67 protein-coding genes (2 of these 67 running past the window's edge) are annotated in these 53,729 nt (G+C 57.4%); 32 read left to right on the top strand and 35 right to left on the bottom strand.

What is annotated here, in order from left to right:
* Window positions 1–1,168, top strand: the 3' portion of a protein-coding gene (locus A6F69_RS10045; RefSeq protein WP_425388082.1) for an ATP-dependent DNA helicase. The gene continues 1,466 nt to the left of window position 1, outside the view; only the last 1,168 of its 2,634 coding nucleotides appear in the window; its start codon lies beyond the left edge, outside the window; the stop codon is at window positions 1,166–1,168.
* 1 nt (window position 1,169) lies between these two features.
* Window positions 1,170–1,697 (top strand): SixA phosphatase family protein, encoded by a 528-nt coding sequence (locus A6F69_RS10050; protein WP_067600701.1) that lies wholly within the window; start codon window positions 1,170–1,172, stop codon window positions 1,695–1,697.
* Here the strand turns inward: A6F69_RS10050 and soxR are convergent.
* Window positions 1,694–2,146 (bottom strand): redox-sensitive transcriptional activator SoxR, encoded by a 453-nt coding sequence (gene soxR, locus A6F69_RS10055; RefSeq protein WP_067600703.1) that lies wholly within the window; start codon window positions 2,144–2,146, stop codon window positions 1,694–1,696. The two genes, A6F69_RS10050 and soxR, sit on opposite strands and share 4 nt — an antisense overlap.
* A 127-nt stretch (window positions 2,147–2,273) precedes the next feature.
* Here soxR and A6F69_RS10060 point away from each other — a divergent pair, with 127 nt between their 5' ends.
* Window positions 2,274–2,654 carry a VOC family protein gene (locus A6F69_RS10060; protein ID WP_067600705.1) on the top strand — a complete coding sequence of 127 codons (381 nt, stop codon included), beginning with the start codon at window positions 2,274–2,276 and terminating at the stop codon, window positions 2,652–2,654.
* A 49-nt stretch (window positions 2,655–2,703) separates the two neighbouring features.
* Here A6F69_RS10060 and A6F69_RS10065 read toward each other — a convergent pair whose 3' ends face one another.
* Window positions 2,704–3,330 carry an SOS response-associated peptidase gene (locus A6F69_RS10065; RefSeq protein ID WP_067600707.1) on the bottom strand — a complete coding sequence of 209 codons (627 nt, stop codon included), beginning with the start codon at window positions 3,328–3,330 and terminating at the stop codon, window positions 2,704–2,706.
* Window positions 3,331–3,336: 6 nt separating this feature from the next.
* A complete protein-coding gene (gene ubiA, locus A6F69_RS10070; RefSeq protein ID WP_067600711.1) occupies window positions 3,337–4,245 on the bottom strand; it encodes a 4-hydroxybenzoate octaprenyltransferase in 909 nt (302 codons plus the stop codon).
* A 38-nt stretch (window positions 4,246–4,283) separates the two neighbouring features.
* Here ubiA and A6F69_RS10075 point away from each other — a divergent pair, with 38 nt between their 5' ends.
* The 3 genes from A6F69_RS10075 to A6F69_RS10085 are packed head-to-tail and all read left to right on the top strand — an operon-like array spanning window position 4,284 to window position 6,764.
* A complete protein-coding gene (locus A6F69_RS10075) occupies window positions 4,284–5,033 on the top strand; it encodes a 16S rRNA (uracil(1498)-N(3))-methyltransferase (RefSeq protein ID WP_067600714.1) in 750 nt (249 codons plus the stop codon).
* A gap of 39 nt (window positions 5,034–5,072) precedes the next feature.
* A complete protein-coding gene (locus tag A6F69_RS10080) occupies window positions 5,073–6,443 on the top strand; it encodes a glutamate--cysteine ligase (RefSeq protein WP_067600717.1) in 1,371 nt (456 codons plus the stop codon).
* A gap of 12 nt (window positions 6,444–6,455) precedes the next feature.
* Complete coding sequence (locus A6F69_RS10085) at window positions 6,456–6,764, top strand: putative quinol monooxygenase (RefSeq protein WP_067600720.1); 309 nt, start codon at window positions 6,456–6,458, stop codon at window positions 6,762–6,764.
* A 9-nt stretch (window positions 6,765–6,773) separates the two neighbouring features.
* Here the strand turns inward: A6F69_RS10085 and A6F69_RS10090 are convergent, their stop codons facing one another.
* From A6F69_RS10090 to A6F69_RS10105, 4 genes are all read right to left on the bottom strand, one after another.
* The gene (locus A6F69_RS10090; protein WP_067600723.1) at window positions 6,774–8,102 is read right to left on the bottom strand and encodes an outer membrane protein assembly factor BamB family protein; all 1,329 of its coding nucleotides are present in this window, start codon (window positions 8,100–8,102) and stop codon (window positions 6,774–6,776) included.
* A gap of 36 nt (window positions 8,103–8,138) precedes the next feature.
* On the bottom strand, window positions 8,139–8,906 hold the full coding sequence (locus A6F69_RS10095) for a tetratricopeptide repeat protein (RefSeq protein WP_067600726.1): 768 nt from the start codon (window positions 8,904–8,906) through the stop codon (window positions 8,139–8,141).
* Between the two features lie 128 nt (window positions 8,907–9,034).
* Complete coding sequence (locus A6F69_RS10100; RefSeq protein WP_067600729.1) at window positions 9,035–9,970, bottom strand: glycosyltransferase family 4 protein; 936 nt, start codon at window positions 9,968–9,970, stop codon at window positions 9,035–9,037.
* An 11-nt stretch (window positions 9,971–9,981) separates the two neighbouring features.
* Window positions 9,982–10,842, bottom strand: coding sequence for an alpha/beta fold hydrolase (locus A6F69_RS10105; RefSeq protein WP_067600732.1), 861 nt, complete (start codon window positions 10,840–10,842; stop codon window positions 9,982–9,984).
* A gap of 105 nt (window positions 10,843–10,947) precedes the next feature.
* Between A6F69_RS10105 and A6F69_RS10110 the strand changes: the two genes are divergently transcribed.
* Both A6F69_RS10110 and astD read left to right on the top strand, forming a co-directional pair.
* Window positions 10,948–12,357: a protein adenylyltransferase SelO family protein gene (locus A6F69_RS10110; protein WP_067600735.1), complete on the top strand. Its 1,410-nt coding sequence runs from the start codon at window positions 10,948–10,950 to the stop codon at window positions 12,355–12,357.
* A gap of 94 nt (window positions 12,358–12,451) precedes the next feature.
* On the top strand, window positions 12,452–13,867 hold the full coding sequence (gene astD / locus A6F69_RS10115; RefSeq protein ID WP_083984764.1) for a succinylglutamate-semialdehyde dehydrogenase: 1,416 nt from the start codon (window positions 12,452–12,454) through the stop codon (window positions 13,865–13,867).
* Window positions 13,868–13,991: 124 nt separating this feature from the next.
* Here astD and A6F69_RS10120 read toward each other — a convergent pair whose 3' ends face one another.
* The gene (locus tag A6F69_RS10120) at window positions 13,992–14,480 is read right to left on the bottom strand and encodes a glycine zipper 2TM domain-containing protein (protein WP_245638230.1); all 489 of its coding nucleotides are present in this window, start codon (window positions 14,478–14,480) and stop codon (window positions 13,992–13,994) included.
* Between the two features lie 201 nt (window positions 14,481–14,681).
* Between A6F69_RS10120 and rarD the strand changes: the two genes are divergently transcribed.
* On the top strand, window positions 14,682–15,602 hold the full coding sequence (gene rarD, locus A6F69_RS10125; protein ID WP_067600741.1) for an EamA family transporter RarD: 921 nt from the start codon (window positions 14,682–14,684) through the stop codon (window positions 15,600–15,602).
* Here rarD and pyrC read toward each other — a convergent pair.
* The gene (gene pyrC, locus A6F69_RS10130) at window positions 15,599–16,636 is read right to left on the bottom strand and encodes a dihydroorotase (RefSeq protein WP_067600744.1); all 1,038 of its coding nucleotides are present in this window, start codon (window positions 16,634–16,636) and stop codon (window positions 15,599–15,601) included. The genes rarD and pyrC overlap by 4 nt on opposite strands.
* Window positions 16,637–16,704: 68 nt before the next feature.
* Between pyrC and A6F69_RS10135 the strand changes: the two genes are divergently transcribed.
* Window positions 16,705–17,592 (top strand): ATP-grasp domain-containing protein, encoded by an 888-nt coding sequence (locus tag A6F69_RS10135; RefSeq protein WP_067600747.1) that lies wholly within the window; start codon window positions 16,705–16,707, stop codon window positions 17,590–17,592.
* Window positions 17,589–18,326, top strand: coding sequence for a CAF17-like 4Fe-4S cluster assembly/insertion protein YgfZ (gene ygfZ / locus A6F69_RS10140; RefSeq protein WP_067600751.1), 738 nt, complete (start codon window positions 17,589–17,591; stop codon window positions 18,324–18,326). The genes A6F69_RS10135 and ygfZ overlap by 4 nt, the downstream gene beginning before the upstream one ends.
* Here the strand turns inward: ygfZ and A6F69_RS10145 are convergent.
* Window positions 18,310–18,906 carry a TetR/AcrR family transcriptional regulator gene (locus A6F69_RS10145; RefSeq protein ID WP_067600754.1) on the bottom strand — a complete coding sequence of 199 codons (597 nt, stop codon included), beginning with the start codon at window positions 18,904–18,906 and terminating at the stop codon, window positions 18,310–18,312. The two genes, ygfZ and A6F69_RS10145, sit on opposite strands and share 17 nt — an antisense overlap.
* 31 nt (window positions 18,907–18,937) lie before the next feature.
* Between A6F69_RS10145 and A6F69_RS10150 the strand changes: the two genes are divergently transcribed.
* The gene (locus A6F69_RS10150) at window positions 18,938–19,855 is read left to right on the top strand and encodes a metal-dependent hydrolase (RefSeq protein ID WP_083984765.1); all 918 of its coding nucleotides are present in this window, start codon (window positions 18,938–18,940) and stop codon (window positions 19,853–19,855) included.
* Window positions 19,856–19,900: 45 nt separating this feature from the next.
* Here the strand turns inward: A6F69_RS10150 and A6F69_RS10155 are convergent, their stop codons facing one another.
* A complete protein-coding gene (locus A6F69_RS10155; RefSeq protein WP_211352810.1) occupies window positions 19,901–20,896 on the bottom strand; it encodes a sulfotransferase domain-containing protein in 996 nt (331 codons plus the stop codon).
* Window positions 20,897–21,004: 108 nt separating this feature from the next.
* On the opposite strand from A6F69_RS10155, the gene A6F69_RS10160 reads away from it, so the two are divergent.
* Window positions 21,005–21,904: a metal-dependent hydrolase gene (locus A6F69_RS10160; protein WP_245638231.1), complete on the top strand. Its 900-nt coding sequence runs from the start codon at window positions 21,005–21,007 to the stop codon at window positions 21,902–21,904.
* Between the two features lie 92 nt (window positions 21,905–21,996).
* On the opposite strand, the gene A6F69_RS10165 is transcribed toward A6F69_RS10160, so the two are convergent.
* The 3 genes from A6F69_RS10165 to rplU form a co-directional block, all read right to left on the bottom strand.
* Window positions 21,997–22,530 carry a GNAT family N-acetyltransferase gene (locus A6F69_RS10165; RefSeq protein WP_067600760.1) on the bottom strand — a complete coding sequence of 178 codons (534 nt, stop codon included), beginning with the start codon at window positions 22,528–22,530 and terminating at the stop codon, window positions 21,997–21,999.
* 200 nt (window positions 22,531–22,730) lie between these two features.
* Entirely contained in the window at window positions 22,731–23,000 is a 270-nt protein-coding gene (rpmA, locus tag A6F69_RS10170; RefSeq protein ID WP_067600763.1) for a 50S ribosomal protein L27, read from the bottom strand.
* 12 nt (window positions 23,001–23,012) lie between these two features.
* Window positions 23,013–23,513 carry a 50S ribosomal protein L21 gene (gene rplU, locus A6F69_RS10175; RefSeq protein ID WP_067600766.1) on the bottom strand — a complete coding sequence of 167 codons (501 nt, stop codon included), beginning with the start codon at window positions 23,511–23,513 and terminating at the stop codon, window positions 23,013–23,015.
* A gap of 178 nt (window positions 23,514–23,691) precedes the next feature.
* On the opposite strand from rplU, the gene A6F69_RS10180 reads away from it, so the two are divergent.
* The gene (locus A6F69_RS10180; RefSeq protein WP_067600770.1) at window positions 23,692–24,279 is read left to right on the top strand and encodes a hypothetical protein; all 588 of its coding nucleotides are present in this window, start codon (window positions 23,692–23,694) and stop codon (window positions 24,277–24,279) included.
* The gene (locus tag A6F69_RS10185; RefSeq protein WP_067600773.1) at window positions 24,276–24,974 is read left to right on the top strand and encodes a Crp/Fnr family transcriptional regulator; all 699 of its coding nucleotides are present in this window, start codon (window positions 24,276–24,278) and stop codon (window positions 24,972–24,974) included. Before A6F69_RS10180 ends, A6F69_RS10185 begins: the two co-directional genes overlap by 4 nt.
* A 10-nt stretch (window positions 24,975–24,984) precedes the next feature.
* Here the strand turns inward: A6F69_RS10185 and A6F69_RS10190 are convergent, their stop codons facing one another.
* The 16 genes from A6F69_RS10190 to coxB form a co-directional block, all read right to left on the bottom strand.
* Window positions 24,985–25,425, bottom strand: coding sequence for a hypothetical protein (locus A6F69_RS10190; RefSeq protein WP_067600776.1), 441 nt, complete (start codon window positions 25,423–25,425; stop codon window positions 24,985–24,987).
* A gap of 83 nt (window positions 25,426–25,508) precedes the next feature.
* Window positions 25,509–25,952 (bottom strand): molybdenum cofactor biosynthesis protein MoaE, encoded by a 444-nt coding sequence (locus tag A6F69_RS10195; protein ID WP_067600779.1) that lies wholly within the window; start codon window positions 25,950–25,952, stop codon window positions 25,509–25,511.
* A 2-nt stretch (window positions 25,953–25,954) separates the two neighbouring features.
* Window positions 25,955–26,197: a MoaD/ThiS family protein gene (locus A6F69_RS10200; protein WP_067600783.1), complete on the bottom strand. Its 243-nt coding sequence runs from the start codon at window positions 26,195–26,197 to the stop codon at window positions 25,955–25,957.
* Between the two features lies 1 nt (window position 26,198).
* Window positions 26,199–27,197 (bottom strand): GTP 3',8-cyclase MoaA, encoded by a 999-nt coding sequence (gene moaA, locus A6F69_RS10205; RefSeq protein ID WP_067600788.1) that lies wholly within the window; start codon window positions 27,195–27,197, stop codon window positions 26,199–26,201.
* 28 nt (window positions 27,198–27,225) lie between these two features.
* A complete protein-coding gene (locus A6F69_RS10210) occupies window positions 27,226–27,543 on the bottom strand; it encodes a Rossmann fold domain-containing protein (protein ID WP_067600791.1) in 318 nt (105 codons plus the stop codon).
* Between the two features lies 1 nt (window position 27,544).
* On the bottom strand, window positions 27,545–27,916 hold the full coding sequence (locus A6F69_RS10215) for a dihydroneopterin aldolase (RefSeq protein WP_067600794.1): 372 nt from the start codon (window positions 27,914–27,916) through the stop codon (window positions 27,545–27,547).
* A 9-nt stretch (window positions 27,917–27,925) separates the two neighbouring features.
* Window positions 27,926–28,819 carry an RsmD family RNA methyltransferase gene (locus tag A6F69_RS10220; RefSeq protein WP_067600797.1) on the bottom strand — a complete coding sequence of 298 codons (894 nt, stop codon included), beginning with the start codon at window positions 28,817–28,819 and terminating at the stop codon, window positions 27,926–27,928.
* Entirely contained in the window at window positions 28,819–30,219 is a 1,401-nt protein-coding gene (thrC, locus tag A6F69_RS10225) for a threonine synthase (protein WP_067600799.1), read from the bottom strand. The genes A6F69_RS10220 and thrC overlap by 1 nt, the downstream gene beginning before the upstream one ends.
* Before the next feature lie 59 nt (window positions 30,220–30,278).
* Window positions 30,279–30,875, bottom strand: coding sequence for an SURF1 family cytochrome oxidase biogenesis protein (locus A6F69_RS10230; protein ID WP_067600802.1), 597 nt, complete (start codon window positions 30,873–30,875; stop codon window positions 30,279–30,281).
* A complete protein-coding gene (locus tag A6F69_RS10235; RefSeq protein WP_083984768.1) occupies window positions 30,872–31,261 on the bottom strand; it encodes a DUF983 domain-containing protein in 390 nt (129 codons plus the stop codon). Before A6F69_RS10235 ends, A6F69_RS10230 begins: the two co-directional genes overlap by 4 nt.
* Window positions 31,261–32,130: a cytochrome c oxidase subunit 3 gene (locus A6F69_RS10240; protein ID WP_067600805.1), complete on the bottom strand. Its 870-nt coding sequence runs from the start codon at window positions 32,128–32,130 to the stop codon at window positions 31,261–31,263. Before A6F69_RS10240 ends, A6F69_RS10235 begins: the two co-directional genes overlap by 1 nt.
* Before the next feature lie 76 nt (window positions 32,131–32,206).
* Window positions 32,207–32,737, bottom strand: coding sequence for a cytochrome c oxidase assembly protein (locus tag A6F69_RS10245; RefSeq protein WP_245638325.1), 531 nt, complete (start codon window positions 32,735–32,737; stop codon window positions 32,207–32,209).
* Between the two features lie 64 nt (window positions 32,738–32,801).
* Entirely contained in the window at window positions 32,802–32,930 is a 129-nt protein-coding gene (locus A6F69_RS13255; protein ID WP_281179632.1) for a hypothetical protein, read from the bottom strand.
* Window positions 32,927–33,847, bottom strand: coding sequence for a heme o synthase (locus A6F69_RS10250; RefSeq protein WP_067600811.1), 921 nt, complete (start codon window positions 33,845–33,847; stop codon window positions 32,927–32,929). The genes A6F69_RS13255 and A6F69_RS10250 overlap by 4 nt, the downstream gene beginning before the upstream one ends.
* A gap of 120 nt (window positions 33,848–33,967) precedes the next feature.
* Complete coding sequence (ctaD, locus tag A6F69_RS10255; RefSeq protein ID WP_067600815.1) at window positions 33,968–35,674, bottom strand: cytochrome c oxidase subunit I; 1,707 nt, start codon at window positions 35,672–35,674, stop codon at window positions 33,968–33,970.
* 32 nt (window positions 35,675–35,706) lie between these two features.
* Window positions 35,707–36,687 (bottom strand): cytochrome c oxidase subunit II, encoded by a 981-nt coding sequence (coxB, locus tag A6F69_RS10260; RefSeq protein ID WP_144573600.1) that lies wholly within the window; start codon window positions 36,685–36,687, stop codon window positions 35,707–35,709.
* Between the two features lie 186 nt (window positions 36,688–36,873).
* Between coxB and pyrE the strand changes: the two genes are divergently transcribed.
* The 9 genes from pyrE (at window position 36,874) to A6F69_RS10305 (ending at window position 42,386) form a co-directional block, all read left to right on the top strand.
* A complete protein-coding gene (pyrE, locus tag A6F69_RS10265; RefSeq protein WP_067600818.1) occupies window positions 36,874–37,452 on the top strand; it encodes an orotate phosphoribosyltransferase in 579 nt (192 codons plus the stop codon).
* Complete coding sequence (locus tag A6F69_RS10270) at window positions 37,452–38,207, top strand: pyridoxine 5'-phosphate synthase (protein ID WP_067600819.1); 756 nt, start codon at window positions 37,452–37,454, stop codon at window positions 38,205–38,207. The genes pyrE and A6F69_RS10270 overlap by 1 nt, the downstream gene beginning before the upstream one ends.
* Entirely contained in the window at window positions 38,204–38,485 is a 282-nt protein-coding gene (locus A6F69_RS10275) for a hypothetical protein (RefSeq protein WP_067600823.1), read from the top strand. Before A6F69_RS10270 ends, A6F69_RS10275 begins: the two co-directional genes overlap by 4 nt.
* Window positions 38,482–38,886: a holo-ACP synthase gene (gene acpS, locus A6F69_RS10280; protein WP_067600825.1), complete on the top strand. Its 405-nt coding sequence runs from the start codon at window positions 38,482–38,484 to the stop codon at window positions 38,884–38,886. Before A6F69_RS10275 ends, acpS begins: the two co-directional genes overlap by 4 nt.
* Before the next feature lie 18 nt (window positions 38,887–38,904).
* Window positions 38,905–39,798, top strand: coding sequence for a signal peptidase I (gene lepB, locus A6F69_RS10285; RefSeq protein ID WP_067600829.1), 894 nt, complete (start codon window positions 38,905–38,907; stop codon window positions 39,796–39,798).
* Between the two features lie 12 nt (window positions 39,799–39,810).
* Window positions 39,811–40,947 (top strand): DUF3089 domain-containing protein, encoded by a 1,137-nt coding sequence (locus A6F69_RS10290; RefSeq protein ID WP_067600832.1) that lies wholly within the window; start codon window positions 39,811–39,813, stop codon window positions 40,945–40,947.
* A complete protein-coding gene (gene ruvX, locus A6F69_RS10295; RefSeq protein WP_067600834.1) occupies window positions 40,929–41,414 on the top strand; it encodes a Holliday junction resolvase RuvX in 486 nt (161 codons plus the stop codon). Before A6F69_RS10290 ends, ruvX begins: the two co-directional genes overlap by 19 nt.
* 116 nt (window positions 41,415–41,530) lie before the next feature.
* On the top strand, window positions 41,531–41,983 hold the full coding sequence (locus A6F69_RS10300; RefSeq protein ID WP_067600837.1) for a PaaI family thioesterase: 453 nt from the start codon (window positions 41,531–41,533) through the stop codon (window positions 41,981–41,983).
* Window positions 41,973–42,386: a PaaI family thioesterase gene (locus A6F69_RS10305; protein WP_067600840.1), complete on the top strand. Its 414-nt coding sequence runs from the start codon at window positions 41,973–41,975 to the stop codon at window positions 42,384–42,386. The genes A6F69_RS10300 and A6F69_RS10305 overlap by 11 nt, the downstream gene beginning before the upstream one ends.
* Before the next feature lie 7 nt (window positions 42,387–42,393).
* On the opposite strand, the gene A6F69_RS10310 is transcribed toward A6F69_RS10305, so the two are convergent.
* From A6F69_RS10310 to A6F69_RS10320, 3 genes are all read right to left on the bottom strand, one after another.
* Window positions 42,394–44,487 carry a transglycosylase domain-containing protein gene (locus A6F69_RS10310; protein ID WP_245638232.1) on the bottom strand — a complete coding sequence of 698 codons (2,094 nt, stop codon included), beginning with the start codon at window positions 44,485–44,487 and terminating at the stop codon, window positions 42,394–42,396.
* Between the two features lie 127 nt (window positions 44,488–44,614).
* Window positions 44,615–45,607: an AAA family ATPase gene (locus A6F69_RS10315; RefSeq protein WP_067600843.1), complete on the bottom strand. Its 993-nt coding sequence runs from the start codon at window positions 45,605–45,607 to the stop codon at window positions 44,615–44,617.
* An 85-nt stretch (window positions 45,608–45,692) separates the two neighbouring features.
* Entirely contained in the window at window positions 45,693–46,370 is a 678-nt protein-coding gene (locus A6F69_RS10320; RefSeq protein ID WP_067600846.1) for a cupin domain-containing protein, read from the bottom strand.
* An 81-nt stretch (window positions 46,371–46,451) separates the two neighbouring features.
* Between A6F69_RS10320 and A6F69_RS10325 the strand changes: the two genes are divergently transcribed.
* On the top strand, window positions 46,452–47,291 hold the full coding sequence (locus A6F69_RS10325; protein ID WP_067600849.1) for an oxygenase MpaB family protein: 840 nt from the start codon (window positions 46,452–46,454) through the stop codon (window positions 47,289–47,291).
* A 27-nt stretch (window positions 47,292–47,318) separates the two neighbouring features.
* Complete coding sequence (locus A6F69_RS10330) at window positions 47,319–47,951, top strand: glutathione S-transferase family protein (protein ID WP_067600852.1); 633 nt, start codon at window positions 47,319–47,321, stop codon at window positions 47,949–47,951.
* On the opposite strand, the gene A6F69_RS10335 is transcribed toward A6F69_RS10330, so the two are convergent.
* Entirely contained in the window at window positions 47,948–48,541 is a 594-nt protein-coding gene (locus A6F69_RS10335) for a J domain-containing protein (RefSeq protein WP_067602921.1), read from the bottom strand. The genes A6F69_RS10330 and A6F69_RS10335 overlap by 4 nt on opposite strands.
* Before the next feature lie 54 nt (window positions 48,542–48,595).
* Between A6F69_RS10335 and A6F69_RS10340 the strand changes: the two genes are divergently transcribed.
* The 4 genes from A6F69_RS10340 to A6F69_RS10355 are packed head-to-tail and all read left to right on the top strand — an operon-like array spanning window position 48,596 to window position 51,511.
* Window positions 48,596–48,880, top strand: coding sequence for a BolA family protein (locus A6F69_RS10340; protein ID WP_067602925.1), 285 nt, complete (start codon window positions 48,596–48,598; stop codon window positions 48,878–48,880).
* 4 nt (window positions 48,881–48,884) lie between these two features.
* On the top strand, window positions 48,885–49,766 hold the full coding sequence (locus A6F69_RS10345) for a pirin family protein (protein ID WP_083984770.1): 882 nt from the start codon (window positions 48,885–48,887) through the stop codon (window positions 49,764–49,766).
* Between the two features lie 36 nt (window positions 49,767–49,802).
* Window positions 49,803–50,615, top strand: a complete 813-nt coding sequence (locus A6F69_RS10350; protein ID WP_067600856.1) for an SDR family NAD(P)-dependent oxidoreductase — start codon at window positions 49,803–49,805, stop codon at window positions 50,613–50,615.
* Window positions 50,615–51,511: an alpha/beta fold hydrolase gene (locus A6F69_RS10355; protein WP_067600859.1), complete on the top strand. Its 897-nt coding sequence runs from the start codon at window positions 50,615–50,617 to the stop codon at window positions 51,509–51,511. The genes A6F69_RS10350 and A6F69_RS10355 overlap by 1 nt, the downstream gene beginning before the upstream one ends.
* Here the strand turns inward: A6F69_RS10355 and A6F69_RS10360 are convergent.
* Window positions 51,508–52,581, bottom strand: a complete 1,074-nt coding sequence (locus A6F69_RS10360) for a DUF2332 domain-containing protein (RefSeq protein WP_342669854.1) — start codon at window positions 52,579–52,581, stop codon at window positions 51,508–51,510. The two genes, A6F69_RS10355 and A6F69_RS10360, sit on opposite strands and share 4 nt — an antisense overlap.
* 54 nt (window positions 52,582–52,635) lie before the next feature.
* Between A6F69_RS10360 and hisG the strand changes: the two genes are divergently transcribed.
* Both hisG and hisD read left to right on the top strand, forming a co-directional pair.
* Window positions 52,636–53,304 (top strand): ATP phosphoribosyltransferase, encoded by a 669-nt coding sequence (gene hisG, locus A6F69_RS10365; RefSeq protein WP_179946157.1) that lies wholly within the window; start codon window positions 52,636–52,638, stop codon window positions 53,302–53,304.
* Window positions 53,304–53,729 carry the 5' end (the start) of a histidinol dehydrogenase gene (hisD, locus tag A6F69_RS10370; RefSeq protein WP_067600865.1) on the top strand. Its footprint extends 864 nt past the window's final position, so 426 of the gene's 1,290 nt are visible here — the first part of the coding sequence; the start codon lies at window positions 53,304–53,306; the stop codon falls past the right edge of the window. Before hisG ends, hisD begins: the two co-directional genes overlap by 1 nt.

The following is a 53,729-nucleotide window of genomic DNA, read 5'->3' on the forward strand; positions in this document are numbered from 1 at the left end:
AGGCTACGGAATCGAAACCGAAGCGGCCTCGCTACCGGGTGAGCTGATTCAAGCCGCAGGCGAAGCAGAAGAGGCGTTGGCCGCTATCCGTGCGCCCTTGATCAAGCTCGCTACACGGCTCGAAGCTGTGTTGGAGGACGCACCCGACTGGCTCGATGCGCAAGGCCGTGCACGCATCGATGGCGCACGCTACTCACTCAGCTGGCGGATCGACACGTTGGCCGCTTGGGAAGCGCTGCTTGAACGAATGGGCGGTCCTGCTGACCCCGAATTCGTTGACTGGCTGGCCGTGGACCGCAGCGATGCGCGCGAGTTTGACATTGGCGTTCATCGGCATTGGCTGGACCCGATGAAACCATTCGCCAAGGTCGTGCTTGAGCCTTCGCACGGCACAATGCTGACCAGCGCGACACTGACCAACCAAACCGAAGAAGGTCCGGATTGGCAAAGCGCTCTCGAACGATCTGGTGCACCGCATTTGGAGCTCGAACCGAAGCTGACGTCAGCCGAAAGCCCGTTCGATTATGCCAGCCGCGCCGAGGTTTTGATCGTCACCGACATCAAAAAGGGCGATCTGCCAGCGCTCGCAGGTGCATACGCGCGCCTGATCGAAGCATCGGATGGCGGATTGCTAGGTCTCTTCACGGCGATCCGCCGAATGCGCGCAGTGCACGGACGGATTGCAGACCGGCTCGCGCGCGCTGGTCTGCCATTATACGCGCAGCATGTTGATCCAATCGATACAGGCACGCTGGTCGACATTTTCCGCGATGATCCGCGGGCGTCGCTGCTGGGAACAGATGCCTTGCGTGACGGAGTAGACGTACCTGGTCATTCGCTGCGGTGCGTGGTGATGGAGCAAGTGCCTTGGCCGCGCCCGGATATCCTACACAAAGCGCGGAGGCTGGCAGGCGGGGGCAGCGCCTATGATGACAAGATTATCCGTGCGCGGTTGGCGCAGGCATTCGGCCGTCTGATCCGCAGCAAGGATGACGCAGGGCATTTCGTCGTGCTCTCCCCGGCTTTCCCCAGCCGATTGCTCAATGCCTTCCCCACGGGCACTCCTGTCATCAGATTGACGCTGGAAGAGGCTTTACAACGCGTCGCCGCTGGTGTTTCGAGTATCGATAACGCCGCTGACGTCCCTGTTGGAGAGGAACCTGCCTGACGTGAAGATCCTCGGTCTGTTCAGACACGCCAAGTCCGACTGGGACGATATGGCCAAGCGTGATTTCGATCGCGGCCTGAACGATCGTGGCCGGCGCGGTGCGAAGCTGATGGGCGATCATATCCGCAAGCACGGCATCAAATGGGGCACGGTGATCGCTAGCCCGGCCGAGCGTAATAGGCTGACGATGGAAGCCGCGATGCCCGATGCAGACGTGCAATATGACAAACGAATCTATCTCGCCAGCTCTGATACCATTCTGGAAACTGTTGCTGATCTGGCGGGCACCAGCGACACTGTCCTGGTGTCTGGACACAACCCGGGGATGCAGGAGGTACTGCTGGAACTGGTTTCAGAGGAGCACGAGAACAAGCTGTTCTTCGAGGCTGCGCGCAAGTTTCCGACGGCGTCCTATGCTGTGCTTGAGCTCGATATCGAGGACTGGTCTGAGCTAAAGCCACGATGCGGCAAGCTGGTGCATTTTGCCCGCCCGCGCGATCTCGATGCTGAATTGGGCCCTGAAGCCTAGCCAAGTACTTGACGCGGGCCCGGCCCCTGTTTGCTGAGATGATCGTCTTTGTTGAATAGCTGGCAGCGCGACAGGCTTAAGCAGCCGCAGCCGATACATCCATTCAATCTGTCGCGTGTCCGCTCAAGCTGGGTGATCTTCGCGTCCAATTGACCGCGGATTGACTGGCTGATCGCGTTCCAGTCGCTCGCCGTCGGCGTGCGGCCATGAGGCAGTTTAGCAAGCTCGGCCTCTATCTCTGACAACGCGAGCCCCAATTGTTGCGCAATCAGGATGAAGCTTAATCGCCGGATATCGCTGCGTAGAAAGCGCCGTTGGTTTCCTGCGGTGCGGATCGGCTCCACCAGCCCTTTTTCCTCGTAGAAACGGATCGCGGAAACGGACAAACCGGTCCTCCGCGCAAGATCCCCGATGGGGAGCAAGTCACTGGATTTCAGGCGCGATTGCATGAGTCCACCCTCAACTGAACTAATCCTTGACCTCAACTTAGGTTGAGATTGCACGATGGGCAAGTGAGATGATTCGGCTTGGTCCAATACGGACTAGCCCGATGCCGAAAATCGAAAGGAAATTGACATGCCCAAGGGCCAAATCGAACACGCGAATTTAACGGTGACCAACCCGGATCGCAGCGCTGACCTGTTCAAGAGTTTGCTGGGTTGGCACGAACGCTGGCGCGGCAAATCTCAAATGGGTGGAGACACAATCCACGTTGGCGACGAGACGACCTACCTCGCGCTCTACACAAATGACGACGCAAGGGGCGGTTACTCAAAGGGTCAGCCGCTCAATCATGTGGGCCTATTGGTCGATGATCTGGATGGTGCAGAAGCGATCGTCGCGGGCGCTGGCCTTAAGCCCTTCGGTCACGACGACTACGAACCGGGCAAACGTTTCTATTTCTTCGATTGGGACGGGATCGAGTTCGAAGTGGTTAGCTATGCGGAGGAGGCATGATGAACGAGCCGATCCTGCGCGAACCGATTTTCGCTCCTCCAAGCGACAGTCAGAGCAAGGAACGCTGCGATGCCACTCCGCCTGCCCAAGGCTGGTCAGTGCGGTCGAGGTTGATCGCACTATTCCACGGACGACATAAATTGCGCGCCTCGTCGGAAGACCCTGCTGTCCAGACACCATAGTTTTCGCGCGGCAAAATGACCGGCATGCGGGTGTGGACTTCACTTGCCGCACCCGCAGCATCGGTCATCACCATCGAATAACAATCGCCCCACTCGTCCGAGGTCCGCCAAATGCCGGCGCACGCGAACATCTCGCTATCGGGCAACGAAAGCCAGGTCCGTGTTTTGCTGCCCTTTGGTCCCTCAGCTTCGGCCCAAGCGGTGACGGGGATCAAGCAGCGACGCTCTTCGAAACTGTGCCGCCAAAAGAAACTGTCGAGCTTGTCCGTGCGTGTGTTGTTGACCGGCTTCGGCTTCAAGGGCTGGCCCTGCTTCCCCTTCATCACCAAGGGGAAGCCCCAGTTCATGCGTTTGAGCTGCCCTTCGGCCACGACCATGCCCGGATAGCCGGGAAACACTTCCCCGCTGAAATTCGCACCTCCAAGCGCATCGATCGCATCAAACCACTGTGCGACTTCGTCTTGGGTCTTGGTCATGCGGTAGAGGTTGCACATATCGCGTCAGGCCCCTGCATTTCCGACGACGAAGCACGCGAGCGCCATCAATGCACCGGCCCAACGGTTCGAGCGGAAGCGCGCAAGCGGATTGTCGGGGTCTGCAGGGTCTAGTGTCGCCACTTGCCACAACAAATGACCCGCCACCGGTATCAGCGCCAACAGCGCGATCCAGTCTGCCCGATAGAGCCAAAAACCAAGCGCCCACAGAGCCAGTGCGCCGAGATAGAATGCTGTCACGCCGCCCTTCACTGCCTCACCCATCCGTAGCGCAGAGGATTTGATACCGACCAAGGCGTCATCTTCCCGGTCCTGCAATGCGTAGATCGTGTCGTAGCCAATCACCCAGCAGATGCAGCCCGCATATAGGCTCGCCAGAGCATCCCAGTTATCCAGGCGCAGCTGCGTCCAACCGACCAGCAAGCCCCAGTTGAATACCAGACCGAGCCACGCCTGAGGCCACCAAGTGATGCGCTTCATGAAGGGATATGCAGCAACCAAAGCCAGACTTGCAAGTGCAACGGTCTGTGCTTCGAGACGCAATTGCAGCAGCACCACCAGCCCGATCAGGCAAAGCGCTACCAGCCAGCCCCATGCCAATTGCTTGCTGACACGGCCGCTTGCCACGGGGCGCGATGCTGTGCGTGCCACGCTGGCATCAAGATTGGCATCCACGATGTCATTGTAGACACAGCCCGCACCGCGCATCACGATTGCACCCAGCAACAGCCAGCCGAGCAAACTCAACTGCCAGCCAGCACCCGCCAGCCATACGCCAAACACACAGGGCCAAAACAGCAGCCACCAGCCAATCGGCCGGTCAAATCGCGCCAGTTGCGCGAGATCACGCGGCAATCGCGGCAGCCGCGCGACGAGGCCGCGATGCTCGCTATCGGGGACGATCTGATCGTTCATGCTTGCTCACTAGCGCCAGCCACGCTTAGTGGGAAGCCATGCCCGCTAAACCCGCCTGGCCGCCACGAAGCGCACCGCGATTGTTCGTGAACGATGAACTCACCGCCGGGCGCATATTCGCGATCGAAGGCCAACAAGCCCATTATCTCAGCAAGGTAATGCGCGTCCGCGATGGGGATGCAGTGATCCTATGCGACAATGTCACGGGCGAATGGGCAACGCGCGTTGGAAAGGTCGACAAACGACGCGTCGATTTGACTGTGGTCGAGAAACTTCGCGCTAGAGAAGAAGTACCGGACTTCTGGCTTTGCCCAGCTCTTCTCAAGAAGGACCGATTCGATCTTGTGCTGGAGAAAGCCACCGAGCTGGGTGTCGCAGAAATCCATCCGATACTTATGCGACGGTGTGTAGCGGACAAGCTCAATCTGGAGCGCGCAAACACCATCACAACCGAAGCTGCCGAACAATGCGCGCGAACCGCCTTGCCCGAACTGCGGGAGCCGGCAAAGCTCGACGCACTACTTCGCGGTTGGCCAAATGATCGCATTCTCTACTTCGCAGATGAAATGGGAGGAGAGCCTGCGGGTGATGCGTTTGCCACCAACAGCGGACCCGCTGCAATGCTGATCGGGCCCGAAGGCGGATTCGATGACTCGGAGCGAGAATTGCTTCGGTCACATCGGCACGTGAAACCTATTTCGCTCGGACCCCGAATATTAAGAGGCGAGACGGCGGCTATTGCCGCAACTGCGCTTTGGATGGGGATCAAGGGTGACTGGAACAATTAGCGCTTTTCACAAAGCCGTCAGTTGCCTATCGCAACTGGCATGAGCACGCGCGAAGCATCAGGGGCAGAAGACCCGATCATCGAATCTCGCGACCAGCTGGTTGCGCCGATGCAGGCTGGTGAAAAGCCGCGCGAAAAGTGGCGGATCGGGACCGAGCACGAAAAGCTCGTCTATTGCCGCAAGAAATTCACTGCGGTCTCCTATGATGAACCCTGTGGTATTCGCGACATCCTGCTGAATTTACAGCAGTTCGGCTGGGAGCCGGTGGAAGAAAACGGCAAGGTCATCGCAATGCGTGGCAGCGATGGCACGGTGAGTCTGGAACCGGCGGGCCAGCTTGAACTCTCCGGCGCTCCGCTTGAAAACCTGCACCAGACTTGCGCGGAAACCGGGCGTCATCTGGCGCAGGTGAAGGAAATCGGCGAGAAATGTGGTGTGGGTTTTCTCGGTCTCGGCATGTGGCCGGACAAGACCCGCGAAGAGCTGCCCATCATGCCGAAAGGGCGCTATGAGATAATGATGCGGCACATGCCAAAGGTCGGTAATCTGGGCCTTGATATGATGCTGCGCACCTGCACGATACAGGTGAACCTCGACTATTCGTCTGAGGCTGACATGGCGAAGAAGTTCCGCACTGGGCTGGCGCTTCAGCCACTTGCAACCGCGTTGTTCGCCAACTCACCGTTCACCGAAGGCAAGCCCAACGGCTATCTCAGCTATCGCTCGCACATCTGGTCAGACACCGATCCGCATCGCACAGGCATGCTGCCGTTCGTGTTCGAAGACGGCTTCGGCTATGAACGATGGGTCGACTACATGCTCGATGTGCCCATGTACTTCGTTTTTCGCGACGGGAAATACGTCGACGCTGCGGGCTTGAGCTTCCGCGATTTCCTTGAGGGGAAACTCTCCATACTTCCGGGCGAAAGGCCTACCGAAAGCGATTGGTGGGATCATCTTTCAACCGCTTTTCCTGAAGTGCGCTTGAAGAGCTTCCTTGAGATGCGCGGCGCCGATGGTGGACCGTGGAGCCGTATATGCGCCCTGCCCGCCTTCTGGGTCGGGCTCTTGTATGACGATAGTGCGCTGGATGCAGCGTGGGATCTGGTCAAGAACTGGACGATGGAGGAGCGCGAAACGCTGCGTAATGACGTACCGCGGGTTGCGCTAGATGCCGAAATTCCTGGAGGCGGGCGCTTACAAGACCTGGCCCGTGAAGTGCTGGCAATTGCGCGCCAAGGGCTCAATGCTCGCGCCCGGCTCAATTCAAGCGGCGACAACGAAACCGGGTTTCTTGAGACACTCGACGAGATTGTCGAAAGCGGCAAGGTTCCCGCGCAACGGCTACTCGATATGTATCACGGCGAGTGGAACGGTGATGTTAGCCGGGTCTACAAATACAGCTTCTAAGGGAGAGATCTGATGATCCAGATCAACGGTACTATCACATTGGCCCCCGGCACAATCGCAGACAATCCCGACACTGTCGAAGCGATCAAAACAATGGTCGCCGCCAGCCGCGCAGAGGATGGCTGCCTGACCTACACTTTCGCTCAGGACCTGTCGGATCCCGATACGATCATCATCTATGAACGCTGGCGCGATCAGGAAGTACTAGCAGCGCATGGCAAGAGCGCGCACATGGCCGAATTTCAAAAGGTTATGGCGGCAAATCCGCCCGTTGGCCGGGATTTGCGCATCTATCATACCGACGAGGGTAACCCGCTGTAAGCGCAGAGCCTAGCGGAAAGCTGAAATACGCCCGCTATCATCCAAAATGTACAGCGTGCCGTCCGCAACAATCGGAGGCACGGTGACAGGTTGCTTCAGATCGAGATATTGCTGAGCTGAGCCTTCACCGGTGCTTACTTTGTAAAGCTGCCCTTCCGAGCTTGCGACCCATAGGTTGCCACCTGCCAGAACTGGGCCTGTCCAGAAGATGGGGCCTGTGCGGTTCTTCTCTTTGCGGAACTGCTGAAGCTGTGTCATCCAGCGAACACGTCCTGTCGAACGAGCAATGGCGAGCAGCCGGGCATCATCGGTAAGCGTAAAGATCCATTCACCAGCAATCGCCGGTGTCGATATTCCAGCCAGGCTGAGTTCCCAGATGCGCTGACCAGTGAGCAATTCGTAAGCCGCCATGCGGCCACCCTGCCCCAACGCATAAACCCGGCCGTCAGAGATAATCGGATCAGCATCAATATCGCTGATCGCGCCAACCTCGGTCGATATTGACGTGCGCGCCAGCGCGTCTGCCCAAAGAACGCGTCCGTTTTCATAGCGATACGCGCTCAGTTCACCTGAAGAATAGCCTGCAATAACAGATCCCTGACCTGCGGCCGGTGCCGCGACGCCGAAGACGCCAGCTTGCGTGGCTGAGCCCGATTCTTGCCAAATCAGTTCGCCATTCTCTGCATTGAGCGCGAATATCTGGTTATCCTGCGTCATCACAAAAACTTGGCCGAAAGCAATCGTAGGAGAACCGCGCAGCGGCCCGGCGGGCTGAACCTTCCACACTTCTGCGCCCGTTTCTGCATCCAGAGCCAGCACCTCGCCCACGCCGTTGGTCGCAAATACACGATTGCCACTAATACTGGCACCGCCGCCGAATGCTGAGCCCGAAAGATTACCGGGGATGTCCATGCGATGGCGCCAAAGCGAAGCGCCTGTTGCTGCATCCAGCGCATGCACAACGCCTTCCGTATCGACTGCCACCAGCTTGCCGCCGCTCACAACCGGCGCGGCCGCCAGCCTTGCCCGATTACTTGATCCGGCAATTGTCGCGGTCCAGACGCGCGTGGGATTCTCGGCGAGGCTCAGATGTCCGTATGCCTTGCTCGCAGTGCCGCTAACCTGCGACCAATCGGCATTGGTTTGAGCGGCAGGCAAGACAACATCCACGCCCGCCAGGCTGGGATCGACCTTTGCGCCGCTCTCGATACGCGTCAGCACCGGAATACGCTCGCCAACCGTCGGCGTTGTCCGTTTGTCACCGCCCCCGGCGCAACCTGTCAGCACTGTGCCGGCCAGTGCTACTGCGAAGACTGAACGTGAAAATTTGCGTGTCATAAGCTGGTTCGATCCCGGTCGAAAATTCGGACTAATCTACTGTTGTGGTGCGGTGTTTGCGCCCGCTTCTTGCTGCGCCATGAATTCGTCAGCATCCTCAATCGCGTCGACCCCCATCAGGCCGGCCATCTGACGCGCCCGCGCGCGAAGCGTTTCTGGTACATCTTCGTTGCGAGCAATCTCTCCAAACAGCGTGCCCGCTTGCTCGCTGTTACCCTGCTCTGCATACGCCATCGCAACCAATTCTCCGGCGCTGCCAAACCATGGGTTGCCGGGTACCGCCAACGGCCCCAGCCTCTCGATTACCTCTGAAGGGTCGCGGGTGTCGAAGCTGGCCGACATTTCGCGTATCAAAGCCAGATCGCGTAAAACCGGTGGTGTCCCCTCATCAGCTGCAACTTGCGCATAAAGCTCAACCGCATCAGCCACGCGATCCTGATCCATCGCAATACCTGCCTGCATCAGCATCGCTGCGGCCTTTGCTCCACCCTCGCTATCGCCAGCCAACGCGGCAGCAGACGCGCTCGCGCTATCGAAATTACCAGCCTCCGCCTGATCAAGCGCGGCGGTCAGCGCCTCTGAGCTGGCTTCCATCGCGGCTTCACGCTGTCCGTCCCAGAACAGATAACCGCCGAACGCGAGCAAGCCGAGCACGACCAACACGATCAGTGGTGTACCGTATTTCTGGCCGAATTCACGATACTGGTCTTCGCGAACAGCATCGTCAATTTCGCGCATCAGGACCTCGTCCTGAGCAGCCTTCTCTTCTTCAGGGCTTTTCTTTTTAGTGGGTGTCAGCGCCACGTTCTGGCTCTTTCCTCAAACTTAATAACGTCGTGCGGCGGGCTTTAGGGGGGTAGAACGCCAACCGCAATCCCGGTTTATGTGTGTCCCCGAAAGGTTGAACGGTACGTGAAGCGATTTGCAAGGGGTCAACGAGTCATTGCTGACTTATATAGTTCACTCAAACCCTCGGCCGACTCTGTTTGATTGAAATTTTTCAGCGCGGTTTCACGGCTTTCCTTCGCCACCCGCTCGCGCTTCTTCTCGTCCAGTATCAAATCTTCCAATCCGGAAAGAAGCCCGCCATCGGAAGCCTTGATCACCGGGGTTGCGGCCGCCATCGCCTTTGCCGTGCCGGACGCGAACTCATACCGCCCCGCCATTTCGACATAAAGATCACAAAGCGCGAGTGCCTTGGCCTCGTCAGCTCCTCGTCCAAGCATATGAACCCGGTGGCTAAGTCCAAGCTCGTCTGCTCTCGCACGAATAACATCAGTGGGAGTATCGCCAGCGATCAAAACCAAATGCCAATCGCGCGGAAGATCAGGACCCAGATTGAGAAGTTCGGCGGCGGCCTCGTCATCGCCGGGCCTCAGAAACGCACCGATCCATTTCTCAGTCGGACGCTTAATCAGGCCCGGTAACGCGTCTGGCTTAGCATTTGGCCGGAACCGTTTGAGATCGATCCCGGGCTCAATAGTCGCAACACGTGCAGGCGGAACACCCCAATGGCTTGCAGCGAAATCGCCTATCGATTGAACCGGCGTCACAAAAGTGTGGACGGAGCCAAGGGCAATGCGACGGATAATCTTGCGCTTCAAACGTGCTTCCTGCGCTTCAAAGTCCGCCGATCCGTGTTCCTGATGGATCAGAGGCGGCAGTCCGAGGTGTTGGCCGAAAACTTTGTGCGCGAGCGCAACATTGATGGCTTCCCAGCCGTGACTGACAACCAGATCGTAACCCTTCATCGCCTGTGCAATTGAAATAAGCTTGGCTGGGCCGGGCTGACCAGAGAATCGCGGAAAGCCGGCCGGAGCCTCGGCATCGGCGATGCAATGGAGAATATGAGGCGATGGGACTGCCATTTGAGCTCAGCTCAAGCGACGTCAGCAAGCAGCGACTTGATCGCTGCAATCGATTCAGGTTCATCGAGCATCGGGGCATGGCCGATGCTCGGAACCGTTACCGTGCGCAGAGTGCCGTGTTCTGCAGTCATTCGCTCCAGCGTTTGCTCGGATAACAAGTCGGACAATTCGCCGCGTACAAGCAAGGTAGGTGTCTCGCTCAAAGCCTTGAAGGCAGGCCACAAATCGGGCTGCGGCGCGTCATTTGCCGATCTGAATGGCTCAGCGATACCCATGTCATAATCAAGCGCAATCCGTCCATTCTGTCCCAGCACCATGGTGCGCTTTGCCATCTCGAGCCAATCGTCGATTGAATAGTCCGGGAAACTCGCGCCGTGGGTTTCCCGCAAAGAGTTCGCCGCGTGCATCCATGTGTCGAAGCTGCGCCCCTGCCCCACATAGCTGGCAATATGTGCCAGCCCTTTTGGGTCAATTTCAGGGCCAATATCATTAAGTACCGCTGCAGCGATCCGTTTGGCATCTCGCGCTGCCATCAACATAGTCATCAGCCCGCCCATCGACGTACCGATCACGACAAAGCTTTCGATGCCCAACTCGCTTAGAAGCGTCTCTACATCCTTGATATAAGTAGGCGGCGTATAGGTTGCAGTATCCTTTGCGTATTCGCTGTTCCCACGCCCCCTCATCTCAGGCACGATTATCCGCCGGTCGCCCGCCAACTCCTCTGCAACCGGGGCAAAATCGCGCGAATTGCGGGTCAGCCCGTGCAAGCATAAGACCGGCAGCTTATCGGATGGGCCGGCATAGTCGCGATAGTAAAGTTTCAGCCCATCGGGGCTGGTCCAGTACTCTTCTGTGTAGGATCCGCTCATAGACGAGGTGCCTTGGCGAAAATGCATCGGAAATCAAGTAACGAGATATCAGCGTGCACCAGTGTGTGCTTGCAGTCATGCCTGCAATCCCCCAACTATTGCTGCATGCCAAGCGCCCCCAAAGCCTCACCCTACACCCCCGACACCGAAATCAGCCAAGTCGCCGATTGGTTGGGATTTCCAGTGAATAGCGCTGATTTTCCCGAAACACGGGTACGCTTTCGTAATGATCGATGGGCGGGTGCAGTGGGGTTGAGCGGGCTCAACGACGATGAATGGGCGCAACATTTTGGCCGGTTCATTCCCCTCAAAGACAATCTGCCCCAACCGCTTGCACTTGCGTATCACGGACATCAGTTCCGGGTTTACAATCCGGAAATCGGCGACGGACGAGGTTTTCTGTTTGCGCAGATGCGCGATGGAGACGGGCGTTTGCTTGATTTGGGAACGAAGGGGTCTGGCCAAACGCCGTTTAGCCGAGCGGGTGATGGACGGTTGACGTTAAAGGGCGGAGTACGCGAAATTCTCGCCACAGAGATGCTCGAAGCGTTAGGCGTAGATACATCCAAGACCTTCTCGATCATCGAAACCGGTGAAGAGCTGATGCGTAATGATGAGCCATCACCCACGCGCTCCGCCGTGATGGTAAGATTGAGCCACGGGCATATCCGCATCGGCAGCTTTCAACGTTTGCTGGCACATGAAGAGCGCGAACAGATGGAAGCGCTGGTAACTTATTGTCTCAAGCATTTCCCAGGACCACTACCGCCCGCAGATGCACCGGGGCGCGACGAACCAGCCGTGCAGCTGCTGCATAACGTAGTGGAGCGATTGGCTGACCTCGCCGCCGCGTGGATGGTCGCAGGCTTCGTTCATGGAGTGCTCAACACCGACAATATGAACATCTCGGGCGAAAGTTTCGACTATGGCCCATGGCGTTGGCTGCCTGCCTGGGACCCGGGTTTCACTGCCGCCTATTTCGACCAACAGGGTTTATATGCCTTTGGTCGACAGCCCGAAGCGCTGCATTGGAATTGCGGACAACTAGCCGTTGCTCTGAGACTATTGTGCGATGCCGAGCCGCTGATTGCAGCTCTCAATCGTTTCGGGCCACTGTATATGAAGGCAGTGGCGAGGCGCTGGTGTTGGCGGCTGGGTGTTCATCAGCGTGACGAAGAGCAAGACGCAACACTTGTCGCTGCTTGTGAAAAGCAACTGCGCGAGAGCGGGTCACAGCCCGATGCTTTCTTCTTCGCACATCGTGGTGGCCAAAACGCGGGCGGCGAACTGGCCGAGGTATTGGCCGGATATCGCTCCAGAGACGAAAATCATGAATACTGGAGCGATGATGCGCCGCAGTCGATGTTGATTGAAGAGGTTGAAGCGATCTGGTCTGCGATCGACGAGCGAGATGACTGGCAGCCGCTCCATGACAAGGTTGCTGCCATTCGCCGGATGGGCGAAGCGCATGGTCCCGCTCCTGAACCTATGGGCCACTTGCGCGCTGGCAACTGATCCCTAAATCCGCGCAAAGAGGGATAAATCACCCCTTCCCATTTCAACCCGCCGCGACTAACCGAATTTGTGGAGGGAGGCTTCAAGCCCAAACGTGAGCGACAATACCTACATCTCTTATGAGCCGGCCACCGGCAATGAGCTATGGCGTGGCGAAGCAAGCAACGTCGACGCAGCCGTTGCGGCTGCGCGCCGTGCTTGGCCCGTATGGGCCGGGCAATCGTTGCCCAAGCGCATCGAGCTTGTGCGCCAGTTCGCCAATCAGGTTCGCAAGCGCGCCGACGAATTCGCCGAGCTTATCGCTCGTGAGACCGGAAAACCGCTTTGGGAAGCGCGCACTGAAGTCGACGCGGTGGTCAACAAGGTTGAAATCTCAATCAACGCTTACGCTGAGCGTACTGGCAAGAAAAAGCTCGACAGCGCACTGCAAGGGACGGCAGCGGTACGTCACAAGCCGCATGGCGTCATGGTTGTGCTGGGACCCTATAACTTTCCCGCCCACTTACCCAACGGCCACATCGTTCCTGCACTGATCGCGGGCAACACGATCGTATTCAAACCAAGCGAGAAAACACCCGCAGTTGGCGTGTTTCTGATCGATTGCTTCCACAAGGCAGGTATTCCTGAGGAAGCAGTGCAAATCGTGATCGGCGGGGTTGAAGAAGGCAAGGCTCTGGTCAGCCATTCCGGCGTAGACGGGGTACTGTTCACTGGCTCTGTTCAGGCAGGCATCGCAATCAATCGTGCCTTGGCGACTAATCCAGGAAAGATTGTCGCTCTGGAAATGGGCGGCAATAATCCGATTGTCGTGTTGGATACCCCGCTGCTTGAGGACGCAGCTGTGCTGATCGTCCAATCTGCGTTCACCACCGCCGGTCAACGTTGCACCGCTGGTCGTCGGTTGATTGTGCTTGAAAGCGTTTATGAGCCGCTGATGGAAGAGCTGCTCAAGCTCACCAAACGGTTGATCGTCGATGAGCCTTTCGCTGAACCTGCGCCGTTTTTCGGCCCGGTCATCGATAATGACACCGCGGATAAGCTGATGCAGAGCTTCGTTCATCTGATCGGAATGGGCGGCAAACCAATCCAGCACTTGCGCCGGCCGGACGAAAGCAAGCCGTTTCTCAAGCCCGGGATTATCGACCTTACAGAGGTTGAGGACCGGCCTGATGTCGAGCTGTTCGGGCCGATCCTGCAAGTTGTCAGAGTGAAAGATTTCGACGCGGCAATCGCCGAAGCTAACAACACGCGCTTTGGCCTGTCAGCATCACTGATCGGCGGCAGGCCGCAGGATTATGACCGCTTTTGGGCTAATGTTCGCGCTGGCATCATTAACTGGAACCGCCCAACCAACGGAGCGTCATCGGCAGCACCGTTCGGTGGCATCGGCCTATCGGGCAATCACCGGCCGGCAGCTTACTATGCTGCCGACTATTGCGCTTACCCCGTCGCCAGCACTGAAATGAAGCAGCCGCGTGCAACCATCGGTGTTGGCGTTTCCAAAGACTAACCCTGGGCCAGGCTCGTAGAAAACGCCCCCCTGCGCAAGCAAGGGAGCGTTTCCCGCGGCTTGGTGGATGCCGCGCCGGAACCGCTCGGATTAAGCGGCTCAAGTTCGTGTTCGGATCATTTCATTACCGGCAACGTGAATTGCTCCGGTCGATCTCGCGGCCGAGCATAGCGCCGCCTACTGCGCCAAGCAGAGTGCCGAGCGTCTTGTCGCCGCGTCCGGCCACTTCGTTACCGATTAACCCGCCAACGCCGGCACCAATCAACAGACCAGTCGTACCGTCTTCCTTGCGACAGTAATACCGCCCGTCGCGGGCGCGCCAGATTCGCGTGTCGCGATAGATCGGTTCACCGTAATAGCTCCTGTCATCGTAGTAGCGACGATCATCGTAATGATTCCGGTGACCATAGGCATGGCCGCGCGCATGATAGGGGTGCCGCTTCTTGCGCTTATGTTCAGCCGTCATGTCGCCGATGGCTGGCGAAGGGACAAAGTGCGATTGCGCCGCGGGTACTGGCTGCATGAGATCGGCGGCCTGCGTGGGAGTGGCCACAGCAAATGCCAATCCTGCAGCTGCTGCGAAGGCAAATTTCTTTTCGATTGCGGCAGTCATCTTGTTATCTCCACTTCTCATCGAGCGCTTCTTTGCGGGATTAGTTGAGAAGCACCGCGATTCGATGTGTTCAGGTTTAGGGCTTCAAACCTGAATGAATTGCAACGACTGTGTCAGAAAATGAAAGCTGCGGTGAATTGTGCAGATTTGTGCGACTAATCGTGGCTTGCGGGTCCTGACGAGCGGGCCTAGTGGCCGGGGGTGTCCACGCAATCCAATCAAGACGATGCCTCAAGTCATGCGCCATCTGGCATCCCCGCGGCGTTGGGCGCGTATGGAATCTGGGGCTTCCTTCCGCTCTATCTGATCCTGGTGCAAAGTGTCCCGCCAATCGAATTCGTTGGCTGGCGGATTATCTGGACTCTGCCGATCTGCTTGTTGATTGTGGTGTTCCGCAAGCAGATACCCGACCTCAAGGCCGCTTTGAGAAACAGCAAGGTACTGCTTGTTCTGATGGGCAGCGCAATACTGATCGCCATCAACTGGTTCGTTTACGTCTGGGCCATCCAGACCGGTGAAGTCTACGCGGCCAGCCTGGGCTATTACATCAATCCGCTCGTCAACGTCTTGCTTGGCACGATGTTACTCAAAGAACGCCTGTCGCGCCGGCAGTGGTTGGCGGTTGGCCTTGCGGGCCTTGGCGTTGCAGTTCTGCTCGCCGGCGCTCTGACTACATTGTGGATCAGCCTGACGCTCGCGTTCAGCTTCGGCACGTATGGCTTGCTGCGAAAGCAGGTACCAGTTGGTTCATTACCAGGCCTCACGATTGAGAGCGCGCTTCTGATCCCGCTCTCGGTCGGGATTGCCTGGTGGTATGCTGCGGGACCCGACGGCTCTTCGTTCGGACAGGATGCTTTCCTCAGCTTCGCAATCATACTCGGAGGATTCCTGACCGCAGTGCCGCTACTGTTGTTTGCGGTGGCGGCGCGCCGCATGGATTATTCCACACTGGGATTCTTCCAGTTCATTGCGCCTTCGATCGTGTTCATATTGGGGCTGACCGTTTTTGATCGGCCACTGCTCCCAGCGCAAATTGCCAGCTTCGCCTTTATCTGGACGGCAATCGGTATCTTCGTTTGGGATATGCTGCAGCGGCGACGTGCTGCACGGGTGCTTGCTTAGCCGGCTATCCGCCAGAACAACGCTTGCCCCGCATGGAACGGCACAACGACACTGCCCCCTGCCTTAAGCTCATCCGGCACTGAAACTTCTGCGCGTTCCAGCGTGATCATCTCTTCATTCACTGACAGGCCGTAGAACGCGGGGCCATTAAGAGAGGCGAAGGCTTCAAACTGATCGAGTGCGCCTTCCTCTTCAAACACTTGAAGATAGCTTTCCAGCGCGAACGGCGCGTTGAAAATGCCCGCACAGCCGCACGCAGACTCCTTGGCATGGCGTTCGTGCGGTGCGCTATCAGTGCCGAGGAAGAATTTCGCGTCCCCACTTGTCGCTGCCTTACGCAGCGCCAGCCGATGCGTTTCACGCTTGGCCACTGGCAGACAGTAATTATGCGGCTGGATTCCGCCTACCAGCATGGCATTGCGGTTGATGTGCAAGTGCTGTGGCGTGATTGTTGCAGCAACATTGGGTCCGCAAGACAGCACGAAATCAACCGCGTCACTGGTAGTGATGTGTTCAAATACCACCTTTAGCTGCGGGAACTCGCTGGTGATCCGCCGCAGATGGCGCTCGATGAATTCGGCTTCACGGTCAAAAACGTCTATATCCTGATCAGTCACTTCGCCGTGCACGCAAAGCACAATGCCCTCTGCCTCCATCCGTGAAAGGACCGGATCGAGCTTGCGGACGTCCGTCACGCCATTGTCCGAATTCGTAGTCGCGCCAGCCGGATATAGCTTCGCCGCCGTAAATACGCCCTCCGCAGCACCGCGTGCCAGATCGTCCGGATCGGTGTTGTCAGTCAGGTAACAGGTCATCAGCGGCATAAATTCGATGCCTTTAGGCACCGCCGCCAGGATCCGCTTACGATAGGCGGCTCCACTGGCGGTGTCTGTTACTGGTGGGGTAAGATTGGGCATTACGATCGCGCGGGCAAACTGGCGCGCGGTGTATGGCACAACATCGCGCATCATCTCGCCATCGCGGAAATGCAAATGCCAGTCATCGGGGCGGCGGATCGTCAGCTTGTCAGTCATTGGTAGATGCCTCTAGTCCCGCAGCTCACATCTTTCCAGTCGCTATCTTCGTCCCTAAGTAAGCGCGCATGAAGATCGGATTTCTTGTTTGCCCGGGAACCATGCCGGGTTCCGCACGCCGCCGCGAAGATGCGTACGAACACGACCTGCAAGTGCAAGCGATCCGTCCAGAGATAGAGGCCCGCGGCGGAACGCTGACCGAAATCGACTGGCGCGACCCGATCGAAGCTTTCAATGGCTTTGACCTGATACTGATCGGAACACCTTGGGACTATCAGGATGATGAAGCCGAGTTCCTCGGAAAACTGGACGATCTGGAGTTTGCCGGCATCACAGTTTGCAACTCCTCCGACATGGTGCGCTGGAACGCGCGCAAAACCTATCTGCGTGATCTGGAAGCACGCGGGATAGCGATGATTCCCACTCTGTGGATCGAGAAGGCGTCAGTGGCCGACATCGACGCAGCGCTGTATGCTTTTGGCTGCGAGACGGTTGTTGCGAAGCGCCAAGTCGGCGCCGGCGCAGAGGGACAAACCATTCATCACATGGGTCAGACAGCGCCAAACTGGCACATGCTCCATCCGGCGATGATTCAGCCTTACCTGCCTCAGATCGCAAGCGACGGAGAGTACAGCTTCATCTTTGTTGATGGACAGTTCTCGCATGCGCTGCGCAAACGTCCGGCGAAGGGCGATTATCGTGTGCAATCATTATACGGTGGCACCGAAGAGACGATCACACCAAGCGATGTCGACATTGGCTTCGCACAAGCGGTGATCGATGCGATCCCCTTTGAAACTCCACTTTACGCCCGGATCGATATGGTCCGCGGAGACGGTAACGATCTATTGCTGATGGAAGCGGAGCTGATCGAACCATTCCTCTATCCAGAACAAGGGCCAGAGCTTGGACCGCGAATGGCCAATGCCATTGCGAAAAGGATTCAGATCGCATGACCGCAACCCGCCTATTTGACCGCGCTGTGATCCGCCTGTCCGCGCAGGACGATAGTGAGAATGTGCGCGATTTCCTGCAAGGCCTCGTCACCAATGACGTTAGCGGTGAGCTGCCGGTCTCTGCCGCGCTGCTGAGCGCGCAGGGCAAGGCGATGTTCGATTTCCTCGTTTGGTCAGATGGCTCAGATGTGTTGCTCGATTGTGAAGCGGCCGTGGCCGACGACCTCGCCAAACGGCTTTCGCTCTATCGCCTTCGCCGAAAGATCAATATCGAGCGCGATGACAGTCTGGCCGTCAATTGGAGCATTGAAGAAAGCGATGGGGTTTATCCAGATCCGCGGCTGGCCGAATTGGGGTATCGTTGGCTGAGCCCGGCAAGCGAAGAGGACGAGCAGGCCGACGCGGCCTGGCTCGCGCATCGCCTCTCTCTAGGTGTGCCAGAAGGTTACGCCGAACTTGGCGAGATACTCTGGCTGGAAACCAACGCAGTCGAACTGAATGGCGTCAGCTTCGACAAGGGTTGCTACATCGGTCAGGAGAACACCGCGCGCATGAATTGGCGACAGAAGGTCAATCGACGTCTGGTCGTCGTTCCGCTCGGCACATCAGATGAAAAGCGCCAAAAGGTGGCCTATCCCGGTCTAGGCATGGCTGTCGACCATTTGCGGGTGGAGAACATCGATCCCGAAGCAGCACCCAATTGGATGCGCGAGACTCTTACACCTGCTGACTAGCTGCCAACGAACGCTCCAGCATCAGCTGCGCACGGTCCCGCGCCGCGGTATCTGGCAAACCCAGCGAGCGCGCCAGAGCTTTGCCAATCAGGGCGTCACCCATCGCCATAAGTACCAGAGCCAAAGTGTCTTCGTGCACGCGCATCCCCTCACCGGTATGCGATGCCTCATCCTGCGCGATTTCATCGACCAGCTGATGGATCGTCTCGACAATCGGGCTGAGCGCATCCTCATTGCCGGTCAGGATCATCCAACTCGCCAGCGCGCCCGCGCCTTCCTTGTCGAAGGCATCGAATGCCAGGTCCACCACTTCGCGCGGCGCCCCCAACCCGGCGCGGCTAGCAGTTACAGCTTCCCTGATCGTCTCGCAAACCGTCTCTGCCAAATGTCTCGCGAGCTCTTTCTGAAGCCCGGATGCTGACCCGAAATGATGCAGCAAGTTGGCATGCGTGCGCCCGATACGGGCTGAAACCGCCTTCAAAGTAACCGATTGAGGCCCCGTTTCAATAAGTAATGCTCGTGCTGCCTCCAGCGCCGAACTTCTTGATTCTTCAGGTGTTAACCGTTTGCGACTTGTCATTATTTGTTAAGCCTAATAGATTCTTAAGATCATGACTGATCAGACCACCAACCTAGAGCGCTCTGCTCTAACCAGCAAGAGCAGCGATGAACCCATCACCGCCCGCGGTAGTGCAACCCCGGCAGAGCATGAGCTGATCGTGCGGGACCGGCGGTTTGACCGCCAGGCCATGGTGCCGCGCTGGTGGCATTCCAATGATCCGGTGGCGACAGCATGGTATAATTCTGTTTCAGCCAGCCTGCCGCGCGGTGAAGCCTTCTTCATCGATACCTTGCGCGATTTCCGCGAAGACTTGCCACCCAAGCTGGCGAAGGAGATCAAGGCCTTCACCACTCAGGAAATCAACCACACGCGCGAACACGTTGCTTTCAATCGTCTGGTTTCCGATCACGGCTATAATGTCGAAAGCATTGATCAGGGTATCCAGGCAATGCTTGAGCTAACCGAGGGCCGACCCAAGGAATTCAACCTTGCGATCACGATCGCGCTGGAACACTTCGCTGCGATCATCAGTCGCCAGTTGTTGGCCAAGCCGGAATATCTGGAAGGTGCAGACCCTGTCGCCGCCGATATCTGGCGCTGGCATGCAACCGAAGAGATTGAGCACAAGGGGCTGGTCTATGACGTGTGGCTCCACGCGACCCGCGATTGGAGCGCGTGGAAGCGCTACAAAACTCGCGCACTTGTCGCGGCGCTGATCACGAAGAAATACTTCGGCAACCGCATTCGCGATGCCATCGGCCTGCTCGAGCAAGACGGCTACTCACGCAGCAAGGCCAAGCGTAAGCTCTACGCTTTCCTATGGTGGAAACCCGGCATGATGCGCCGTATGTTCTTTGAATGGGCCACCATACTGACCCCGCGCTTTCACCCATGGAACCACGATGACCGTGCACTGCTCGGCAAGACCGAAAGTCCCTACGCTGACGCGGTAATGCCAGCTGAGTAAGCCCGAATTGAAGGACCGCTGGCAGCCCGACCGAATTCAGTCCTGCTAAGTGGTAGAGACAGGACCGCCGTTCTGCAGCCAGTGGGCGTAGTCTTGCGGCAGCTTGCTCATAGCTGATTCGTAAAGCGCCAGATCTTCATCATCCAGCACCCCAACCCAGCGCCCGTTGGTACCTTTATGGATGAAGGTGTCCGCACCGCCCTTGAACGCAAAGGATATGTTCTCGCCAACAACTTTGAATGGATCCTTTTTCACCTCCGCAAAGGTGCACCGCTTAACTACATCGGGCCAAAGTTCGGATGGAACATCAATGCCCAGATAGTCCGCCACACCTCTCATCTGACCGTCTAGATCATCGAGCAAGTCGTTGAAATGCAGCAGCTTGATGTTTGGAAGGTGCCGGTAATTCCAGAATGTGAGCGCAAAGCTGAGATGGGACCAGTACGGATAACCGCCGATCTCCCAATCAAACCAACTGCGGCTGATCCAATCGCGCCAAATCTGCTTTATGTCGCCAGTAAAGTGAGGAAACTCTTCGCCGACTCTTCCGGGAACGCCGTTCATCGTGCCATAGAATTCGTCTGTGTGGCTGCCCCAATGATTGAGCAGCGACATGAACACGTCTCTTGGATCGCGGGTTACGCATAGATACTTGCAGTCGGAATAATAGGGCAGTCCGTCCAAGGGGGTATGCGTCTTAATGTATCGACGGTGATCTTGCTCCTCCAACTGACCGAGAACCATCTCCAGAGGAAAAGGCCGAAAATCGAGCCAGGGAGAAATGAACGAAGCGGGACCCGGCAGGTCGCCGTCCGGGAAAAGAAGATTGCCGACAATGGTTTGAGTAAAGGTTGTTCCAGCCTTGTAGGATGTCGCAATGATTATGTCGTCGCTTCGCGGTGTGAACCAATTCCATCGCGTGGAGTCCAGATGGTGATTTTGATAAACATGCTTGCGGACTGGTAAGTCGGCCATAAAGCCCCCCAACTCTTTGCTCGACCCTAAGAAATCACACCTATTGGAACGCAAAGGTTCAATCAACTCACAAGCGCGGGTGCCAGATCTCAAGGCGCGACCTGAACGCTATTGACACAAATGTCAGTAGTAGTTATTAACATCATTGTTAGTAACCTATTTATGGAGTGTTTCGTGAACGCCCCCGCCAAGATCGACATCGACACCGCGACAGAAACTGCGCGCGATCAGAAAAACCCCACTCCGGCCGATCTCGAAATCACCGTGCGTGATGAGCGATTCAACCGCAACACCACTCCCAATCGCTGGTGGGCAGGAGAGCCCATTGGCACGGCCTGGCACAATGCACTGTCGGCCACTTTCCCACGCGGCGAAGCTTTCTTCATCGAAGCCGTCAAGGCGCACCGTGATGGTGCCCCGCCCAAACTTGCCAATGAAATCCGCGCTTTCGTGAAGCAGGAGATCAACCACACCCGTGAGCACATCGCCTTCAATCGCCTGGCCGAAGATCACGGCTACGACATCAAGAAGATCGACAAGCGCGTCGAGGAAATGCTGGCCCTGACAAAAGGCCGTCCAGAGATTCTCAACCTCGCGGCAACCATGGCGCTGGAACACTATACCGCGATGATGGCGAGCGAATTCCTCAAGAATCCGAAGCATTTCGATAAGGCCGACCCGGAAGTGCGCAACATGTGGCGCTGGCATGCGGCTGAAGAAATCGAGCACAAAGGTGTCGCTTATGACACCTGGAATCACGCTACACGCGATTGGACCCCATTCCGCCGCTGGAAGGTGCGCAGCTTGATGATGCTGATCGTTACCGGCCGCTTCTTCAGGAATCGCTGGGAAGATACCATGAACCTGCTTGCGCAGGATGGCATCACCGGCTGGAAAGCGCGTTGGGGCCTGTTCAAATATCTCGCGTTTACGCCAGGTGTTGTGCGTCGCATCTTCCCCGCGTGGCTTGCTTACTTCAAACCAGGTTTCCACCCTTGGGATCACGATGATCGCGCACTGATCGGCCTGTATGAAGGCGACTTTGAAGACGCCTTGATGCAGCCAGCCGAATAGTCGCTACTCCTTTACCGGAAACAAGAAACCCCGGCTCCGCATAAGTGGAACCGGGGCTTCTCTTTGCGCCGCCTGTTTATGGGGGAGAGGGGTCAGGCGGCACTTTGCCAATCTGTCGATTGCTGAGACAGATCGAGCGCATATTCAGCTGTCGGCGCTTCTGAACCACGGCCGCAGCTATGGCGATTTACAATCCTGCCGGTGGGTTTGAAGCCAAGTTTGGACAACACCTTGCCCGAAGCAGGATTGTCCAGGAAATGGCTTGCAACCAGAGACTTGTGGCCCAATGTTGAGGCGATCTCGATGACGCCGCGCCCCGCTTCCGTGGCATTGCCTTGTCCCCAGTACGGTCGGCTGATCCAATAGCCCAACTCGACCTCATCTGCGGTCATGTCGATGCCTATGCAACCGATCAAGGCCGCGTCCCGAGCCCTGGTGATCAGAAATCGCGGAAACATGGGATTTACCGGCAACTCCACAAAGCTGCGCGCATCATCCCTGCTGTATGGCCATGGCGCACGCGCGAGGTTCCGCACCACGCCTTCATCGGCGATACCTGAATACACAGCTTGCCAATCCTCAGGCCATGCCGGCCTAAGCAGCAACCTTTCGGTGCAGTGGAACATTGGACTTCTCCCATTGGCCCCGCCCCGGTCTCTTATTCCGGACGCGTGACAATTGCGTGATAGCGAAACATAATTCCGCCGCGAATTTTCAGAGGGAGAAAACAAAAGAGGGAGTGGGTCGGCCCCATCTCCCTCTTTGGTTGCCGGCTATATCCGGCTGGGACCGTCCCGGTGGACGATCCCTTTATCGAACCGTCCGGTTATTCGGCTGCTTCCATAATCGCGTCTACAGACACATATTTGCGGCCGAGTTTGCCTTTGTGGAATCGCACCACGCCGTCTTCGAGCGCGAAGAGCGTGTGATCCTTACCCATGCCGACATTGCTGCCCGGGTAGAACTTGGTGCCACGTTGGCGCACGATGATGTTGCCCGCAACGACGCCTTCGCTGCCGAACTTTTTCACGCCAAGGCGACGGCCGACTGAATCGCGACCGTTACGTGATGAACCACCTGCTTTTTTATGTGCCATCGGTCCTGATCCTTACTTCTTCGCTGCCGGCTTCTTTGCTGCAGCCTTCTTGGCTGGAGCCTTCTTAGCCGGCGCCTTTTTCTCAGCTGCTACCTTCTTGGGAGCGGCCGACTTAGCTGGAGTCTTCTTAGGAGCAGCTTTCTTTGCTGCTTCCTTCTTTGGCGCATCTTCAGTCTTCTTGGCAGCGGCCTTCTTGGCCGGAGCCTTCTTCGCGCCCTCACCCACATCGGTGATCCGCAGCAGCGTCATCTGCTGACGATGACCGGCCTTGCGGCGATAGTTATGGCGGCGACGTTTCTTGAAAACGACGACCTTTTCGCTCTTTGCCTGAGCGATGATCTCCGCCGAAACAGTGACTTTCGAGGCATCAGCGAGCTTTTCGCCCTCGCCTGCAAGCAGGACATCACCCAGCGTCACGGTGTCGCCGGCATCGCCAGCGAGTTTTTCGACTGCAATTTTGTCTCCGGCGGCAACCCGGTATTGTTTGCCGCCTGTGCGCACGACTGCGAACATGGTGGTAATCTCTCAATCTAAAGCTGTGCCCCTTCACCTGTCGAAAGGGCGCGCCCGACTCTCCACCAGAAGGTGGCGCCGGAAAGAAGCGTGCCGTTAAGGGAAAGGCGGGCTCAAGTCAACGCCGGAAAGGTGCATTTTTCCGCGCCGCACAGGAAATTGGCCGATTATTTCCACGATGCACCGGAACGGGTGGCAAGATGCCAGCTTCGTGCTATTCACCATCGTAATGGTCCGCACATCGCATTTTCGCAAAGTTATTGCTTTTGCAGCTGCCGCTGCTGTGGCTGGCTGCGCGAGCAGCGCGGAACGCTATCCAAACCTCAACTTGCGCGAGTTCGAGCGGGTTCAAGGGACTTTCACCTCTGCCTCCGTCACATCGCAAGTGTCAGCGCCAAGCTCAATCGCTGCTTCCGATTTGGCTGACTTAGAAGCCGCCATTAAATCGGCAGGCGAGCATCATGCGCGTTTCTTGGCACAAGCTGAAGCGGCACGTCCGCGGATTGCTTCAGCAGCAGGCACAGGATTTGAAGATAATCGCTGGCCCATAGCGCAGATAGAGATCGCTTCACTCGAATCACGAAATGGCGAAATCGTGTCCTTGCTGGCAGATCTCGATTCGCTTTATTCCGATGCGTCCTTTTCTTTCACCGAACGAGAGCAGATCGATCAGGCGCGAGAACAAGTGTCTGACTATCACGCTGCGGAAAGACAGGTGATAGCTGAACTGATCGATTTACTTGGGTCCCGCGAGGAGCAACCATGAACCTGGCCTGCGAAGCATGCCCCGTACGCGATAGTGCAGCTTGCTCTGTATTGAATGATGATGAACGTGACGCTCTGGCCGCTGCTGGCCGGACCCGCACCTTGAAGCGCGGTCAGATGCTCTTTGCTGCAGGCGACGCGGACGCAGCCTGTGCGACTCTGGTCTCAGGCGCACTAAAAGTGTGCTCAACCGATATTGACGGTAACGAACAAATTCTGGCGCTAGTGCATCCATCGGGCTTCATCGGAGAGCTATTTGCGCCGTTCGCGCATCATGACGTAGTGGCGCTTACAGATAGTCAGCTTTGCACTTTCGCACGCAAGGATCTGGATCAAGCGATAGATCACTATCCCGCCCTTGCAAAAGCGTTGTTGCGCCGAAGCCAGGAAGATCTGCACGCAACACGCAGCTTGTTGGAATTGACCGGGAATGCCACCGCCGAAGCGCGATTGGCTGCATTGATATATGACTTTGCACAGGCAGCAAGCCAATCGCCTTGCCACCCCGAACAGACGTTCGAGTTACCACTTTCGCGGGGCGAGATCGCAAATATGCTTGGACTGACGATCGAGACAGTCAGTCGCAAATTGGGTGATCTGGAATCGAGTGGCGCCATCAAACGCATAGGCAAGCGCGGGATCGAACTGGTCGACCCCGCGCACCTGCAGGCCCTCTCCGGAAGATTCCAGGGGTAGCCGGGTCGCTTCAGCTAGCCAAAGCGACTATGGTCACCACCGCTACGCCCCAGAACAAAACGAGGACCGGCAGGATCAGAACTTGAGTGGCAGCGTCCCGCGCCTTGAGCGGGCCGGTATGGGTCATGATGCCCTCGCCATTAAAGCGATCGTAGCTCACGGCATTCGACGACTTTGTTTCCGGCTTCAACTGAGTCCAGATGCCCGGAACAACAAACCCGGCCACGATGATACCGGCGATAATCACCATTGGAATGATCAGCCCTGGGTTCGCAAATGCCAACGCCGTGATTGCTACAAAGCCAAGATAACACGCGATTGTCGCGCCATAGAGCGTTTTGGGAAGCCCGAAATCGCGATCAACATTGGTTGCAACACGATTCTTGGCTTCAGGCGCTTTGACGATCTGAGCTTTTTCCTGAACGAATTCGGTGGTGAGCATTTTCGACATGGTGATGTCTCCTTCCGTTGAGACATCTTTTGCCTCGAGTTAGACCCGCTCACCTTGATCGAAATCAAATCGTGCGAATTATCTCAACTCCAGCGGGCGAGATCCGCGTAATCATCGCTGCGGGGCTCGATCCATTGCCATTCGCCATCGCGCCTTTCGCGTTTCCAGAACCATGCAGCCGCTTTCAAATGATCCATGCAGAAATCAACCGCATCGATCGCGCCACGTCGATGTCTGGCTGCTGCGGACACGCAAACGATCGGATCTCCGGGAAGCATTTGGCCAACGCGGTGGACCATCAATAATCCCATCAACTCAAAACGCGCGAAGGCCGCGTCAGCGAGCTGGTCCATGCTTGGCAGCGTCAGAGGCTCGTAGTGGGATAGCTCCAACGCTTCGACACCCGTTTCGCTGCGCACCTCGCCGACAAAGGTGCACACACCGCCCAATCCCGAATTCGCGGCCTTGAACTGGTCGACAAGCGCACTCGGATCAAATGCCTCCGCTAACAGGCGAACATCGCGCATTGTCAGCCACCACTGACAGGCGGAAGCAGCGCAACTTCATCGCCGTCTTGCGCATTGAGCGTAGCCTTGTCCGCCAGGACTTTTCCGGCGCAGGCTACATTCACGCGTTCCTGGCGCAGTTGATCGGCCACTTGAGGTGCAACTGCCGATAGCAACCCCTCCCAATCGAGCGGCGCAGGAAACTCGTGAATTTCCTCTCCCGCAAGATCGCGCAGTGGGCCTAGGAAGAGCACCGTCACCGCCATGTCAGCCGCCTGTCATCGACATATGGCGCGGCTGCGCCGGTTCAGCGCCGCGCTCAGAGATATCGAAATGATGCCGTTCAGGCTTGATCCGCATGGCTTCATTCAGCGCGGCTTGCAGGTTCGCTTCCGGATCGTCCGAACGAAGTGCTGCACGCAAGTCGACTCGCTCGCCGCCGCCAAGGCAGGGATAGAGCTGTCCTGTTGCTGTCACACGCAAACGGTTGCAGCCCGCGCAGAAATTGTTGGTCAGCGGCGTGATCATGCCCAGCTTCCCGCCGGTCTCCTCGATCCGGTCATAGCGTGCGGGGCCGCCAGAGCTTTCGCTCAGCGGAGTGAGTGTCCAGCGCTTCTCCAGTTGTTCGCGCACAGCCGATAGCGGCAAGAAATGGTCGACTCTGTCTTCATCGACATCGCCCAGCGGCATGACTTCGATCAGCGTGTGATCGAAACCTTCACCATGTGACCATGCAATAAGATCGGGAATCTCATGCTCGTTCACCCCTTTGAGCGCGACTGAGTTGATCTTGACCTTGAGCCCCGCCTCTTTCGCAGCCGCGATACCCTCCAGCACCCGCGGCAACACGTCGCGCCGTGACAGTTTGGCGAACTGCTCGCGATCACGTGTGTCGAGCGAGATGTTCACCCGCTTCACACCCGCGCTCGCCAGATCGTCCGCATGCTGTGCAAGCTGAGTCGCATTGGTTGTCAGCGTCAGCTCTTCCAGCCCGTCCCCTAGCTTGCGACCCAGGACGCGAAACAGGTCGATGATGTCGCGCCGGACCAGCGGCTCGCCGCCAGTAACGCGAATCTTGGTAACCCCGCGCGCGATGAAACCGAGTGACAGCTTATAAAGCTCCTCAAGGCTCAGCACTTCCTTGCGCGGCAGGAACGTCATCCGCTCTGGCATGCAATATGTGCAGCGCAAATCGCAGCGGTCAGTCACCGACAAGCGCAGATATTTGATCTGGCGTTGGAAGCCATCGATCAATGGCGCAGGCATGGCGCTGGGGAGCAAGACGTCACGGACCCTAGTCATGAAGCGGAAGATACTGTCCCGTAATGCCCGGCGCCCCCCTCAAATATGCGAGCATTGATTGGACCGCCTCTTCGCTGCCCCCGCCCAGCACATTAACTCTTTTGGGCGCGAATTTTCGCGCGAGATCGCGCGCAACCGCCCGCCGCCAATCGTCGTGGTCGGTTGGAGATGGCGGCAGGATAATAGTCAATTGGTCTGCACCACCCTCCAGAGCAGTTATTGCCGAGTGTAGATGCCCAGCATGAAACGCCGCGGCCGCGTCGAGTGGCTCGGCCGGCAGGTTATCCACCTTCAGCTCGGCCTGTGCCATCCTACTTCCGCTCTCGGTGCAGAGTGATGCCGATCTTCTCATTCGCTTCAGCGATAGCCAGCTTCACGATCTTGACCGTAACCGCCTCTACCCGTGCGTCTTGCACAAACAGTGTTTCGCAGATGTGATCTGCCACTGCTTCGATCAGCTTGAAATGTACGCCTTCGGGCAGAGCGTCAGAAGCTGCAAACTTCAGGTCCATATAGTTCTTGCTGTCTTCCAGCGGCGTGTCTGGCTCATACCGTTCGGCAACCGACATGCGCACCTGAATGGTGAAACGCAGCGGTTGCGGCTTACCCGTTTCTTCCGAATAGATGCCGGTCAGGACATCGTGTTCGAAATCAGCCACTTCGAGGATCAGCGAATCGTTCATGCGCGCCCTTTAACCTGAATTGCTCCAGCGTGCGAAGATCGCCGTGGGAAGAAGCCTGCCGCCCTCGCCTGTTTCCTGAACCGCCAGATCGCCATGCTCGATTGTGCCGGGCAGATCGGCGAACAATTCATCGACCAATCCTGCCAACGCCAGGCTGCTCATCCGGACCGCATAAACTGTCAGGAAGAGGAATTTGCTGTCTGCATCGAGCAGTTGTCGGCAATCACCCAGAAGCGTAGGCAGGCTTTCTTCCAAGCGCCATGTTTCATTCTTTGGCCCACGCCCGAACTTGGGTGGATCAAGGATGATTCCATCATAGCGATTGCCACGACGAACCTCACGCGCAGTATACTTGGCTGCGTCATCGACTAGCCAGCGGATCGGCCGGTCTTCCATTCGTGACAGCGCGGCGTTTTCGCGCGCCTGAGCAACGGATTTCTTGCTCGCATCGACATGCGTAACACGGCCATGGCGGCTGAGAGCGAGCGAGCCCACACCGGTATAGCCGAACAGGTTCATCGTCTCGGCCTCGGTCATCCCGCTCAACTGTTCCCGCATCCAGTCCCACACCGGGGCCATATCAGGGAAGAATTGCAGATGGCGAAAAGGTGTCGGCTGCGCGGTAAAGGTCACTTCATTCCAGCTCACCGGCCAGCAATCCTCTGGCAGAGACTGATCAAGTTGCCAGCGCCCGCCGCCATCCTCGTCCGAACCGGGAATGAACTCGCCAGCTGCTTGCCAATCCGCCGCGCGCGGGTTCCACATCGCCTGCGGCTCTGGGCGGATGAAGGCATGCGGACCAAACTGTTCAAGCTTGCGACCATTGCCGCTGTCGAGCAGGCGGTAGCCGCCTTCCCAGCCCTCGCCCACCATCAGCACAGGATCGCGGCGAAGTTCAGCCATCAGGCGGCGGGGCTCGTGTGCTGTGTCACGAAGTCGCGCACGGCGTCATATTCGCCGGGTAGCTCGCTATAGGCTTCCTCGCGCGCGAACAGATCTCCTACCCGCGACGGCAGATTTGGGCGTAGGCCCGTCGCGCGCTCGACCGCATCGGGAAACTTGGCCGGATGCGCAGTCGCAAGCGTTACCATGGGAATTGAAGGATCAAGCTCCGTTCCCAGCGCGGCATGCAAACCGACGGCAGTATGCGGGTCAATCACCTCGCCCGAATTCTCGTGCGCCCAGCGTAGCGCTTGCAACACTTGTTGCTGATCTGCGCGGACGCTGGTGAACAGAGCAGACGCGCCTTCGCGCTGGCTATTGCTAAGCTGCATCGCCTTGTTCGCTTCAAAGCCACGCATTTGTTCCGCCATTGCAGCGCCATCACGTCCGCCACAATCGAACAGAAGCCGCTCGAAGTTCGAGCTGACTTGGATATCCATCGACGGTGTCTCGGTCGGTGTCACCGTACCAGTGGAATAGTCCCCGTCTGACAGCGCGCGATGCAGGATATCGTTGACGTTGGTCGCGACTACCAGTTGCGCTATCGGCAAACCCATTTGGGCCGCGACATAGCCGGCGAACACGTCTCCGAAATTGCCAGTCGGCACGCTGTAACCGACTTGCCGGTGCGGTGCGCCGAGCTGCAATGCGCTGGCGAAGTAATAGACCACCTGGGCCATCAGCCGCGCCCAGTTGATCGAATTGACCGCGCCAATGTTGAAACGGCTGGTCATCTCGGCATCGCCGAACATACGCTTCACCATCGCTTGCGCATCATCAAAGCTGCCTTCGATCGCGATGTTATGCACATTGGGGGCACGCACTGTCGTCATCTGGCGGCGCTGCACATCGCTGACGCGGCCCTTGGGGTGAAGCATGAAAATATCGACGCCTTCGCGTCCCGCCACTGCATCAATCGCCGCAGAACCCGTGTCACCGCTGGTCGCGCCAATGATGGTGAGGTTCGATTTCCGCCGCGCCAGGAAAGTCTCGAACAGCAGGCCGAGCAATTGCAGCGCGACATCTTTAAACGCGAGTGTAGGCCCGTGGAACAGTTCGAGCAGCCATTGCCGCTCATCCAATTGCACCAGCGGCGTCACCGCCTTGTGCGCAAACCGGCCATAGGCCTGCTGGCAAAGACTGCGCAGTTCCTCTTCGGTCAGGCTGCCTTCGACAAAGGGCCACATCACCCGCGTAGCCAGCTCTGCATAGGGCAGCCCAACCATTTCCGCGATCTGTGCTTCGCTGAAGCGCGGCCATTCAGTCGGCAGGTACAGCCCGCCATCGCTGGCGAGCCCCGCCAGCGTCACACCTTCGAAATCGAGCGCGGATGCGCTGCCTCTGGTCGAGATATATTCCATTACTTGGGGCGGTTAGACGCGGGCGGCTCCAAGGGCAAGAAAGAGACGCTTCATGCGCGTCAATCCCCACCTTCCCGACGCCCAGCGAGTTTCATGCGAATGGCGAGGAAATAGATCACCAAAGCTGTCAGTGCGAAGAAGAACCATTGCCCAGCGTAGGCCATGTGATCGATGACCTTCTTTTTCGGCGGTGCGCTTGCAGACAGACCTTCAACCGGTGGGTCAGCGATCAGTTTGGCAAGCCCAGTCCGCAGAGGCTCGATCGAGCCGGTTACCCCGCCACCTTCCCAGACAACAAGGCTTGGCCCTCTCGCCCAGCCCAACTGGACATCTGCCTGTGCACCGTTGCCAAGTCTGCACGTTGCGACCTGCACATACCCAGTTTGATCATTGGCGTTCCTGCCGGCAACAACCCGTGGTTCACCCAGAATCTCCTCACAGATCAGTGAAGAACGCCGATAGGCGAAGCGATCCACATCTTCGGGCGTAAGCGGAAAGGGCACCAGTTCCGGATTGCCAGCGTTTGCTTCATATTGTTGCAAGCGCGCTTCCTGCTCCCCAATCTTTCCCCATTGCCAAATACCCAGCCACACCATGATACCGGCGGCCACGACAACAATAATGGTCGGAAGGATCGGAAGCTGACGAAGGTTCATTGCTCATGGTCTTTCTGTTCAAGGCTGCGCTCATAGCGCGCCATAAGCAGCATCGTCTTAAAGAAACGCAGCGCAAGGAGAGTGGTTGCGATCGTGACCACCACTGCGGCTGATCCCATCAGCCAAAACGGTAGCTGGACGCTACTATCAGCTACAAGCGCGACTGTTATCATTACAGCAGCGACCGCGAAGGTTATAAGGCTGGACGCCCTGCTACCCCGTTCGAATTGGGCAAACTCCAGCCCGCAAGCCTTGCATCGGTAGGCAATGCTCGCCGGGGCATCAAACAGCGTGCGCCCATGACAACGCGGGCACAAACCGAAAAGGGCTGCCTGAGTTACCCCCGGCAGCCCCTTCTTTTCTTCAGAGCTTGCGCTCTTGGGCATTAGTGTACGGGTGCACCCCAGCCGCCCCAGATGTAAATGGCGACAAACAGGAACAGCCACACCACGTCAACGAAGTGCCAGTACCACGCCGCAGCTTCGAAACCGAAGTGCTGGCGCGGGGTAAAGTGACCCGCATAGGAACGCACCAGACAAACGATCAGGAAGATCGTACCGACCAGAACGTGGAAACCGTGGAAGCCAGTCGCCATGAAGAAGGCAGAACTGTAGGTATTCTGTCCGAAGTTGAACGGAGCGATCGAATATTCATAAGCCTGAATCGCGGTAAAGACTGCACCGAGTGCGATCGTCGCCCACAAACCCAGCTTCAGACCGTCACGATCGCCGTGGATCAGCGCATGGTGCGCCCACGTAACCGTTGTTCCAGAGCAAAGCAGGATCAGCGTGTTGAGCAGCGGCAGCTGGAATGCATTGAGCACTTCCATACCTTCCGGAACAAGAGTTCCGATCGCACCAGCTTCGCCGAACAGGCTAGTTGTTACCTGCTCTTCCGTTCCTGCGCCCGTGACGCGCAGCGCCTCAGGAAACAGTGCAAAGTCAAAGAACGCCCAGAACCAGCCCACGAAGAACATGACTTCTGATGCGATGAACAAGATCATGCCGTAACGCATGTGCAGCTGCACAACCGGAGTGTGGTCGCCGCCTTCGGCTTCCTTCACAACATTGCTGAACCAGCTGAAGAATGTGGCGATCAGGCCGGCAATGCCAAGGCCCAGAACGATCTGCCAGCCATTCATCTCGTGCATGAAGAAAACCATGCCAGTAGTGAACGTCAGCGCCGCAAAGGCACCGATCAGCGGCCAGATATCCGGCTCAAGAATGTGATAGTCGTGGTTCTTTGTTCCAGCCATGGAAAGTTCCCGTCTTTTGGCCCGTATCTTAAGATTAACCCGTCCTTAGATGCCCTCGCCGGACGGGTCCAGAGTGTTACGAACTTGGTTCGCTGTTAGTAGTAAGTGACTTGTGGAAGGTGTAGCTCAAAGTGATCTGCTCCACCCCTTCCATTGCCTCGTCCTCCAGCATCGCCGGATCGACAAAGTACAGTACAGGCATGTTCACTTCTTCGCCTGGCTGCAATGTCTGCTCGGTGAAGCAAAAGCACTGAATCTTGTTGAAATATTTGCCTGCCTGTTCCGGCTCGACATTGAAAGTCGCCGTGCCGGTGATTGGAATGCTTGAATTGTTCTTCGCGGTATAGATGGCCATGTCCCGAACGCCGATCTGTACAGTGTCGGTCGATTGTGTCGGTCGGAATGTCCACGGAACATCACGCGCGGTCGAAGCATCGAATCGGATGGACATCGTCTGTCCGCCAGCGGCCAGTCCCAGGCGTTCTGCATTCGCCGCTTCGGCTTCGCTAGCGACTTGTGTGGTGCCGCCAAAGCCGGTCACGCGGCAGAATAGGTCATACAGCGGCACTGCGGCGTACCCTAACCCCAACATCGCAAGCGCACCCATGAAGGCATAGATGCCAGTCTTGAGATTCTTTTGCTCTAGCGAATTGGCAGCAACCGCAGTCACCTTACTGACCTCCGATACGTGCGATAGTGATGAAGTAGAAAAGCACGACCATGAACAGCAGCAAACCTCCAAGCACGAGGTTGCGGCTCTTCTGTCGGCGTTTGAATTCGGCTTCTTCTTCGGGTGTCATAAGGCAATCCACCCCAGGTTTCGCGCCACTGCATCCACAACAAGCGCTGCAAACAGCGCGAACAGGTATAGGATACTATACGCAAACAGGCTCTTTTCCGGTTTCATCGTGTCACCGTCGACAGAGGTCCGGAACGCGACCGGAAGCGACATTGCCAGAAACGCCAGCGTTAGCGTTAGAGCTGTAATCCCGTAAATGGCAGCCGTCCCCCCGATCATCCAAGGTGCAATCGCGATCGGCACCAGAATGATCGAGTAAGCCAGGATCTGGCGACGTGTTGCTTTCTCGCCCGCCACGACGGGCAGCATCGGAATGCCAACCTTGGCGTAGTCCGACTTAACAAACAGAGCGAGCGCCCAGAAATGCGGCGGGGTCCAGAAGAAAATGATCGCGAACAGCAGGATCGGCATGGCGGTAATTTCGCCCGTCACCGCGACCCAACCAATCATTGGTGGGAATGCACCTGCACCGCCACCGATCACAATATTCTGCGGTGTGCGCGGCTTAAGCCACATTGTATAGATCACCGCGTAATAAACGATCGCAACCGCGAGAATCGCAGCTGCGAGCCAGCCCACGGCGACACCCATGATCACCAGCGATGCAGCAGAAAGAGCAATACCGAAATCGCGCGCGTCGGTCGGGTTCATCCTCCCTGCCGGAAGCGGTCGATTTGCAGTGCGCTTCATTCCGGCGTCGATTTCTGCTTCCCACCATTGGTTCAGCACAGCCGAACCACCCGCCCCCATGGCGATGCAAAGGATCGCGGTAAAACCAATCACCGGGTGAATATTACCAGGAGCAGCCAACAGACCGCAAATGCCGGTAAAAATCACCAGACGCATGACACCGGGCTTGGTCAGCGCGAGAAAATCGCGCCAATCGGCCGGCATTGCTCTTGCGGTGGTGGCAGTCATGACCTGTCTACTCGTTGCTTCCATTGCGCTTGGTTAGCGCTTCCCTTGCGAGGCGGGGCGCACTTCTCAGCACGCCCCTCCCCCATTATCTGTTCTAGCCCAGCTTAGAGCCGGATTGCTTTACGCACCCGCCGGACGGTGATCGTGGTAATCGTGATGATCCTCAATCACAGGCAGAGTTTCGAACTGGTGGAACGGCGGTGGGCTCGAAAGCGTCCATTCCAGCGTAGTCGCGCCTTCGCCCCATGGATTTGCCTCTGCCTTCTTGCCAGCGAGGAACGCGTAAGCAAGGTTGGCAAAGAAGATCAGCATGCTGGCGGCCATGATGTAGTAGCCGTAAGACGAGATCTCGTTCCAGAAGCTGTAAGCCGGTGTGAAGTCCGGATATCGACGCGCCATACCCTGCATTCCGAGGAAGTGCTGCGGGAAGAAGATCACGTTCACACCGATGAAGAAGCCCCAGAAGTGCAGGTGCGAGAGGAACTCTGAGTGCATGCGGCCGCTCATCTTCGGGAACCAGTAATAGAAACCGGCAAACATCGAGAAGACGGCACCCATCGACAGCACATAGTGGAAGTGGGCCACCACGTAGTAAGTGTCATGCAGGTTATCGTCGATACCGCCATTGGCGAGAACAACGCCGGTCACGCCACCAACGGTGAACAGGAAGATGAAGCCCAGCGCCCATACCATGGGTGACTTGAACTCGAGGCTGCCGCCCCACATAGTGGCAACCCAGCTGAAGATCTTCACACCCGTCGGGACTGCAATCACCATGGTGGCTGCGGTGAAATACATCTTCGTATTCACGTCCAGACCGACGGTGTACATGTGGTGTGCCCACACGATGAAGCCGACTACGCCGATCGCTACCATCGCGTAAGCCATGCCGAGATAGCCGAACACGGGCTTGCGGCTGAAGGTCGCCACGATCTGCGAGATCATGCCAAAGCCCGGCAGGATCATGATGTAAACTTCAGGGTGTCCGAAGAACCAGAACAGGTGCTGGTAAAGAACCGGATCACCACCGCCCGCTGGATCGAAGAAAGTGGTGCCGAAGTTGCGGTCCGTCAGCAGCATGGTGATCGCCGCGGCCAGAACCGGCAGAGCGAGCAACAACAGGAAAGCTGTGACCAGCACCGACCATACGAACAGCGGCATTTTGTGCAGGGTCATACCCGGCGCACGCATGTTGAAGATGGTCGTAATGAAGTTAGTGGCACCCAGAATTGAACCAGCCCCCGCTAGGTGCAAAGAGAAGATCGCAAAATCGACTGCTGGACCTTGTGAACCCGTGGTCGAAAGCGGAGCATAAACTGTCCAGCCGACGCCCGCACCCTGTCCGGTACCACCTGGCACGAACATAGAGAACAGCAGGCTAAGGAAGCCAACAACGGTCAACCAGAAAGAGATATTGTTCATTCGCGGGAAGGCCATGTCCGGCGCACCGATCATCAGCGGAACAAACCAGTTACCGAAGCCGCCGATCATTGCCGGCATGACCATAAAGAAAACCATGATCAGGCCGTGCGCAGTGATGAACACGTTCCACATGTGGTAATTCGCGTCCATCGACGCGCCGTCACCACCCATCAGGTTCACCCAGAACTGCAGATACTGAATGCCAGGCTCTGCCAATTCCAAACGCATAACGCCGGAAATTGCGCCACCGATGATACCCGCGACAATCGCGAAGATCAGATAGAGCGTGCCGATATCCTTGTGGTTAGTCGACATGAACCAACGGGCGAAAAAGCCCGGCTTGTGGTCCGCATCATGTCCGTGATGGTCATGAGGAGCGGTGATACCTTCTGCGGTAGTTGCCATCGTTCAGATACTCTCTGCTCTAATCTATAATCTTAAGCGGCGGGCGCTTCTTCTGCGCCCTCTTCCGTGTTTGCTTCAGCTACTTCAGGCTCGCCAACCGTGCCGCCTTGCTCCAGCACCCATGCTTCCCATTCATCTCGCGGCAGCGCCTCGACGACTACCGGCATGAAACCATGGCGGGCGCCGCAAAGCTCATAGCACTGGCCGTAATAAACGCCCGGCTCTTCGATGGTAAGCAGTCGCTCATTCAGGCGACCGGGAACTGCGTCCATCTTGAACCACAATGATGCGACACCGAATGAATGGATCACGTCAGCTGCTGTTGTCTGCAGGCGGATCGGTGTGTTGGCAGGAACAACCATACGGTTGTCTACCGCAAGCTGGTTCGGCTCACCACGGTCCAGCGCCTCTTCCGGCGGCAGCATGTTTGAAATGACTTCGAAGCCACCGTTGTCGGGATAGGTATAGCCCCAATACCACTGATAGCCGGTTGCCTTGACGGTGATCGCTTCCTCCGGCGGAGTCTCGTACTGACTCAGCAGCAGATTGATCGAAGGAACAGCAATAACCACCAGAATCAAGGCGGGTACTACCGTCCAGATTACCTCGATTGCAGTATTGTGTGTGGTCTTGGAAGGGACGGGGTTGGCACGGCGGTTGTAACGAACAATCACCCACAGCAGCAGCGCAAGAACAAACAGGCTGATCACCGTAATGATCGGCAGCAACAGGTAATCGTGCATCCACAATGCGTCTTGGCCGTCAGCTGTAAACTGGTCCTGAAAACCAAGGCGACCATCAACTGGCATGCCTTTGCCCTCAGTGGGCGCCATAGGAGTATAGCCGGCTGGAGCTTCTGTTGCCGCCGCATCTGCAGGCCCGGCATCGTCTTGCGCCTGAGCGTTTGATGCAAAGAGCAGCATCAAAGCCAACATGGCTGTAACGATAAGTGAATAGGCGTAGCGGCCTGTTTGACCCAAAACCATCTGTGTGACGTTTCCCGCTTTAATCATGTGTCTAAGCTGAGCGGCCACTAGAGTGTGATACCGCAATAGCCAACCCAAAAACCCGGAACTTCCCCCGAGATTGCTGCGCCCTATAGGCGTGCTTGCCCAGCGCCTCAAGCGCTTCTAGGGAGAAAAATATGCAAGCGCCAATGAGTCCGGCGCAATTTGATCATTTTACCAGGTGTTTGTTATATGACCGAAGACGAAGTGCTGTCCGAATTCCGTAGCTGCGGCGCGCTGTTAGAAGGGCACTTTCTCCTCTCATCAGGCCGCCACAGCGCCCATTATCTGCAATGCGCGCGAGTCCTGATGAACGCAGACCGCGCTGGGCGGATTGCGGTGGCAATGGCGAAAAATCTGCCGCGAGAGATTCGCTCGGCTGTGGATGTTGTGATTTCGCCTGCCATGGGCGGGCTGATAATTGGGCACGAAATGGGCCGTGCCTTGGGCAAGGACGCCATGTTCCTTGAGCGGCCAGAGGGTACATTCCATCTACGCCGCGGATTCGCGATCAAGCCCGGGGCGAAGGTGCTGATGGTGGAAGATGTCGTCACCACGGGGCTTTCGAGTCGCGAGGCAATCGCGGCAGTAGCTGGGGAAGGCGGCGAAGTGATTGCCGAAGTATCTGTTGTGGATCGTTCGGGCGGATCGGTAGACCTGGGCGTGCCGTTCTTCCCACTCGTGGCACTCAATTTCCCTACCTATGCCGACGAGGAAGTTCCCGCCGAACTGGCTGCGGTTCCTATCACCAAGCCGGGCAGCCGTGCCTGATGGCAAATGTCCACAATCCCGGACGTTTGCGCCTCGGCGTAAACATTGATCACGTTGCCACGATCCGCAATGCGCGTGGCGGCGATCACCCCGATCCCGTGCGAGCAGCAGAGATCGTCGCCCGCGTCGGTGGTGACGGGATTACAGCCCATTTGCGTGAGGACCGCCGCCACATTCGTGACGAGGATCTGGCACGTATTCAGGCCGCAACAGACCTGCCATTGAACCTTGAAATGGCAGCTACCGAGGAAATGCTGGAGATTGCGCTGCGTCATCGGCCACACGCAGCTTGTATCGTACCGGAAAAACGCGAAGAGCGCACAACCGAAGGCGGGTTGGACGCAGCAGGACTGCATAACCAGCTCGCACCCATAGTTGGCCGGCTAGCTGATGCCGGGATTCGTGTCTCACTCTTCATTGAAGCAACCGAACGACAGCTCGACGCAGCATTAAGGCTGGGCGCGCCAGTCGTCGAATTCCACACCGGAGAATATGCGCACGCATTCCTTGATGGTGACAGCGAGCGGCTTAGCGCTGAACTTAAACGGATCAGTGATATGTCCGCTCTTGCGGCCAAAAATGGCATCGAGCCACATGCGGGGCACGGTCTGACCTATGAAAACGTTCAGCCGATAGCTGCAATCCCGCAATTGGCCGAGCTCAACATCGGGCACTATCTGATCGGAGAGGCAGTATTTGTCGGGCTGGAGCCAGCTGTGCGTCGCATGCGCGACCTGATGGACGAAGTGCGGTGAGCGGAGAATCGACAGAACCAACGCGCAGCCAGCTGGCTTGGGCGCTAGCGGCGGCTATTCCCTTTCTTTGCTGCATCGCTTTGCTTGGTTACTCTGTCACGACAGGCATTGCGTTGTCGCTGGCGATCGTCTGGCCGCTGCTACAGATCTTTGGTTACACGGTGACGCTGAAAATGGCGAAAGGCGATCCCGCGCATTATCTCGTCAAGACGCAGGTCATTCTGCACTGGATGATAGTGGTGCTGCTTGGCATGCTTATGAGTCTGGGTGGATCATGATCATCGGAATGGGTTCTGACCTTTGCAATATCGAGCGTATCGAGAATTCGCTTCAGCGCTTTGGCGAACGCTTTGAACTTCGGGTCTTCACGGAAATCGAGCGCGCCAAGGCGCGCCGTCGCCCCTTCACCATTGCCGGCACATACGCAAAACGTTTCGCAGCAAAGGAAGCATTCAGCAAGGCCGTGGGTACCGGATTTAGGCGCGGCGTCTTCATGAAAGATATCGGCGTCGTCAACGCACCATCGGGTGCACCAACCCTTGCACTCGCAGGCGGTGCCGCAATTCGACTTGCAGAATTGACGCCAGATGGCCATGAGGCCGCCATTCATCTTACCCTCACCGATGATCATCCATGGGCACAAGCCTTCGTCATTATCGAAGCGCATCCAATCCGCTGATCACAAACCGCGAAATTTATGCAGACAGACACCGCTGTGAACACCAAGACAACCATCCCTGCCAAAGACGGCAACGAGAAGATCAACTGGATCGCGGAAATCCGTGGGCTTGGCTTAATGCTGCTCGCTGTACTGGCGTTTCACAGTTTGGTCGCGAAGCCGTTCTACATACCCTCGACCTCGATGGTGCCGAGCCTTTGGGTCGGTGATCGGCTGGTCGTATCCAAATATCCTTATGGTTGGAGCTGGGCCTCGGCAAGTTTCCATTTGCTGCCGCGAGGTGAGTGGCGCGTGCTTGGCGACACACCCGAATATGGTGACGTGGTCATTCCAGTTCATCCGGTACGCGATGAAGATTACATCAAGCGGGTTGTTGCCTTGCCAGGCGACACGATTGAAGTGCGAGAAGGAATTATTTCCCTGAACGGCGAACCCGTTAAGCGCGAGATCGTGCCCGACGTCAGGATCCCTTTCGAACCGGAGCTCCTGTGTGATGGCTCGCCCTGTCTGAACTCTTTTGCCGCCTATCTGGTGCGTGATGCGGATGGCTCGCAATACTATGAAGTGCCTGCATATCGTGAGACTATGCCGAACGGTGCTTCCTATCTCGTCATTGACCACCTCGAAGGCCAGCATCTCGACAATTTCGGACCCTACAAGGTGGAGGACGGTCACGTCTTTGTGATGGGCGATAATCGGGACCATTCCGCCGACAGTCGTGAGCTTTACAGCGACCGCGGATTGATGGGCGCTGTGCCGCTCGAAAACATCGGCGGGCGCGCGGAGTTCATCACGTTCTCTCTCGATGGCTCAGCGAGCTGGAACCCTTTGACATGGTGGTCTGCGTTGCGTGAGGGCCGCTCATGGTCAACGCTGCGTGCGCCGAAGGCAGAAAACACCATTGCTGAATAGAGCCCGAAACTGATGGCCAAGAAATTCCTTTATATCGTGGCGGTTATCATCGTTCTGGTGATTGCGGGGCTTATCATTTTACGCGTCTGGGCGAACGAATTGACGGCCATCGCCTTTGTTCCGACCGAGGAATTCGTTGAGCAAGAGGCGCTTGCCGAAAATGCCTATGCAGAACCGGATATGTGGTTTGTGCGCCCGGGAAAAGGCGAAGAACTGATCCGTTGGCAACCTGAATATTCCAATGATCGCGGATTGCTGCCGACGCCGGCGGAGCCCTCAACGCCAGACTTTGCAGTATTTTTCGTTCATCCGACAAGCTACTTGAGCCGCTCGAGCTGGAACGCGGAGCTCGGCGATGAGGAAGCCGAGCGAGTTGCACGTGTTTATTTGCGCGGAATGGCCAGCCCGCTCGGGAAAGCGTCAGAGATTTGGGCGCCACGCTACCGTCAGGCGACGATCGGGGCATTCATGACCGACAAGCCGGAGGCTCAGATGGCCTTCGACACAGCCTATCGAGATGTCGCACAAGCATTCGCGCATTTTGTGGATGCAATCGATCCTGACCTGCCGATTGTGCTCGCCGGGCACAGTCAAGGTTCACTCCACATGATGAGCCTTCTCAACGAGCAGGTTGCAGACACCGAACTCGCGGAACGCATCGTGGCTGCTTATGTGATTGGCTGGCCGATCTCCGAAACGCATGATCTGCCGCTGATGGGGCTACCGGCTTGCACCGCACCGGATCAGGCCGGCTGTATCCTTAGCTGGGCAAGCTATGCCGAGCCGGCCGATCCTTCGCAGGTCAAGGCCTATTACAGCCTATCAATCGGCCTGAATGGTGAACCGCGTGGGAACAGCCCAGTGCTTTGCACGAATCCACTGACAGGAACGCGCGGCGGCACTGCACCGGCCAGCGCGAACCTGGGCACTTTGGTGCCTGAAACCGATCTTACCGACGGCACTTTGCTGTCTGGAGCAATCCCGGCCAGCTGCGATCCGCGAGGTATATTGCTGATTGGCGATCCTCCCGATCTGGGCCGCTATGTTCTGCCGGGCAACGACTATCATGTTTATGACATCCCGCTGTTTTGGGCGAATATGCAGGCCGATGTTGCACGGCGAATGAGTACATGGACGGAAAACCGCTGATCACCGATAGCGCGAGCGAACTGCGTAATGCCCTGCCCGATGGCGGCGCCTTACTGGGCATGGACCTGGGCACGAAGACCATAGGTATAGCAACGAGTGACGCAGGTTGGCGATTTGCAACCGCTGGCAAAACATTGGCCCGCGGCAAGTTCGGACGCGACCGGGAGCCGCTGGCCGCACTCATCAACGAGCGTGATATCAAAGCCATCGTCATCGGCTTGCCACGGAACATGGATGCCAGCGAAGGCCCGCGCGCGCAGTCAGCCCGCGCCTATGCACGCAATCTGCTGGAGGCGTTCGGACTGCCCGTTCTACTTTGGGATGAGCGTTGGTCCACGCAAAGCGCTAAAGCTGCCATGATCGGGCAAGATATGAGCCGCGCGAAGCGCGCAGAGAAAATCGATAGCCACGCGGCAGCGGTAATCCTGCAAGGTGCATTGGATGCGTTGACCGGGAACGCCTTCTAACTGATCCCCAAGGATGTTCGTTTCTTCCGCGCAACCGCCTCCAGCATGAAAAATTAAAACATTGTAACAAGTCCGCCTTGACTGCATTGTTTTTCGGACATGATTGGTTTCCGGACATGAATTCTCCACCTCCTCCCTTTGACCCTCAGCAGGCAGTGCAATTCTTTTGCAGGCACGGCCACTCCGGGTGGCTGGGACTGCAATATTCCGGTCACGGCGCCGATTGGGTTGAACTGGAATTGCCCTGGCGGGAAGATCTGCTTGGAGAAGAAGATCGCCATGTGCTTGCGTCTGGCCCGATAATCAGCCTTCTCGACATGGCATCGGGAATGGCCATCTGGAATACAAAGAAGATCTTTGCTCCGATCGCGACATTAGACCTGCGCGTCGACTATCAGCGCCCGGCGAAAGAACGCAGCGCGGTATGGGGTCGCGTTGAATGTTATCGCCTCACTCGGTCCGCAGCTTTTGTGCGTGGCATCGCGCATGACGGGGACCGCGATGACCCGGTGGCAACCATGGCAGGCGTGTTCATGACTATTCAAAAGGATCCTCGCAGTGCCCGGTGATCCGAACGACCTTTTGTCAGCCTACGCGCGCTCACTCGGGATCTCAGTCCACGATCTTGACGACGATCGTGTACCGGTACTCACCGTCGATTTCAGTCCGATCATCGAAGGCCGGCCTGGCGCATTCCACGGCGGCGCGACTAGCGGCTTACTCGAAACGGCAGGCTATGCAGCATTGCGTGCAGTGCTGATTGGTAAAGAGCGTAACCCGCAGTTAAAGCCGATCAATATCACCGTACAATTCCTTAGCGCAGGCAAGCAAAAAAAGACCTTCGCACAGGGTCGGATCACGCGGCTGGGACGTCGCAACGCCAATGTCACAGTCGAAGCATGGCAAGACGATAGAGACCGCCCGATCGCTACCGCTGTAATGAATATTCTAATGGCTGAACGAACCAGTTAGTCACCAGCTAGCGCCTGCCCGGATCGATTTCGAGACCTTCCTCGGTCAATCGAAATTCCACTGGCACTCCGTCAATCTCTGTTACGACGGTTAGCCCCTCTTCTTCGATCGAGAGCGTGGATCCGTTTTCGTCGATCGGGATATCGCGCAATTCCTCGATATCGAGCGGGCGGATCGGTCCTTCTGGATCCGGGCGCTCGACAGGCTCAACCACATTGGTTCCTGCCAGTGCTCCGGTCATGAAATTCTTCCAGATTCGCGCCGGCAATCCACCCCCGGTTACGCCATTCAGTGGCGAGTTGTCATCGTTACCAACCCACACGCCAACCACTAAATCGCCAGCATACCCCACGAACAAGGCGTCGCGATTGTCCTGGGTTGTCCCCGTCTTGCCAAAATTCGGCCCAGCCAGCATCGCTGCTCTGCCAGTCCCGTCATTCACTGCGCTGCGCAGCAACTGTTCCATGTCATTATGCACGCGTTCCGCAAAGTGTGACTCGCCGTCAAAGAGCCAGCCGATCCACCCCTCTTCCTCTTGGGGGAAAGCATAGGGCTCGACCGGATAGGTGTTTGCAGCAATCGCGGCATAAGCGCTGGTCAGCTCAAGCAGGCTCATGGTCGATGTTCCCAATGCAAGGCTCGGATCACCCGCTGGTAATTCGGACGTAACGCCCAAATCCTGTGCTGTCCTGATCACATCATCGCTGCCGATCTGATTGAACAACCGGACTGCTGCGACATTGCTGGATGAGGCAAAGGCCTGTTCCAAGGTCATGCTGTCGGAATATCGCTCAGCATAATTCTTGGGGCGGTATGCCCCGGCCTCAATCGGGGTGTTTTCGATCCGGTCAGTTGGGCGCATGCCAGCTTGAAGCGCCGTCAAATACACGAACAGTTTGAAGGTAGAACCGGGCTGTCGCTTTGCTTGCGTGGCCCGGTTGAACGGCGAATTCGCGTAATCCTTGCCACCTATCATCGCGACCACTTCTCCACTTGGCCGCATTGCAACCAGCGCAACCTGGGCACTTCCCACTGGAGCATTCGCAACAACACGGCTTGCCACACCCTGCAAGCGTGCATCCAGTGTCGTCGTGAAGGTCTGCTTGGCGTAACTCGCCTCTGAATCCTTGCGCGCAATCGGCAAAGCCCAATCGGCGAAGTATGTCCCTGTCGGAATGCGATTTACCGCACGCACATCAAGCCTAGGCGAAGGCAAGGCACGTGCACGCGCTTCGGTCAGATAGCCTTCCTCTGCCATCGCGCCGATAACCAGCCGCATTCGCTCTTCCGCCAAATCGTAATTCCGTGTCGGTGCGAGCCGCGAGGGTGCCTTCAAGAGGCCTGCCAGCATGGCAGCTTGCTCGGGCTTAAGATTTTCCGGCTGGCGGTAGAAATAATGCAGGCTGGCTGCGCGCAGGCCGTACTGGTTGTCACCGAAATACGCATTCGAAAGATAGCGAGACAGAATCTCATCCTTAGTCAGCCAAGCCTCCAGCCAGAATGCTATCAGGGCTTCACGCGCCTTTCGCGACAAGGTTTGCTCGGGCGTCAGGAAGGTGAACTTGGCCAACTGCTGAGTGATTGTGCTGCCGCCGCCCACTCCGGTCCAGGCTGCACGCGCAATGCCACGTGGATCGACCCCCCAATGCGAATAAAAACGCCGGTCCTCGATCGCCAGAAACGCGCCGACTACATGGTCCGGAAGCTCGCTTGCAACCACAGGTGCGTCGACTGATGCACCGCTGCGTGCGATGGGCGTTCCGTCACTTGCCAGCAAGGTAATCTGCGGCGGTGCAATCGGCTCAAGCGATTTTCCAAGCGGCGCAGTGACGGCAAGCCACGCTACGATCACAATAAAAAGACCGATCATCGCAGCAAGAATGCGAACCAGCCACCAGCGTTTGCGCCGGCCGCGGTAATGACCGGGGTGATACCATCGCGTCTCAGGTTCTGCCCAGTTCTCTCCGAAACGCGGCGTTTCGATTACCGGAATTGGCTTGGGCTTGCGCTGCCAGAATCGACGTTTTCTTTTCGAACGATCCGTCTGGAAATCAAACGTCTCGTCAAAGTCATCAAGCGCACTGCCATAGGGGTCTTGCAACGCATAATAGCCGGCCTTCGGCCGACCATCTTGATCGCGATCCGTTGAGTATCTTCTCCGACGGGGGGACCGAAGCCTGCCAAACATTGTGCTGTGTTATACGATTAACACAGCAAATACTAGAGCATCAGACGGTTTTTGCCGCGCTTCCCGGCAAGTCTTCGTCAAAAACTCTCTGATAGTACTCGCTCACCAGCACCCGCTCTGCCTCATCGCATTTGTTCAAAAATGACAGGCGGAAGGCGAAACCGATCGAATTGAAGATCTCTGCATTTTGGGCCCACGTCATGACGGTACGGGGGCTCATGACCGTTGATATATCACCGTTCATGAAACCTTGCCGCGTCAGGTCAGCGACCTTGACCATGTCTGCAATCGTCTTGTCGTCCGTTTCCGGGCTCTTCGACTTGACGATTTTCTGTTCGACTTCAGCCTCTAGGTAGTTGAGCGCAACGACGATGTTCCAGCGGTCCATCTGCGCCTGGTTGATGGCTTGGGTCCCGTGATATAGTCCGCTGGTGTCCCCCAGACCCACGGTGTTCGAGGTCGCGAACAAACGGAAGTATTTGTTCGGTGTAATCACCTTGTTCTGGTCAAGCAGAGTAAGCGCGCCAGAAGCTTCCAGTACGCGCTGGATGACGAACATCACATCAGGACGTCCGGCATCGTATTCGTCGAAGGTCAGTGCAACCGCATGCTGCAAAGCCCAGGGAAGAATTCCCTCTTTGAATTCGGTGACTTGCAAGCCGTCCTTCAAGACGATTGCATCACGGCCGACCAGATCGATTCGGCTGATATGGGCGTCCAGGTTCACGCGGACGCTAGGCCATTTAAGGCGTGCAGCAACCTGCTCTATATGAGTTGATTTACCGGTACCGTGATAACCCTGGACCATCACGCGGCGATTGTGAGCAAAGCCCGCTAGGATCGCTAACGTGGTATCCGGATCAAACACGTAGCCGTCATCCTTCTCAGGCACACGCTCATCCGCGAGGCTGAATGCGGGGACCTGCCAATCGACATCAATTCCGAACGTGTCACGCACGTCGATTGTTGTGTCGGGCTCCGGGAACAGGGTCTTGCCCGTTCCGTCGTACTCGGTTTCCATCAAGCTAACCATGAAGCGAACGCCTATACAGGTGCGTTGCCGCCTGCAACCCAGTGTTTAGCGACAATTTAGCTAGTTCCCCAGTTCGGGACGGATTTCAAACCTTCGGAGCCTTAATTTCCGAGAGATGCCGCGTCTTGATCCAGACCCGCGCTCCGCCGGCGGCCCCACCGATTTGACGTTGGTCACCGACTGGAATTCGAATCCAGCTATGTTTGCCGAATGTCTCGCCATCCAACGCAATTTCGCCGGAAAGAACGAGTAATTCAGCACCGCCATCTTCGCCGAACCTGCGCACGGTGTCAGACTGCCACTCTTCGAGACGGACCAATTCGTCCGGCCTATCCGACAAGACCAAACGTGAGACGCCAGGTTCACCATGAACAAAATCCAAATTCGCCGAAATCAAATCGACAGCGAACTGATCCTGATCAGCCGGGTCGAACTGCCATAGCTTAACAAAGATAGTGCAACCTTCGTCCGAACGCGGGATGTGATGCGTACCCGGTGGATTGCGAACATAGGTACCCGCAGGGTAGTCGCCATGTTCGTCCTGAAACACCCCGTCCAAAACAATGAATTCTTCGCCACCGCTATGGGTGTGTTCTGTGAAGTGACTGCCCGGCGCATAACGAACAATAGAAGTCGCACGCGCAACTTCATCGCCGATCCGGTCAAGCATGCGCCGGTCAACGCCCGCCATGGGGGAAGGAACCCAGTCCATTGTCTCGGTGTCGATTGCTATGAATTCGTCAAACTTGGCGTTTATTTTCATGCTTGTGAAATAGGGAACAGTCTCAAGAATCCAATTATTGATGGATCGCAATTTCTCCGATCACAGTGTACGCATTGATGCATGGCGGATCCGGTTGAAAGTTTCAGGCAGTCACTGGTCGAGCGAGTGCGCGGCGTGTTCAATGACACGGCGCAAGGCGAGCAGCCTACACCGCCATCCGACGATGCCCTGTTCGAGAAAGACACGCCCATCCGCATGGTCCATGCCGATCTGGTCGGCATGATGGTGGGCGGGATACGCGCACTGCTGCTGCAAATGCTACATCCTTATGCGCTGCAAGGCGCACTCGACCATTCGAATTTCCGCGAAGATATGCACGGGCGGCTGCGACGGACGGCGAAGTTCATCGCTGTGACCACCTTTGCTCATCGTGGTGAAGCAATGAGAGCAATTGAGCGCGTCAATCGTATCCATTCGAAGGTTTCAGGCACACTGCCCGATGGAACGCCTTATTCAGCCACCAATCCACGCACTCTAGCCTGGGTCCATGTGACCGAAGCATCGAGCTTTCTTGCAGGATACCTGCGCCATGTTCGCCCCAATATGCCCGGCTATGAACAGGATGAATACTATCGGCAATTCGCGGTGATCGCCCGGGCATTGGGCGCAGACCCAGTCCCAACCAGCCGCAATGAAGCAGAGGAGCTGTTTCGGGAATTGCGCAGTGATTTGCGATCCTCGTCGGAAGCGCGTGAGGTTGCCCAGCTGGTGCTCACTCAGCGCCCACCCGGCACCCCGCCAGGATTGCAGAGCGTCCTTGGTGGCGATGCGGTGGAAATGCTGCCGCCGTTTGCGCGCACGATGTTGGGCCTGACCCGGCCCGGAATTGCCGCTCTGCCAGCCCGCGCCGCAACCTGGGGAATGGGCAAGACGCTCCGCTGGGCGTTCAAGCAGAATTGAGTTAGCTTTAGCCAGGGGAGATAGCCGATGGCCGAGTTCACGTTTTACACTGTCGCGATGAGCCGCGGCCAGATTGCGCGCTGGGCGTTGCATGAGGCGGGTGCGGACTACGAACATGTGGTGTTTGACTGGGCGATGCGGCCAGAGAATTTCAAGAAAATCAATCCGATGAACAAGGTCCCAACGTTAGTTCACCATCATGGCGATCATGACCACGTTGTGACCGAAGCAGCAGCGATCTGCCATTATCTCGCAGAAACGCACCCTCAAGCTGGACTGCTGCCTGATGAGCACGAAAAGGCCGCTTATTTCCGTTGGCTGTTCTTTGCTGCTGGCCCCTTGGAGCAAGCTGTCATCGCCAAGGCGATGGATTGGAAGGTGCCCGAAGAGCGCACCGGAATGGCAGGCTTCGGTTCTCTGGAGTTGACCCTTGGCGCTTGCGAAGGCTGGTTGAGCGAGAATGACTTCGCCGCTGGGAGCCGCTTTACCATGGCAGACGTGTATTTCGGCAGCCAGTTCGTATGGGGACTGCGGTTTGGTTCGATTGAAGAACGTCCTGCGTTCAAAGCCTATGTTGAACGGATCACATCGCGCCCGGCCTATTCGCAAGCAAATGCGGTGGACGCGAAATTGATAGAAGAGGCTGCTGCGAAAGCTTAAGCGAAAGCGCGGCTCTTGCGCAGCAACTGATAAGCTTCAACAACATTGTTGAGGCGGCTTTCAAACTTGCGATCGCCGCCATTTCGGTCAGGGTGATAGCGACGAACAAGCTCTGAATAACGCTGGCGCAAGCGTTTGCGATCTGTGTCCAGCCCCAGCCCCATGGTATCGAGCGCGCGCGCCTCATCCGGCGAGAACCGTCCATCCATGGCCATCTTTGCTTCACGCTCTGCGCGGCTCTTGATCCCAGCGACCCGCGCGCCAATCGCGTCCAGCGGATCGTCGAAGTCCGCCCAGCGCGGCATTCCATCGACGCCTGCAGTTGGCTTGAAAGTAGGATTCTCTGTCTTCCATCCCGAGGCGGGCGATTGCGCTTCAAGAATTTCTTCCGCGCTCATCCCTTCAAACCAGTCATAGCCCGCGTTGAATTCCCGCACATGCTCTAGGCAGAACCAGCGATATTCGCCCGGCCCGTCAAACCCGCCCGGGCGATAGCCAGGCGCGCGGAACTCGCCAACCTGCTGACAGGTTGGATGTTCGCACACCGCTTCGCTTTCCTCATAGCGTCCATGAAACTTGGTTTGAGCCACTTCATACAAACATGGTCATGGACAAGCGCGATGGGAAGCCCCAAATTCACAGGCATGACCGGATCAGTTGCTCAGGAAATCGAAGAACTGCTGCGCTCAGCGCTGCACCCCACTCACCTAGACGTGATCAATGACAGCGCATTGCATCACGGGCATTCGGGCGACGACGGCAGCGGCGAATCGCATTTCACCGTCGTGATTGAAAGCCCCGCATTTGAAGGCGTCTCACGGCTTCAGCGGCAACGTATGGTCAATGCTGCGCTGGGCGACATTCCCGGCGAACGCGTGCATGCATTGGCAATCAAGGCGCGCGCGCCGGGCGATCACAAGGGCGGATAAGGGCATGATCGAGCAAACCATCGCACCAACCACTCATGACCTGGGCCAGTTCGAAGTGCGCCGCGTGCTGCCCAAGCGTGAGCGCACCATGGTTGGCCCCTTTATCTTCGTTGACGAATTTGGCCCCGCGCAACTTGATGTAGGTAGTGCAATGGACGTGCGCCCGCATCCGCATATCAACCTGGCCACAGTCACTTGGCTGTTTGAAGGGGCGATTGAACACCGCGACAGCCTAGGCACATTTTCCACCATTCGTCCCGGAACAGTGAATCTGATGACGGCAGGCAAAGGTATCGTCCATTCGGAGCGTTCGCCCGCAGAAGAGCGTGCCGCCGGCCCCAAGCTTTATGGCATGCAGACTTGGCTCGCGCTGCCCGATGGGCGCGAAGAAATTGATCCCGCATTTGAAGCGGTCGATGATTTGCCGGTGATTGACGACCAATGCGCCAAGGCCACGATCATCATGGGCGAGCTTTGGGGTAAGCGCGCGCCCACAACCACCTATGCTGACACTATCTATGCAGAGATTGTGCTCGCGCCCACAGGCTCCTTACCCATTGAAGTGAGCGCGGACGAACGCGCGGTCATGCTGGTCGGCGGTGAAGCCTCGGTCGATGGGCAAGCGTTGGGGCTGTACGAACTGACTGTGCTTGCACCTGGCCGCAACATGTCTCTTTCGAGCAAACGTGGCGGGCGGATCATGCTGCTCGGCGGTGAAGCGTTTACATCGAAACGCCACGCTTGGTGGAACTTCGTCAGCTCTGACAAGGAGCGCATCCGCCAAGCCAGCGAAGACTGGAAAGCGGGTCGCTTCCCAAAAGTGCCGGGAGACGCAGAGGAGTATATCCCGCTACCCGAAGGCAGACCAAAAACCGTCACTGACTAGAACAATCGCGGGCAATCCGCGCAGGGAGAGAACATAATGGACTTCACCGGGAAGGTGGCTTGGATCACCGGTGCTTCATCCGGAATTGGTGCCGCACTGGCGCGCGAATGGGCAAGCCGCGGGGCTCATCTGATCCTGTCCGGGCGTGATCAAGAACGGCTGGCAGAAGTTACCGCTGACTGCGGAGAGACACTGATCCTGCCGTTTGATGTGCGCGACGATGCGGCACTTGCCGACGCAACTGCCAAGGCGATCGGATGGAAAGGTGCCGTCGATATCGCTGTTGCCAATGCCGGCGTGTCGCAGCGCAGCCAAGCACTGAAGACCGAGATGAGCGTCTATCGCGACATCATCGATATCGACCTGACCGCGCAGATCGCCTTCACGCAAGGTTTGATCGGTCACATGGCGGAGCGCGGCTCTGGCAATCTACTCTTTATTTCCTCAATCGCAGGGAAAGTTGGGGTGCCAATGCGCACTGCCTATTCTGCGGCGAAGTTCGGTCTTGCCGGATATGGCGATGCATTGCGTGCGGAACTGAGCCAGAAGGGCGTGAACGTGCACGTGATTTATCCCGGCTCAATAGCGACCAATGTCAGCCGCAACGCGCTGACATCGGATGGCAGCAAGCGCGGGCGCAGTGACAAGGTCATTGACGAAGGCATCCGGCCTGATGACGCAGCGACAACCATGATCGATGCAGTTGCGGCTGGCGAGCGTGAAATCATCGTGGCTGAAGGCATAGAGCAGGCCATGGGCGAAATGCGCCGCACCCCTGACCAGCTGTTCGATCAGGTCGCTGCCATGGTGGCTGCCGGATATATCGAGAAGATGGAAGCGGAGGGCTGATGATGGAGCAGAAGCGCGTTTCGCTCGCCAACGGGATCGAGCTTGATATTGTTGATGAAGGGCCCACCAATGCTCCTGCCCTGATATTCCTGCATGGCTTCCCCGAAAGCCATCGCACGTGGCGGCACCAGATTGCGCACTTCAGTGACCGTTTCCGCTGTATCGCCCCCGACCAACGCGGCTATCGCGGATCATCCAAACCGCAAGAGGTCGACGCCTATACTCCCGACAAGCTGATCGGTGACATCTTCCTTCTCGCGGATGCGCTCGGAATCGCAAAATTCACAATCGTCGGACACGATTGGGGCGGCGCGATTGCCTGGGGCGTGGCGCTTGGTGGCCAGCACGCCAGAGTCGAGCGCGCGATTATTGCCAACGCTCCGCACCCCGCAGTTTTTCAGAAATTGCTCTACACCAATCGCACGCAGCGTGAGGCGAGTCAGTATATCCGCGCTTTCCGTAATCCGGCCAATGATGACCTTGTTCGCGAGAAAGGGATTACCGGCATCCTCAAGCAGGAAGTCAATTGGGACCGGCCCGACAACATGCCGGCGGAAGAGCGCGCGCAATTGCTGAAGGATTGGGAAGACCGCGACGCATGCTTCGGGATGCTCAATTACTATCGCGCCAGCCCGATGGCTGTGCCGACAATGGATCAGCCGTTTGAATTGCCAGAGGGATATACGCCGCCACCAATTCCCAAGCTCACCATACCCACGCTGGTGATCTGGGCGCTCGATGATCTGGCACTGCCGCCGGAAAACCTCGAAGGTCTGGAGGAAGTGATCGATCCGCTAACAATCGCCAAGGTGCCCGATTGCGGTCATTTCGTTCCTTGGGAAGCCCCGGAGAAGGTCAACGCGGCAATGGAAGAGTTTCTCGCCGCAAACAGCTAGCTCGATAGCCATTCGACCCACGCGCCGTGCGGGTGGGCACATGCAAGCAGATTCGGTTCTCCGCAACCGGCTGAGCCATCCCAATAGCGCACGGTCAATTCGTGTTTGAAAGTCTCGCGGTTGGTTTCCAGCATCAACCAGGCGAGCGGCCTTTCAGGCGTGGCCTCTGCTGCGGCTTTCGCCATCTTTGCCTCCACAATTTGCTGCTGATCGGCGGGCACATATTGCCAGACGATTGAATGAAACAACACGCGGGTGACGCCGACTTCTTGCGGCGTGGCAAGCGCGTCAGAAACGAACTCAGCCGCATTGGCCTTCACGACATTTGGAGCTTTCGCATTCGCCAATGCTACCGCGGCATCGATCCGGTCCATTCGGAAGTAAGCCTCGGGCCATACATAGCTTTTGAGACGCAATGCTGATTCCGGATCGGTCAGATCCACCGGCGCAACATCGCATCCGCGGATCGAGCATATCTGCGGCTCTGTTGAAGGCGGAGGCTCGCCGCGCCATTCCGGCTTGATCTGCATCGGGCTGGATTTCGGGCCAACGCACACCCCGCCAAGATCAAACCGGTACCGCTCCATCATGGTGTTGATTCCAGCGCTGGATCCCAGTTCAAGCATCTCGAACTTTGGCGGCACGAATTGAGCAAGCCACAAAAGCCCGGCCATCAGGCTGGCTGAGCGGCCAGCTTCGTTCGTTTGAGGCGGCCCGTCGAGCCACGGCAAAAGCCGCGCGTCATATGTTTCGACAAGCTCGCAAACCAGCGCGTCGACAGCCGTTTGATCAGTCATGCGACCGGCATAGACATTCTCCAGCCGCTGATCCTCGCCGGTCAGAACCAGATTGTGCAGCGCACCCGCGATGCGCAGCGGCATTGCATCTTTAACCACCAGCCCTTGCCAGTTCGCCATGCGCCGACCGGTGGCGGTGTCGCCGTCAAGAAGCTTCAGCGTTGCGCGAATGACGCGCGCCGTTCCGGGCGCCCCGCCCTTTTCGGCATGCTCGGCCTGCCATTCGATACCCTCGGGAACCGACGCCATGTCCATCAATGCACTGTCCGCCACTGCGCCTCCTTTTCATTGCCCTTTCTGCCGCCAGTCACTAAGTGCCGCCACGCAATGACTGACAACGTGAACAACCTGCTGACTTTCGCCATTCCCAAAGGCCGCATTCTTGATGAAGCGCTGCCTGTGATGGCGCATGCGGGCGTGGTGCCGGAAGATGGCTTTCACGACAAGAGCAACCGCGCACTCAGTTTTGCGACAACGCGTCCAGATATGCGCCTGATCCGTGTGCGTGCATTCGATGTCGCTACCTTTGTTGCGCATGGTGCAGCGCAGATCGGCATTGTCGGCTCCGATGTGATCGAAGAGTTTGATTATGCGGACCTTTACGCACCGGTAGACTTGGATATCGGCCACTGCCGACTTTCAGTTGCACGCATGGACGGTGACGAAGCGCCCAGCGGCACTGTCAGCCACCTGCGCGTTGCAACCAAATATCCCAACCTCACGCGCCGGCATTTCGAAGCACAGGGCATTCAGGCCGAATGCGTCAAGCTGAACGGAGCCATGGAACTGGCACCGTCGCTGGGTTTGGCCCGGCAGATCGTGGATTTGGTATCGACCGGTGCGACGCTGAAGCAGAACGGCTTGGTCGAGACTGACCGTATTCTGGACATTTCTGCGCGGCTGATCGTCAATCGCGCGGCGCTGAAAACCGATCCGCGCGTCGCTGAACTGGTGTCTGCATTCCGCGAGTTTGCCAGCAAGAAGGCCGCCGCCTGATGCAAAGGCTGGTTTCCTCTGACCCGGATTTTGCGCAGGCGTTTGACACGCTGGTCAATGCACGGCGCGAAAGCGATGCCGATGTGAGCGCGGACGTGGCGCGCATCCTAGCCGATGTGAAGGCGCGCGGCGACGCGGCGCTGGCCGAATACTCGCAGCAATTCGACAGTTACGAACTCGCAAGCGACAGCGATTGGGTGATCACAGCGGAAGCCTGCCGTGAAGCCTACGAAGGGCTAGATGCTGAGCTTCGCGACGCGCTGGAACTCGCTGCAGAACGCATTCGCGCCTATCATGCCGACCAGCTTCCCGCGAACCGCGATTTCACCGATGATGCCGGCGTTCGCCAGGGCGCGATCTGGCGTGCAGTCGATGCCGCTGGTCTGTACGTTCCGGGTGGACGTGCCGCCTATCCATCATCACTG

The organism is Altererythrobacter ishigakiensis (assembly GCF_001663155.1).
Classification (GTDB): Bacteria; Pseudomonadota; Alphaproteobacteria; order Sphingomonadales; family Sphingomonadaceae; genus Erythrobacter; species Erythrobacter ishigakiensis.

Excerpts from the sequence above, each read along its gene's own strand:
- soxR (WP_067600703.1), bottom strand. The coding sequence starts at position 2,146 with ATGCAATCGCGCCTGAAATCCAGTGACTTGCTCCCCATCGGGGATCTT.
- A6F69_RS10060 (WP_067600705.1), top strand. The coding sequence starts at position 2,274 with ATGCCCAAGGGCCAAATCGAACACGCGAATTTAACGGTGACCAACCCG.
- A6F69_RS10065 (WP_067600707.1), bottom strand. The coding sequence starts at position 3,330 with ATGTGCAACCTCTACCGCATGACCAAGACCCAAGACGAAGTCGCACAG.
- ubiA (WP_067600711.1), bottom strand. The coding sequence starts at position 4,245 with ATGAACGATCAGATCGTCCCCGATAGCGAGCATCGCGGCCTCGTCGCG.
- A6F69_RS10075 (WP_067600714.1), top strand. The coding sequence starts at position 4,284 with ATGCCCGCTAAACCCGCCTGGCCGCCACGAAGCGCACCGCGATTGTTC.
- A6F69_RS10080 (WP_067600717.1), top strand. The coding sequence starts at position 5,073 with ATGAGCACGCGCGAAGCATCAGGGGCAGAAGACCCGATCATCGAATCT.
- A6F69_RS10085 (WP_067600720.1), top strand. The coding sequence starts at position 6,456 with ATGATCCAGATCAACGGTACTATCACATTGGCCCCCGGCACAATCGCA.
- A6F69_RS10090 (WP_067600723.1), bottom strand. The coding sequence starts at position 8,102 with ATGACACGCAAATTTTCACGTTCAGTCTTCGCAGTAGCACTGGCCGGC.
- A6F69_RS10100 (WP_067600729.1), bottom strand. The coding sequence starts at position 9,970 with ATGGCAGTCCCATCGCCTCATATTCTCCATTGCATCGCCGATGCCGAG.
- A6F69_RS10105 (WP_067600732.1), bottom strand. The coding sequence starts at position 10,842 with ATGAGCGGATCCTACACAGAAGAGTACTGGACCAGCCCCGATGGGCTG.
- A6F69_RS10110 (WP_067600735.1), top strand. The coding sequence starts at position 10,948 with ATGCCAAGCGCCCCCAAAGCCTCACCCTACACCCCCGACACCGAAATC.
- A6F69_RS10120 (WP_245638230.1), bottom strand. The coding sequence starts at position 14,480 with ATGACTGCCGCAATCGAAAAGAAATTTGCCTTCGCAGCAGCTGCAGGA.
- pyrC (WP_067600744.1), bottom strand. The coding sequence starts at position 16,636 with ATGACTGACAAGCTGACGATCCGCCGCCCCGATGACTGGCATTTGCAT.
- A6F69_RS10135 (WP_067600747.1), top strand. The coding sequence starts at position 16,705 with ATGAAGATCGGATTTCTTGTTTGCCCGGGAACCATGCCGGGTTCCGCA.
- ygfZ (WP_067600751.1), top strand. The coding sequence starts at position 17,589 with ATGACCGCAACCCGCCTATTTGACCGCGCTGTGATCCGCCTGTCCGCG.
- A6F69_RS10145 (WP_067600754.1), bottom strand. The coding sequence starts at position 18,906 with ATGACAAGTCGCAAACGGTTAACACCTGAAGAATCAAGAAGTTCGGCG.
- A6F69_RS10150 (WP_083984765.1), top strand. The coding sequence starts at position 18,938 with ATGACTGATCAGACCACCAACCTAGAGCGCTCTGCTCTAACCAGCAAG.
- A6F69_RS10165 (WP_067600760.1), bottom strand. The coding sequence starts at position 22,530 with ATGTTCCACTGCACCGAAAGGTTGCTGCTTAGGCCGGCATGGCCTGAG.
- rpmA (WP_067600763.1), bottom strand. The coding sequence starts at position 23,000 with ATGGCACATAAAAAAGCAGGTGGTTCATCACGTAACGGTCGCGATTCA.
- rplU (WP_067600766.1), bottom strand. The coding sequence starts at position 23,513 with ATGTTCGCAGTCGTGCGCACAGGCGGCAAACAATACCGGGTTGCCGCC.
- A6F69_RS10180 (WP_067600770.1), top strand. The coding sequence starts at position 23,692 with ATGCACCGGAACGGGTGGCAAGATGCCAGCTTCGTGCTATTCACCATC.
- A6F69_RS10185 (WP_067600773.1), top strand. The coding sequence starts at position 24,276 with ATGAACCTGGCCTGCGAAGCATGCCCCGTACGCGATAGTGCAGCTTGC.
- A6F69_RS10190 (WP_067600776.1), bottom strand. The coding sequence starts at position 25,425 with ATGTCGAAAATGCTCACCACCGAATTCGTTCAGGAAAAAGCTCAGATC.
- A6F69_RS10195 (WP_067600779.1), bottom strand. The coding sequence starts at position 25,952 with ATGCGCGATGTTCGCCTGTTAGCGGAGGCATTTGATCCGAGTGCGCTT.
- A6F69_RS10200 (WP_067600783.1), bottom strand. The coding sequence starts at position 26,197 with ATGGCGGTGACGGTGCTCTTCCTAGGCCCACTGCGCGATCTTGCGGGA.
- moaA (WP_067600788.1), bottom strand. The coding sequence starts at position 27,197 with ATGCCTGCGCCATTGATCGATGGCTTCCAACGCCAGATCAAATATCTG.
- A6F69_RS10210 (WP_067600791.1), bottom strand. The coding sequence starts at position 27,543 with ATGGCACAGGCCGAGCTGAAGGTGGATAACCTGCCGGCCGAGCCACTC.
- A6F69_RS10215 (WP_067600794.1), bottom strand. The coding sequence starts at position 27,916 with ATGAACGATTCGCTGATCCTCGAAGTGGCTGATTTCGAACACGATGTC.
- A6F69_RS10220 (WP_067600797.1), bottom strand. The coding sequence starts at position 28,819 with ATGGCTGAACTTCGCCGCGATCCTGTGCTGATGGTGGGCGAGGGCTGG.
- thrC (WP_067600799.1), bottom strand. The coding sequence starts at position 30,219 with ATGGAATATATCTCGACCAGAGGCAGCGCATCCGCGCTCGATTTCGAA.
- A6F69_RS10230 (WP_067600802.1), bottom strand. The coding sequence starts at position 30,875 with ATGAACCTTCGTCAGCTTCCGATCCTTCCGACCATTATTGTTGTCGTG.
- A6F69_RS10235 (WP_083984768.1), bottom strand. The coding sequence starts at position 31,261 with ATGCCCAAGAGCGCAAGCTCTGAAGAAAAGAAGGGGCTGCCGGGGGTA.
- A6F69_RS10240 (WP_067600805.1), bottom strand. The coding sequence starts at position 32,130 with ATGGCTGGAACAAAGAACCACGACTATCACATTCTTGAGCCGGATATC.
- A6F69_RS10245 (WP_245638325.1), bottom strand. The coding sequence starts at position 32,737 with ATGGGTGCGCTTGCGATGTTGGGGTTAGGGTACGCCGCAGTGCCGCTG.
- A6F69_RS13255 (WP_281179632.1), bottom strand. The coding sequence starts at position 32,930 with ATGACACCCGAAGAAGAAGCCGAATTCAAACGCCGACAGAAGAGCCGC.
- A6F69_RS10250 (WP_067600811.1), bottom strand. The coding sequence starts at position 33,847 with ATGACTGCCACCACCGCAAGAGCAATGCCGGCCGATTGGCGCGATTTT.
- ctaD (WP_067600815.1), bottom strand. The coding sequence starts at position 35,674 with ATGGCAACTACCGCAGAAGGTATCACCGCTCCTCATGACCATCACGGA.
- coxB (WP_144573600.1), bottom strand. The coding sequence starts at position 36,687 with ATGATTAAAGCGGGAAACGTCACACAGATGGTTTTGGGTCAAACAGGC.
- pyrE (WP_067600818.1), top strand. The coding sequence starts at position 36,874 with ATGACCGAAGACGAAGTGCTGTCCGAATTCCGTAGCTGCGGCGCGCTG.
- A6F69_RS10270 (WP_067600819.1), top strand. The coding sequence starts at position 37,452 with ATGGCAAATGTCCACAATCCCGGACGTTTGCGCCTCGGCGTAAACATT.
- acpS (WP_067600825.1), top strand. The coding sequence starts at position 38,482 with ATGATCATCGGAATGGGTTCTGACCTTTGCAATATCGAGCGTATCGAG.
- lepB (WP_067600829.1), top strand. The coding sequence starts at position 38,905 with ATGCAGACAGACACCGCTGTGAACACCAAGACAACCATCCCTGCCAAA.
- A6F69_RS10290 (WP_067600832.1), top strand. The coding sequence starts at position 39,811 with ATGGCCAAGAAATTCCTTTATATCGTGGCGGTTATCATCGTTCTGGTG.
- ruvX (WP_067600834.1), top strand. The coding sequence starts at position 40,929 with ATGGACGGAAAACCGCTGATCACCGATAGCGCGAGCGAACTGCGTAAT.
- A6F69_RS10300 (WP_067600837.1), top strand. The coding sequence starts at position 41,531 with ATGAATTCTCCACCTCCTCCCTTTGACCCTCAGCAGGCAGTGCAATTC.
- A6F69_RS10315 (WP_067600843.1), bottom strand. The coding sequence starts at position 45,607 with ATGGTTAGCTTGATGGAAACCGAGTACGACGGAACGGGCAAGACCCTG.
- A6F69_RS10320 (WP_067600846.1), bottom strand. The coding sequence starts at position 46,370 with ATGAAAATAAACGCCAAGTTTGACGAATTCATAGCAATCGACACCGAG.
- A6F69_RS10325 (WP_067600849.1), top strand. The coding sequence starts at position 46,452 with ATGGCGGATCCGGTTGAAAGTTTCAGGCAGTCACTGGTCGAGCGAGTG.
- A6F69_RS10330 (WP_067600852.1), top strand. The coding sequence starts at position 47,319 with ATGGCCGAGTTCACGTTTTACACTGTCGCGATGAGCCGCGGCCAGATT.
- A6F69_RS10340 (WP_067602925.1), top strand. The coding sequence starts at position 48,596 with ATGACCGGATCAGTTGCTCAGGAAATCGAAGAACTGCTGCGCTCAGCG.
- A6F69_RS10345 (WP_083984770.1), top strand. The coding sequence starts at position 48,885 with ATGATCGAGCAAACCATCGCACCAACCACTCATGACCTGGGCCAGTTC.
- A6F69_RS10350 (WP_067600856.1), top strand. The coding sequence starts at position 49,803 with ATGGACTTCACCGGGAAGGTGGCTTGGATCACCGGTGCTTCATCCGGA.
- A6F69_RS10355 (WP_067600859.1), top strand. The coding sequence starts at position 50,615 with ATGATGGAGCAGAAGCGCGTTTCGCTCGCCAACGGGATCGAGCTTGAT.
- hisG (WP_179946157.1), top strand. The coding sequence starts at position 52,636 with ATGACTGACAACGTGAACAACCTGCTGACTTTCGCCATTCCCAAAGGC.